This is a genomic window from Litorilituus lipolyticus (genome assembly GCF_006439335.1).
Classification (GTDB): Bacteria; Pseudomonadota; Gammaproteobacteria; order Enterobacterales; family Alteromonadaceae; genus Colwellia; species Colwellia lipolytica.
In genome coordinates, this window is record NZ_SAWY01000027.1 from 173,014 (window position 1) to 230,684 (window position 57,671).

48 protein-coding genes and 1 pseudogene (1 of these 49 running past the window's edge) are annotated in these 57,671 nt (G+C 37.4%); 29 read left to right on the forward strand and 20 right to left on the reverse strand.

Annotated elements, in window-relative coordinates; genetic code table 11:
• Nucleotides 1-33 precede the first annotated feature (33 nt).
• From EPA86_RS12795 to EPA86_RS12805, 3 genes and pseudogenes are all read right to left on the reverse strand, one after another.
• Nucleotides 34-282: pseudogene (locus EPA86_RS12795) on the reverse strand (endonuclease III); the annotation flags it as partial.
• A gap of 167 nt (nucleotides 283-449) precedes the next feature.
• Complete coding sequence (locus EPA86_RS12800; RefSeq protein ID WP_140604195.1) at nucleotides 450-965, reverse strand: methylated-DNA--[protein]-cysteine S-methyltransferase; 516 nt, start codon at nucleotides 963-965, stop codon at nucleotides 450-452.
• 24 nt (nucleotides 966-989) lie between these two features.
• The gene (locus EPA86_RS12805; protein WP_140604197.1) at nucleotides 990-1,766 is read right to left on the reverse strand and encodes an isocitrate lyase/PEP mutase family protein; all 777 of its coding nucleotides are present in this window, start codon (nucleotides 1,764-1,766) and stop codon (nucleotides 990-992) included.
• A gap of 184 nt (nucleotides 1,767-1,950) precedes the next feature.
• On the opposite strand from EPA86_RS12805, the gene EPA86_RS12810 reads away from it, so the two are divergent.
• Nucleotides 1,951-2,814 (forward strand): LysR substrate-binding domain-containing protein, encoded by an 864-nt coding sequence (locus EPA86_RS12810; RefSeq protein ID WP_246058394.1) that lies wholly within the window; start codon nucleotides 1,951-1,953, stop codon nucleotides 2,812-2,814.
• Between the two features lie 150 nt (nucleotides 2,815-2,964).
• Here the strand turns inward: EPA86_RS12810 and nth are convergent, their stop codons facing one another.
• The 8 genes from nth to EPA86_RS12850 form a co-directional block, all read right to left on the reverse strand.
• Nucleotides 2,965-3,597: an endonuclease III gene (gene nth, locus EPA86_RS12815; RefSeq protein ID WP_140604200.1), complete on the reverse strand. Its 633-nt coding sequence runs from the start codon at nucleotides 3,595-3,597 to the stop codon at nucleotides 2,965-2,967.
• A 17-nt stretch (nucleotides 3,598-3,614) separates the two neighbouring features.
• The gene (locus EPA86_RS12820) at nucleotides 3,615-4,382 is read right to left on the reverse strand and encodes an electron transport complex subunit E (protein WP_140604202.1); all 768 of its coding nucleotides are present in this window, start codon (nucleotides 4,380-4,382) and stop codon (nucleotides 3,615-3,617) included.
• The gene (gene rsxG / locus EPA86_RS12825) at nucleotides 4,375-5,118 is read right to left on the reverse strand and encodes an electron transport complex subunit RsxG (RefSeq protein WP_140604204.1); all 744 of its coding nucleotides are present in this window, start codon (nucleotides 5,116-5,118) and stop codon (nucleotides 4,375-4,377) included. Before rsxG ends, EPA86_RS12820 begins: the two co-directional genes overlap by 8 nt.
• A gap of 2 nt (nucleotides 5,119-5,120) precedes the next feature.
• Nucleotides 5,121-6,182 carry an electron transport complex subunit RsxD gene (gene rsxD, locus EPA86_RS12830; protein ID WP_140604206.1) on the reverse strand — a complete coding sequence of 354 codons (1,062 nt, stop codon included), beginning with the start codon at nucleotides 6,180-6,182 and terminating at the stop codon, nucleotides 5,121-5,123.
• Nucleotides 6,183-6,185: 3 nt separating this feature from the next.
• A complete protein-coding gene (gene rsxC, locus EPA86_RS12835) occupies nucleotides 6,186-8,462 on the reverse strand; it encodes an electron transport complex subunit RsxC (RefSeq protein WP_246058390.1) in 2,277 nt (758 codons plus the stop codon).
• A gap of 9 nt (nucleotides 8,463-8,471) precedes the next feature.
• Nucleotides 8,472-9,026 (reverse strand): electron transport complex subunit RsxB, encoded by a 555-nt coding sequence (gene rsxB, locus EPA86_RS12840; protein WP_140604210.1) that lies wholly within the window; start codon nucleotides 9,024-9,026, stop codon nucleotides 8,472-8,474.
• On the reverse strand, nucleotides 9,027-9,608 hold the full coding sequence (rsxA, locus tag EPA86_RS12845) for an electron transport complex subunit RsxA (protein WP_140604212.1): 582 nt from the start codon (nucleotides 9,606-9,608) through the stop codon (nucleotides 9,027-9,029).
• Nucleotides 9,609-9,792: 184 nt separating this feature from the next.
• The gene (locus EPA86_RS12850; RefSeq protein ID WP_140604214.1) at nucleotides 9,793-11,712 is read right to left on the reverse strand and encodes an EAL domain-containing protein; all 1,920 of its coding nucleotides are present in this window, start codon (nucleotides 11,710-11,712) and stop codon (nucleotides 9,793-9,795) included.
• A gap of 607 nt (nucleotides 11,713-12,319) precedes the next feature.
• On the opposite strand from EPA86_RS12850, the gene rimP reads away from it, so the two are divergent.
• From rimP to EPA86_RS12895, 9 genes are all read left to right on the forward strand, one after another.
• Complete coding sequence (gene rimP / locus EPA86_RS12855; RefSeq protein WP_140604216.1) at nucleotides 12,320-12,778, forward strand: ribosome maturation factor RimP; 459 nt, start codon at nucleotides 12,320-12,322, stop codon at nucleotides 12,776-12,778.
• Nucleotides 12,779-12,793: 15 nt separating this feature from the next.
• Nucleotides 12,794-14,290: a transcription termination factor NusA gene (gene nusA / locus EPA86_RS12860; protein WP_140604218.1), complete on the forward strand. Its 1,497-nt coding sequence runs from the start codon at nucleotides 12,794-12,796 to the stop codon at nucleotides 14,288-14,290.
• A 23-nt stretch (nucleotides 14,291-14,313) separates the two neighbouring features.
• Nucleotides 14,314-16,998 carry a translation initiation factor IF-2 gene (gene infB / locus EPA86_RS12865; RefSeq protein WP_140604220.1) on the forward strand — a complete coding sequence of 895 codons (2,685 nt, stop codon included), beginning with the start codon at nucleotides 14,314-14,316 and terminating at the stop codon, nucleotides 16,996-16,998.
• A 211-nt stretch (nucleotides 16,999-17,209) separates the two neighbouring features.
• Entirely contained in the window at nucleotides 17,210-17,617 is a 408-nt protein-coding gene (rbfA, locus tag EPA86_RS12870) for a 30S ribosome-binding factor RbfA (protein WP_140604222.1), read from the forward strand.
• A 3-nt stretch (nucleotides 17,618-17,620) separates the two neighbouring features.
• Nucleotides 17,621-18,568 (forward strand): tRNA pseudouridine(55) synthase TruB, encoded by a 948-nt coding sequence (truB, locus tag EPA86_RS12875; RefSeq protein WP_140604224.1) that lies wholly within the window; start codon nucleotides 17,621-17,623, stop codon nucleotides 18,566-18,568.
• Nucleotides 18,569-18,771: 203 nt separating this feature from the next.
• Nucleotides 18,772-19,041: a 30S ribosomal protein S15 gene (rpsO, locus tag EPA86_RS12880; protein ID WP_140604226.1), complete on the forward strand. Its 270-nt coding sequence runs from the start codon at nucleotides 18,772-18,774 to the stop codon at nucleotides 19,039-19,041.
• Between the two features lie 368 nt (nucleotides 19,042-19,409).
• On the forward strand, nucleotides 19,410-21,527 hold the full coding sequence (pnp, locus tag EPA86_RS12885) for a polyribonucleotide nucleotidyltransferase (RefSeq protein WP_140604228.1): 2,118 nt from the start codon (nucleotides 19,410-19,412) through the stop codon (nucleotides 21,525-21,527).
• Nucleotides 21,528-21,642: 115 nt separating this feature from the next.
• On the forward strand, nucleotides 21,643-22,548 hold the full coding sequence (nlpI, locus tag EPA86_RS12890; RefSeq protein ID WP_140604357.1) for a lipoprotein NlpI: 906 nt from the start codon (nucleotides 21,643-21,645) through the stop codon (nucleotides 22,546-22,548).
• 19 nt (nucleotides 22,549-22,567) lie between these two features.
• Nucleotides 22,568-24,088, forward strand: coding sequence for a hypothetical protein (locus EPA86_RS12895; RefSeq protein WP_140604230.1), 1,521 nt, complete (start codon nucleotides 22,568-22,570; stop codon nucleotides 24,086-24,088).
• Here the strand turns inward: EPA86_RS12895 and EPA86_RS12900 are convergent, their stop codons facing one another.
• Complete coding sequence (locus tag EPA86_RS12900; RefSeq protein WP_140604232.1) at nucleotides 24,089-24,418, reverse strand: hypothetical protein; 330 nt, start codon at nucleotides 24,416-24,418, stop codon at nucleotides 24,089-24,091.
• A gap of 205 nt (nucleotides 24,419-24,623) precedes the next feature.
• On the opposite strand from EPA86_RS12900, the gene EPA86_RS12905 reads away from it, so the two are divergent.
• On the forward strand, nucleotides 24,624-26,303 hold the full coding sequence (locus EPA86_RS12905; protein ID WP_140604234.1) for a SufS family cysteine desulfurase: 1,680 nt from the start codon (nucleotides 24,624-24,626) through the stop codon (nucleotides 26,301-26,303).
• A gap of 40 nt (nucleotides 26,304-26,343) precedes the next feature.
• Here EPA86_RS12905 and tcdA read toward each other — a convergent pair whose 3' ends face one another.
• Both tcdA and EPA86_RS12915 read right to left on the reverse strand, forming a co-directional pair.
• Nucleotides 26,344-27,153, reverse strand: a complete 810-nt coding sequence (tcdA, locus tag EPA86_RS12910) for a tRNA cyclic N6-threonylcarbamoyladenosine(37) synthase TcdA (protein WP_140604236.1) — start codon at nucleotides 27,151-27,153, stop codon at nucleotides 26,344-26,346.
• 236 nt (nucleotides 27,154-27,389) lie between these two features.
• Nucleotides 27,390-28,679: a citrate synthase gene (locus EPA86_RS12915; RefSeq protein WP_140604238.1), complete on the reverse strand. Its 1,290-nt coding sequence runs from the start codon at nucleotides 28,677-28,679 to the stop codon at nucleotides 27,390-27,392.
• Nucleotides 28,680-29,243: 564 nt separating this feature from the next.
• Between EPA86_RS12915 and sdhC the strand changes: the two genes are divergently transcribed.
• The 8 genes from sdhC to sucD all read left to right on the forward strand — a co-directional run bounded on the left by sdhC (nucleotide 29,244) and on the right by sucD (nucleotide 39,247).
• Nucleotides 29,244-29,618, forward strand: coding sequence for a succinate dehydrogenase, cytochrome b556 subunit (gene sdhC / locus EPA86_RS12920; protein WP_140604240.1), 375 nt, complete (start codon nucleotides 29,244-29,246; stop codon nucleotides 29,616-29,618).
• Nucleotides 29,612-29,959 (forward strand): succinate dehydrogenase, hydrophobic membrane anchor protein, encoded by a 348-nt coding sequence (sdhD, locus tag EPA86_RS12925; RefSeq protein ID WP_140604242.1) that lies wholly within the window; start codon nucleotides 29,612-29,614, stop codon nucleotides 29,957-29,959. The genes sdhC and sdhD overlap by 7 nt, the downstream gene beginning before the upstream one ends.
• Entirely contained in the window at nucleotides 29,960-31,726 is a 1,767-nt protein-coding gene (gene sdhA, locus EPA86_RS12930; RefSeq protein WP_140604244.1) for a succinate dehydrogenase flavoprotein subunit, read from the forward strand.
• Nucleotides 31,727-31,749: 23 nt separating this feature from the next.
• Complete coding sequence (locus EPA86_RS12935; RefSeq protein WP_140604359.1) at nucleotides 31,750-32,460, forward strand: succinate dehydrogenase iron-sulfur subunit; 711 nt, start codon at nucleotides 31,750-31,752, stop codon at nucleotides 32,458-32,460.
• A 188-nt stretch (nucleotides 32,461-32,648) separates the two neighbouring features.
• Nucleotides 32,649-35,453, forward strand: a complete 2,805-nt coding sequence (gene sucA, locus EPA86_RS12940; protein ID WP_140604246.1) for a 2-oxoglutarate dehydrogenase E1 component — start codon at nucleotides 32,649-32,651, stop codon at nucleotides 35,451-35,453.
• Between the two features lie 119 nt (nucleotides 35,454-35,572).
• Nucleotides 35,573-37,042 carry a 2-oxoglutarate dehydrogenase complex dihydrolipoyllysine-residue succinyltransferase gene (odhB, locus tag EPA86_RS12945; protein WP_140604248.1) on the forward strand — a complete coding sequence of 490 codons (1,470 nt, stop codon included), beginning with the start codon at nucleotides 35,573-35,575 and terminating at the stop codon, nucleotides 37,040-37,042.
• A 166-nt stretch (nucleotides 37,043-37,208) separates the two neighbouring features.
• Entirely contained in the window at nucleotides 37,209-38,375 is a 1,167-nt protein-coding gene (sucC, locus tag EPA86_RS12950) for an ADP-forming succinate--CoA ligase subunit beta (protein WP_140604250.1), read from the forward strand.
• Nucleotides 38,375-39,247, forward strand: coding sequence for a succinate--CoA ligase subunit alpha (sucD, locus tag EPA86_RS12955; RefSeq protein WP_140604252.1), 873 nt, complete (start codon nucleotides 38,375-38,377; stop codon nucleotides 39,245-39,247). The genes sucC and sucD overlap by 1 nt, the downstream gene beginning before the upstream one ends.
• A 356-nt stretch (nucleotides 39,248-39,603) precedes the next feature.
• Here the strand turns inward: sucD and EPA86_RS12960 are convergent, their stop codons facing one another.
• Complete coding sequence (locus tag EPA86_RS12960) at nucleotides 39,604-39,795, reverse strand: DUF4250 domain-containing protein (RefSeq protein ID WP_211664936.1); 192 nt, start codon at nucleotides 39,793-39,795, stop codon at nucleotides 39,604-39,606.
• A 330-nt stretch (nucleotides 39,796-40,125) separates the two neighbouring features.
• Here EPA86_RS12960 and EPA86_RS12965 point away from each other — a divergent pair, with 330 nt between their 5' ends.
• From EPA86_RS12965 to EPA86_RS12985, 5 genes are all read left to right on the forward strand, one after another.
• A complete protein-coding gene (locus EPA86_RS12965; RefSeq protein WP_140604256.1) occupies nucleotides 40,126-40,893 on the forward strand; it encodes a substrate-binding periplasmic protein in 768 nt (255 codons plus the stop codon).
• A gap of 348 nt (nucleotides 40,894-41,241) precedes the next feature.
• Nucleotides 41,242-42,117 carry a CPBP family intramembrane glutamic endopeptidase gene (locus EPA86_RS12970; RefSeq protein WP_170309655.1) on the forward strand — a complete coding sequence of 292 codons (876 nt, stop codon included), beginning with the start codon at nucleotides 41,242-41,244 and terminating at the stop codon, nucleotides 42,115-42,117.
• A 208-nt stretch (nucleotides 42,118-42,325) separates the two neighbouring features.
• The gene (locus tag EPA86_RS12975) at nucleotides 42,326-42,520 is read left to right on the forward strand and encodes a hypothetical protein (protein WP_140604260.1); all 195 of its coding nucleotides are present in this window, start codon (nucleotides 42,326-42,328) and stop codon (nucleotides 42,518-42,520) included.
• Between the two features lie 267 nt (nucleotides 42,521-42,787).
• On the forward strand, nucleotides 42,788-43,741 hold the full coding sequence (locus tag EPA86_RS12980) for a DUF2785 domain-containing protein (protein WP_170309656.1): 954 nt from the start codon (nucleotides 42,788-42,790) through the stop codon (nucleotides 43,739-43,741).
• 235 nt (nucleotides 43,742-43,976) lie between these two features.
• On the forward strand, nucleotides 43,977-44,405 hold the full coding sequence (locus EPA86_RS12985; protein ID WP_140604264.1) for a hypothetical protein: 429 nt from the start codon (nucleotides 43,977-43,979) through the stop codon (nucleotides 44,403-44,405).
• A 93-nt stretch (nucleotides 44,406-44,498) separates the two neighbouring features.
• On the opposite strand, the gene EPA86_RS12990 is transcribed toward EPA86_RS12985, so the two are convergent.
• Complete coding sequence (locus EPA86_RS12990) at nucleotides 44,499-45,425, reverse strand: cache domain-containing protein (RefSeq protein ID WP_211664937.1); 927 nt, start codon at nucleotides 45,423-45,425, stop codon at nucleotides 44,499-44,501.
• A 105-nt stretch (nucleotides 45,426-45,530) separates the two neighbouring features.
• On the reverse strand, nucleotides 45,531-46,586 hold the full coding sequence (locus tag EPA86_RS12995) for a patatin-like phospholipase family protein (RefSeq protein WP_140604266.1): 1,056 nt from the start codon (nucleotides 46,584-46,586) through the stop codon (nucleotides 45,531-45,533).
• Between the two features lie 305 nt (nucleotides 46,587-46,891).
• Between EPA86_RS12995 and EPA86_RS13000 the strand changes: the two genes are divergently transcribed.
• Nucleotides 46,892-47,710, forward strand: a complete 819-nt coding sequence (locus EPA86_RS13000) for a substrate-binding periplasmic protein (RefSeq protein ID WP_140604268.1) — start codon at nucleotides 46,892-46,894, stop codon at nucleotides 47,708-47,710.
• Between the two features lie 46 nt (nucleotides 47,711-47,756).
• Here the strand turns inward: EPA86_RS13000 and EPA86_RS13005 are convergent, their stop codons facing one another.
• The 3 genes from EPA86_RS13005 to cmoA all read right to left on the reverse strand — a co-directional run bounded on the left by EPA86_RS13005 (nucleotide 47,757) and on the right by cmoA (nucleotide 50,938).
• Nucleotides 47,757-49,103: an anti-phage deoxyguanosine triphosphatase gene (locus EPA86_RS13005; RefSeq protein ID WP_140604270.1), complete on the reverse strand. Its 1,347-nt coding sequence runs from the start codon at nucleotides 49,101-49,103 to the stop codon at nucleotides 47,757-47,759.
• A gap of 89 nt (nucleotides 49,104-49,192) precedes the next feature.
• Complete coding sequence (gene cmoB / locus EPA86_RS13010) at nucleotides 49,193-50,170, reverse strand: tRNA 5-methoxyuridine(34)/uridine 5-oxyacetic acid(34) synthase CmoB (protein ID WP_140604272.1); 978 nt, start codon at nucleotides 50,168-50,170, stop codon at nucleotides 49,193-49,195.
• 33 nt (nucleotides 50,171-50,203) lie between these two features.
• The gene (cmoA, locus tag EPA86_RS13015) at nucleotides 50,204-50,938 is read right to left on the reverse strand and encodes a carboxy-S-adenosyl-L-methionine synthase CmoA (RefSeq protein ID WP_140604274.1); all 735 of its coding nucleotides are present in this window, start codon (nucleotides 50,936-50,938) and stop codon (nucleotides 50,204-50,206) included.
• Between the two features lie 90 nt (nucleotides 50,939-51,028).
• Between cmoA and EPA86_RS13020 the strand changes: the two genes are divergently transcribed.
• From EPA86_RS13020 to EPA86_RS13035, 4 genes are all read left to right on the forward strand, one after another.
• Entirely contained in the window at nucleotides 51,029-53,920 is a 2,892-nt protein-coding gene (locus tag EPA86_RS13020; protein WP_246058392.1) for a transporter substrate-binding domain-containing protein, read from the forward strand.
• Nucleotides 53,921-54,055: 135 nt separating this feature from the next.
• Nucleotides 54,056-55,843, forward strand: coding sequence for an aspartate--tRNA ligase (aspS, locus tag EPA86_RS13025; protein WP_140604276.1), 1,788 nt, complete (start codon nucleotides 54,056-54,058; stop codon nucleotides 55,841-55,843).
• Between the two features lie 106 nt (nucleotides 55,844-55,949).
• On the forward strand, nucleotides 55,950-56,489 hold the full coding sequence (ruvC, locus tag EPA86_RS13030; protein WP_140604278.1) for a crossover junction endodeoxyribonuclease RuvC: 540 nt from the start codon (nucleotides 55,950-55,952) through the stop codon (nucleotides 56,487-56,489).
• Between the two features lie 136 nt (nucleotides 56,490-56,625).
• Nucleotides 56,626-57,671 carry the 5' portion of a DUF418 domain-containing protein gene (locus EPA86_RS13035; protein WP_140604280.1) on the forward strand. 115 nt of this gene lie beyond the right edge of the window, so the window shows 1,046 of its 1,161 coding nt (coding positions 1-1,046); it begins with the start codon at nucleotides 56,626-56,628; its stop codon lies off the right edge, out of view.

Below are 57,671 nucleotides of genomic sequence, written 5' to 3' on the forward strand. Positions count from 1 at the left end.
AATACGCTTCGATGAACTTACGCCGTTAAACGACTATTCAATTTTATCTTTAAACTCACACAAATCCTCAATAATACACGCGCCGCATTTTGGCTTACGAGCGGTGCAAACATATCGACCATGTAAAATTAACCAGTGGTGTACATCAACCTTAAATTCTTTTGGTACAACCTTTAAAAGCTTGTTCTCAACTTCAACCACATTTTTACCCATAGCAAACTTGGTGCGGTTTGATACGCGGTCTATGCGAGTGTCTACTGCTATGGTCGGCCAGCTGAAGTTATAAGGAAGGTAGATATAAGTTAACTTCTGATAAGTGCCATTCACGGCCACTCAATTTAGATTAATCACCTTGATTTTAAAAATAAGAGCAAACATTCAATTTAGCTGACTTTGGAGCATTAAGGAGTTTGACTTGATCTAATGTTCAATTTACGAGCATCAACAAACTAAAATTTAAAATCCTGCTCGAACTCAAGAAGCTTTCTTTTTAATGGTAACCCTCCACCATAGCCAACTAATTCATGATTTGAGCCTATAACTCGGTGACAAGGAACAATAATAGCAAATGCATTCGCACCATTTGCAGAGGCAACGGCTCGAATAGCACTTTTATTACCAGTTTCAATCGCAAGATCCCGATAGGTTGTAGTATCACCATAATCAACTGCCATCAAAGAGTGCCATACAAATTTCTGAAATTCTGTTCCAACATGTAACAAACTCATATTGAAAGATATTCTCTGCCCCAAAAAGAACTCTTCAAGTTGATTGTTAGCTTGTTCTAGAACTTCGTCATTCTGCTCAATGAAACTAGCTTTTAGCCCATGCTGAATCCTTTTATCAATATTGGCTCTCATTTTTCTATAACGAAAATCACACAAACATAAGCAATCCTCATACGAGCCTAAAATAAACTCGGCATAAGGATGTTTATAGTATTGAATGTTAATTCGGCTTTTCATGACACTCAATACAAGAGGGAATGATTACTCACGAAGAGGTTTAGTAAACAGTGGCTGACAAGATTCTTTAGCTTTAATATCAACTAAAAGATTTGTCAGTTGTCCGTAAATACTGTCATGAGAAAGATTCCCTGTACTGACACGTTTAACACCTAAATCTGCTAATACAGTTGTATCAGGTAAGTCAGGCATAGCCATGACGTTCACGGGTAGCGATGTTGCTTCAACTATTGCACGAATGTCTTCTTCACAGGTAACACATGGGAAAAACACCCCGTTTGCACCAACATTTTGATAACTTTTAGCCCTCAAAACCGCTTCATCACGCGCACCTTTTATACCTAATAAGAAAACATCACTGCGTACATTGATGAATACATCAACACTAAGCTCCGCAAGATATGTTTTCAACTTACGTATTACTTCAGAAAAGCTTTCACGTCCTACTAACGTTCTTGTTTCGTCTACTATGCTATCTTCGATATTTACGCCAACAACTCCAAGCTTGCTTAATTGCTTTATGTTTTCTGCGATAACCTGAGGATCTCGGCTATACCCTGCTTCAATATCAACAGTTAAAGGCAGTGAAATTGCAGCAGCAATGCGCCCAACCATAAAAGCCAATTCATTAAATGGCATCTGTTCACCATCTTCATAACCAAGTAGGCTAGCTATAGCTGCACTAGAAGTACCTAATGCTTGATACCCTGCTTGCTCTGCGCATCTAGCACTAGATACACCCCAGACATTAGCTAGTAGCAGCGGCTTATCTTGTTGGTGTAGTTTTTTAAACTCTTGCATTAATTTTCCCCTAGTTATTTAGAGCGACTTGTTACAATACACTCTTTATCAAATAAAGGTCATTCTCGTTATTCTTCATGCTAAACACCAACGATAAAAATCGACTTGTTATATAAGAATTACTTATAATACCCTCAAGGTATCAAACGGAGCACAAACAGTGTTTAAAAATATAAACTTACTTGTGACATTTGAATGTGCAGCAAGACATCAAAGCTACAGCACAGCAGCACAGGAGCTGTGTATGTCTCAAGCTGCGGTTAGTCAGCAGATGCGACAATTAGAACAAGCACTTAATACAAAGCTTTTCATCCGTAAAGCCAAACAAATGCTTCTTAGTCAACAAGGAGAAATCTTGTTTGATTCCTCCAAAAAAGCGCTAGGCATTATTAACCAAGGAATATGCCAAATTTATCAAGAAGATATAGCAGGAGAGCTTACGGTTACTTCGACGCAAGCGTTTACTTCTTTGTGGCTAATGCCGAGGCTACAAAGCTTTGCTAAATTGCACCCTAATATCCAGATTAGATTCCTTCCTTCTGCTGGCTTTGAAGACTTTAAGCAATCTCAAATAGATTTAGCTATAAGGTTTGGCACTCAGATAAAAGAGAACACACCAAAAAATTTAATTTGTGAATACTTTGGCGAAGCCTTTGTTTACCCTATTTGCTCTGCTGAGTTAGCCAAGGGGCAAAATCTAGCTTTGCCTAACGATCTTCTTTCTACATGGTTAGTAACTTTAGAAAAACCCGGAGCATATGACTGGGGGACTTGGTTTAAAAGTGTCAATGTCACTGGTTATGACCAGCATAAACAATGGACAAAAGTAAATAGCACAGATACGGCTCTAACAGCGGTATTAAATGGTCACGGAGTTACTTTGGCAGCGCCTTATTTATGCAAGCCTCAACTTGACTCTGGTGAGCTAGTCATTCCTTTTAACTTCCCTCATCCAGCAACTGTTAAGCGTTATATGGTTTACGACCAGAACTCAACCAGACTAACAAGGTTAAAAGTATTTATGGAATGGTTAAAAGAAGAAATGTAAGGGACTTAACTCTCTCTTTAAAACCAAAAGTGACTGACACCACTTAATTTACTAGAGACTCATTCAGTTGTTGAACGTCCGTTTCGTAGAAATTGGCCTACAACTTCAATCTCAAGCAGGCGTCTCAAGTTCGCTCATAGCGCTCTGTGACTAATCAGTTTTATCTTTAAACTCACATAAATCTTCGATAATACATGAACCACATTTTGGTTTTCTTGCCACACAGGTATAACGACCATGAAGAATCAACCAGTGATGTACATCAACCTTAAATTCTTTTGGTACAACCTTTAAAAGCTTGTTTTCAACTTCTACCACATTTTTACCCATAGCAAATTTAGTGCGATTAGATACGCGGTCTATGTGAGTGTCTACTGCTATGGTCGGCCAGCCAAAAGCCGTGTTTAAAACAACATTGGCTGTTTTCCTTCCTACACCAGGTAAAGCTTCGAGCGCTTCACGGCTTTCAGGTACTTCTCCGTTGTGTAAGTCGACCAGCATTTGGCAGGTTTTCATGGTGTTAACGGCTTTGGTGTTAAATAAACCGATGGTTTTTATATAATTTTTTAAACCCTCTAAGCCTAAATCTAAAATAGCTTGTGGTGTATTAGCCACAGGGTAAAGCTTTGCCGTTGCTTTATTTACGCCAACATCAGTTGCTTGTGCTGACAACAGTACTGCAATGAGTAGCTCAAAAGGAGAGTTGAAGTTTAATTCTGTTGTTGGGTGAGGGTTGTCATCTCTTAGTCGAGTTAATATCTCTAAACGCTTTTCTTTATTCATAAGTATTGTTGTTTTTATTAAGAATCAAAATTAACGCGAACACGTTCAATAACTTTATCTTCAACGATAGCGCTTTTCTCTTTCATTTTGTTATCTATGGCATTCTTAATTGCAATTAGGAATCCCATTACAATAAAAGCACCTGGCGGTAAAATGGCTAATAAGAAGTCACTATTTAGTTGAAGGATTTCAATGCGTAATACACTTGCCCATTCGCCAAGTAATAAATTTGCGCCGTCGAATAAGGTACCTTGTCCAAGGATTTCTCTTATGGCGCCTAATGCGAATAACACTAAGGCAAAACCTAACCCCATCATTAAGCCATCAAAAGCGGCTTGTTTAACTGGGTTTTTTGAGGCGTAAGCTTCTGCTCTGCCAATAATGGCACAGTTCGTCACAATTAAAGGCAGGAAAATACCCAAAGATTGGTACAAACCAAAAGTGTAGGCGTTCATTAATAACTGAACACAGGTAACAAAGGCTGCAATAATTAAGACAAATATAGGGATTCGAATTTCTTTTGGTACCCATTGTCTGATAGCCGAAACGGTTACATTAGAGCAGAGTAAAACTAACAACGTTGCTAACCCTAAGCCAATGGCGTTTGTGACGGTTGCTGTTACAGCCAGTAATGGACATAAACCAAGTAACTGTACTAAACCAGGGTTGTTTTTCCATAACCCTTGTACAGCCAATTCTTTATATTCATCAAAGTTTGCTGTGTTTTTGATTTGTTCATCGTTGGTAACATCATTGTTATCAACTGCCGGGCTTTGGCTAGTCATTGTTTGTCTCCTGTTGAGGAGTTGATTTTTCGTCGCTTATTTTTTCGCTTAGAATTTCTTCAGTGCCATTACATGCATTTGGGCGAGTTAATAAACTTTCTTTATTGGTATTAAAGTAATGCACCGTGTTTTTTACCGCTTTAACGACTGCTCGAGGAGTAATGGTAGCGCCAGTAAATTGGTCAAACATACCGTTATCTTTAGCTACAGCCCATCTGCTATCACTTTCAGAAAGTAGAGATTTACCAGAAAAAGAAGTGATCCAATCACTCTTTCTTAGTTCAATTTTATCACCAAGGCCAGGAGTCTCTTGATGAGACAGTACTCGAACTCCGCTAACGCTCGCGTCCATATTCACTGCAACAATTAAATTAATATTTCCATTATATCCATCTGGAGCTATTGTTGTTATGGCAACGGCTTGTACTTTGCCGTCGAATCTTGCTACATAACCTCGCTGAATATCTGTGCTGCCAAGTTGAGCCGAGCTCATTTCAATACAATCATAGGTAATGTTGTTGTTATATCGCTCAGGCGAAATAATGCTATGTAATGTGTTTTGTAATTGTAATTGCTCTTGCGCTTTTATTTTGTCTTTTGTAAGTTCATTAACTAAGCCGACTATTAATGTACACGCTATGGCAAAAGCCGCTAGTATTTTACTATTTTGTGTTATGGCGATTGAACCCGCGCCTTTGCTGGTATTTTCGTCTTCTGTTTTTATATGGTCATTCATCGTTAACTTGACTCCTTACTATGGCCATATGTACGAGGACGAGTATATTGATCGATTAATGGCGCAGACATATTGCAAAGTAGAACGGCAAATGCTACTCCATCAGGATAACCACCAAACGCACGGATTAAATAGACAAGTAAGCCTGCTAATAAGCCGATAACAACTCTTCCTTTAACGCTTGTTGCACCAGTTACAGGATCAGTAAGAATAAAAAATGCACCAAGCATAGTTGCACCAGAAAACCAGTGAAACATAGTAGATGCACTACTGTCAGGGTTAATACTGTAGGCTATAAATGAACACAAAAAGAGACTAAATAGAAAGCTGACAGGTGTTTGCCACGCTATAGCTTTTTGACTGATTAGGTAAAGTCCACCGAGTAAAAATGCTAAGTTTATCCATTCCCAACCTAAAGCAAAGTGCTCGCCAAAGACAGCACTTTGCGTCGCTTCTGTAATGGTTAATCCCATGGTGATGCTTGTTTTGAGAGTATCGAGAGGCGTAGCCATAGTTACACCATCAATAGTGGTCCTTAATTGCTCAACGGAATAACCATCTAGCGTAAAACCGGTAAAAATGGTGGTGAGTGTATTACTAAAGTTTAACTCCATTTCCATCAAGCTCAATGGCGGTTGCCATGTCGTCATTTGAAGAGGAAAGGAAATAAGTAACATAACATAACCCGCCATAGCTGGGTTAAAAGGGTTATGGCCTAATCCACCATATAAGTGTTTAGCAATAGCGATAGCAAAGATTGTTCCAATGACCGAAATCCACCATGGAGCTAGTGCAGGAAGACAAACCCCAATTAAAAGAGCAGTTAATAATGCGCTGCCATCAAACAATTGCTCTGATATTTTTTTATCACGTAGTGAAAGTATAATGAATTCGCATAAGATTGCGGTAATCATTGCTATACAGATATGAATTAGATTGCCCCATCCAAAGAAATACCATTGAGCTAGAACACCAGGAAATGCAGCCAGTATAACCAAGCGCATAAGTGATGATGTTGATTTTTGAATATGGTTATGTGGTGAGCTTGCTATCCAAAATGCCATTGGTTATTTAGCTCCTTTTTGTTGTTCTATCATTTGACTTTCTTCACTGGCAGACTCGCTTGCTAGTTGCTTCTTGGCGAGAGCTTTAGCTTTAGCTTTTGCTTTAGCGATTATGGCTGCTTTTTTGGTGTCTTTATCGCTAGAGTCTTTAACTTTATCCGGAGTCCCAGTTTGGCTGATATCTTGATTATCGTTATCATTGCTTATTTGAGAATCATCTTGACTGTTATTCTTTACGTCTGAAGCTTTATCTTTTTTGGCAAGCGCCTTTGCTTTTGCCTTTGCTTTTGCCTTGGCAATTGCAGCGGCTTTTTTAGCCTCTTTATCAAGAGGGGCTTTTTGCTCTTTGCTCGAATCGTCGCTGTTATTGCTTGCAGTCTTTTTCGCTAAGGCCTTAGCTTTAGCTTTTGCTATTGCATTAGCTTTTTTGTCAGCTGATGTTGACGCTTTGGCTTGCTCAGGTTCGCTCTCTGCTGCTTTATTTTGCTCTTTTTTGGCTTTAGCTTTTGCTACAGCAGCGGCTATTTTAGCTTTCTTATCATCTTTAACTGATTCATTTTCTGCAGATGAACTACTTTCTTGCGGAGCTATTTTTTCCTGCTTTTTGGCTTTAGCTCTTGCTATTGCAGCAGCCACTTGAGCTTTTTTATTATCTTGAATAGTGGTTTCTTCGCTTGCCTGTGTACTGGCTGTATTTTCAGATGACTTTTGGCTGGCTGCTTTTTTGGCTTTTACACGTGCTAACGCTGCGGCCACTGCCGATTTAGCTTCAGCTGCCTCAGGTGTCGACTTATTCATTGCTGCTTTGCGCGCTTCAGCGGCTTTCTTATGCTTAAGTTCTCGAGCAATTTTCTCTTTTTCTAGCCTTTGTTTTCTTGCCTCAAAGCGTGCCTTGGCTTTTTCTGCCTTTATTTCTTGCTGTTGTTGCTGTCGTATTTCAGCTTTAGCAACTCGGTAATATTGCACTAAAGGAATATGACTAGGGCAAACGTAGGCACAAGCACCACAATCAATACAGTCGGATAAGTTGAGTTTTTTTAGCTGTGGATAATCTTTAGCTTTGGCACTCCATTGTAACTCTTGTGGCAATAAGTTGGTTGGGCAAACATCTGCACATTGCCCACAACGAATACATTCAACTTCTGCACTACTGCCTTCAAATGCGCTGGGCATTTCTTTGTAGGAAGGCGCTAAAATACAGTTGGTTGTTTTAACTACTGGTACAGTGTCTGTGGGTAAGCTAAAGCCCATCATGGGGCCACCCATAATGACAGGTGTTTTTTCCATCCCCTTATTGTCAAAACCACACTGATTTAGCAGGTAATGAATGGGGGTTCCAAGTAATGCCCAGACATTTTGTGGCTTTTCTAATGCTTGTCCAGTTACTGTTACCACGCGCTGTAACAATGGCGTGTCATGAATAACCGCTTCACTAATGGCAAAACAGGTAGCAACATTTTGCATTATAATGCCTTCTTTAATAGGAAGGTTACCTGACTTTATTTCTTTGCCAGTAAGCAATTGGATTAACTGTTTTTCACCACCTGTAGGGTATTTAGTTGGTAACACACAGACATGAATTTTTTCGATTTCTGCTGTGGCCTTTTTTAAAGCATCAATAGCTTTAGGCTTGTTGTCTTCAATACCAATTAAAATAAAAGCAGGACTTAGCAGTTGATCGAGTATTTTAATACCGTCAACAATTGACTCACTATGTTCACACATAAGTAAATCATCTGCAGTTATATAAGGTTCACACTCGGCAGCGTTTATGATTAAAAAATTAATATCTGGCTTAGTGTTAACTTTTATGTGTGTGGGAAAACCTGCACCACCCATTCCAGCAATGCCTGCATCGGCAATTTTCTGGATTATTTCTTGATTGCTTAAACGGGTAATATCGTTACAAGGGGTTCGCTTAACCCATGTATCTTGATGATCAACTTCCAAAAAGATACATAATTCAGTAAAGCCTGAAGGGTGTGCGATAACAGAGTGCTTTATATCCGCAACTTTACCACTGGTGGGAGCATGAATAGGCACAGCCATAGGATTGGCACTTTGGGTTAAAGGCTGCCCCTTTAATACATGATCACCAACTTTTACAAGTAAATCGCCTTGTCGTCCAATATGTTGTTGTAGAGGAATGATAAGCTGATCAGGTAATGACAGTGTTTTTATTGGCTTTTGATTGGTAATTGCTTTTTGTTCAGGCGGATGAACCCCGCCATGAAAGCTCCAAAACTTTTGTTGATTGATACGATTAATAATCGATTCCATCAAATGCTCCTAATCTATCTGCTGAACAGGGATGCTATTTAAATCCCACAACCAGTTTTGAGTTGTTTCAGGTACTACACGCATTTCTATACAATCAACAGGGCAGGGAGCAACACATAAGTCACAGCCTGTACACTCATCAGCAATAATAGTATGCATTTGCTTGGCGGCACCTAAAATTGCATCAACAGGGCAAGCTTGTATGCATTTAGTGCAACCTATACAGTCTTCTTCAATGATAAAAGCAACCTTTGGGCGATTATCTTGTTCATGACTTTCATCAAGAGGCTCTGCTTCAACCCCCATTAAATCAGCAATTTTTTTAATGGTATCTTCGCCACCAGGTGCGCATTTATTTATGGCTTCACCGTCTGCAACAGCTTGCGCATAAGGTTTACATCCAGGATAGCCACATTGGCCACATTGAGTTTGAGGCAAGATGGCATCAATTTGCTCTACAATGGGATCTGCATCGACTTTAAAACGAACCGAAGCATAACCAAGTAAAGCACCAAAAAGTGCAGAAATCAGTCCGAAAACAAGGATGGCAATTAATATAGTCATTTATAGTTTTACCAAACCAGTAAAGCCCATAAAGGCAAGTGACATAAGGCCCGCAGTAATCATAGCTATAGCAGCACCCTTAAAAGGTGTAGGTACGTCAGCATTAGCTAACTTTTCACGCATTGCAGAGAACATCACAAGAACTAAAGAAAAACCTACTGATGCCCCAAAACCGTAAATAATTGATTCAAAAAAGTTATGGTGTGAGCGTAAATTCAATAAAGCGACACCTAATACAGCACAGTTAGTGGTGATTAAAGGTAAAAAAATACCCAATAATCGATATAAGCTTGCGCTGGTTTTGTGTACCACCATTTCAGTGAATTGAACCACAACAGCAATAACTAGGATAAAGCTCATCGTTGTTAAGTATTCAATATTTAATGGTACTAATAGATAGGTGGTAACTAAATAACTTAATAGAGAAGCTATTGTCATTACGAAAATAGTGGCAAACGACATGCCTATGGCGGTTTCTGTACGAGAAGAAACTCCCATAAAAGGGCATAAACCTAAAAATTGCACAAGTACAAAATTATTAACTAGCACTGTAGCAACAAGTAGCAGAAGGTAATCAGTCATTTGCTTAAAGGTTATGAAAGTAAAAGTAAATTGGCTGTATTATCCGATGTTATTGCACAATTAACAACAGTTTCAGTTGATGCTCAAGATGATTTTTTTGATTAAAATTGAATATTTGTATGAGAAAGGTTTACGACTGAACTTGTTTGCTGATAAAACAAACAAGTTCAGGAAAGAGAGAATGTTAAAAAGGAGCAGGCTTTCCTACATAGAATCCTTGGCAACCATCTATAAATAGTTTTTCAAGGGTATGTTTTTCTTCTTGAGTTTCAACACTTTCAGCTAAAACATTGATACCCAAACGATGCGCTAAATCGACCATTAAGCGTAAAAAGTATTGATTGTTTTTGTCATCATCAATATCGCGAGTGTATGAACTATCCATTTTGATATAATCAGGTGTTAGATCACGGAAGAATTTAAATGAGGTTAACCCTACACCGAAACGTTCAACGGTAACCCTTGCACCAACACGATGTAGCATTTCAATTAATCGCTTACCCGTTTTGATATTTTGTTGTAAACCAAATTCAGTAATTTCAAAAACTAATCGTGGCGCTACAGAAGGTTCACGTAAAAGCTTTCTTTCAAGCCAAATCATGAAATGTTCATCACTAATACTTCTAGCACTAATATTGATACCAAAGCTTTGGTCTACGATATTCTTGCTGGTGATTTCACTAATAGCGGTCTCAATTATCAACCTATCTACTTCAACAATCTTATCTAACTTCTCAGCCATAGCGATAAAGCTAGCTGTTGGCAGCATGTCTTCACTAGAGTTTAAAAATCTAGCTAATACTTCTCCATAAACTTTACTATTACGTCCACTCGGTTGTATAGGTTGTAGCAATAATGAAATACGTTTTCCTTCAAGGACACTATCAATTTCTTGGCGCCAATTTTGATTCCCCGTATTGGCTGTAGACGTATGTAAAATATCAACATCTTTTACCGTATACCATGAGTTGGTACTCTTTGTTTGAGCAACACTTACGCCTGTATCGGCTAGCGCTAGAAGTTCACCAAGAGGTTTGGTTTTATCGAAAAATACCAAGCCTGAAAAAGCAACCGAGTCAAGATCTGCAAGTTGTTGATACTCATTAAAACTCATGGTTAATTCATCAGCAAATTCTTCTGCTTGTTTTATTTTCTCATTCGGTAAAATAATAGCAAAATCAGAGCTGTTTAATCTAAATAGCTTTCCACGTGGCCTTTTGATTAGTGATTTTTTAAGGCGCTCAGATACTTGAATAATATAATCATCACCTTCTTTATAACCATGAACTTGGTTTATAGTTTGTAATTCTGAACAACGAATTATAATTAATACACCGAAAGTTACAGCGCTATCTTCTTCTAAGTATTTTTCATAAACTTGAACGAATCGGTTTCTATTCTCAAGTTCAGTTAAGCTATCAACATATGCTTCAATTTCAAGATGTGTAGAGCTTCGTAACTGCTCCGACATTATTTCTTTAATCTCTGCAATACCTTCTTTTAATGCTGGAATATCTATATAGCTATTGGCATCATTATCTTCAGCATTAGGATGATTTATTGCATCTAAGTCGTGTTTTATTTGTGAGCTGATCATATTAAATACAACAGCTTGAAGTCGGTAATTAAACCATGTTGCTAGAAAAATAAATATAACAGAAAGTAGAGCTAAAACGGTGAGTACTCGCTCTATTAAAATGGTTTCACTGGTAAAATCGAGTGTATATTCAATGGTATAGGGAAGCTTTCCTGTAGATATATTATTATTTTCAGGGTAAGTAAATGATAATAGCGCATTATTATTACTCTTATATACCTGTAAATTGCTTGCTTTGTTCTTAATGGCAATGTACTGATACTTACTCGCTTTTTTTAGCGTGTTTAATAACTGCTTTGCAATTGCTTTTTCATCTTCAAGCGTTTCTTTTTGAGAAGCGATATTAAATGAAGCTTGATCTACTAGTGTACCAATAGTAGATGCATGATTATTATTTTGTTCAGCTAAAGTACTTTTTAAAAGTAATAGAGAAATGCTGCTAATTACTCCATAAAAAACAAGCGCAATAAGAGTGTTTTTGAGTAACAATTTTGAAAATTTAAACATAGTAAAGTTATGGGCTCCGTAACTTTTAAGTAAATTCCCACAGAACTACTAAATTAGGGGAGTTAATAGTATGATTATTAAAAATTTAAGTAATTATATCGCTAGTACAAGTATATATATAGCACTAATGTAGCGATTATACTAAAGTCTTGTTAAATATAAATTATTCTTAAGTAAGTTTTTTGCATGTTTTGTAAGCAGACATGTAAAAAGTTACTTAAGTTTTTATCAGTTATTCTGCAATCTAGCTTGCGCTTGTTTTGTGCAACCTATATAATTGCGCCAACTTATTTATAGCAAGATGTCACTGGAAGAATTGATACTTATCACAAGTAGAAATTTTTATTCATGCTATGATTTTTAGTAAGTTTCTGTTTTAGAAAAACTGAACAGAGCTCTCTAAAACCATATATAGGTTATCTATATATAGGGGGAACAGTGAAATAGGCCCCTGATATGGGGTTTTTTCGTTTTTTAAGGTAAGAAAACTTTTAAAATCGAAAATTACAGCAAAATATCGCTGGGCTATAAGCCCTTTTTTTGTACCTAAATTTTATATCGTCATGTTGATATTGGAAAATTTATCTAGCGTGACAGGAGAAAAAGATTGGCTAAATTTGAACAAAAACTAACTGAAATGTTACGTCCTGCAGTAGAAGAAACAGGTAAAGCTTTACTTGGTGTTGAATTCATCAGTGCAGGTAATAATTCAGTTTTACGTTTGTTTATTGACCATGAGAATGGCATTAATGTTGATGATTGTGCTGAAGTAAGTCGTCAAGTTGGTGCTATTTTGGATGTAGAAGATCCTATTAGTAGTGAGTATAACCTTGAAGTTTCTTCACCTGGCCTAGATAGACCTCTATTTGACTTAGAGCACTTTCAGGCTGTTATTGGTGAAACGGTAAACGTTAAATTATCAATTCCATTGAATGGACGCCGTAAATTTAAGGGTGAGTTAGTTGCGATTGAAAACGATACATTAATTGTTGCAGTCGATGGCATCGATTATGAGTTGGTTTTCAACAATGTTGACAAAGCAAATCTTGTCGCAAATTTTGAATAATAAGGGCTAAGAAGCATGAGTAAGGAAGTTTTACTGGTTGTAGATGCAGTTTCTAACGAAAAAGCATTACCCCGAGAAAGTATTTTTGAAGCAATGGAAACCGCTTTAGAAACCGCAACAAAAAAGAAATATGAAGGCGATATCGTTGTTCGTGTTTCTATTGACCGTATTTCTGGTGAATTTGATACATTCCGCCGTTGGTTGGTGATTGATGAAAGTGAAACACCAATGGAAAACCCGTATGCTGAAATAAGCGTAGAAGCCGCACAATATGATAATGCTGAACTTAATGTTGGTGATTATGTTGAAGAACAAATTGAGTCAGTAAAATTTGATCGTGTAACTACACAAACAGCTAAACAAGTTATTGTTCAAAAAATTCGCGAAGCAGAGCGCGCTTTAGTTGTTGATGCTTACCAAGAACAATTAGGTGAACTTGTAACCGGCGTAGTAAAAAAATCTAGCCGTGATAGTGTTATTTTAGACTTAGGTAATAATGCTGAAGCGGTTATTTACCGTGATGACATGTTACCACGTGAGTCTTTCCGTCCTGGAGATCGCGTTAGAGGTTTATTATATGAAATTAAACCTGAAGCACGTGGCGCACAATTATTTGTAAGCCGAACCAAACCTGAGATGTTAATTGAACTATTTCGAGTTGAAGTGCCAGAAATTGGTGAGGAGATGCTTGAAATCAAAGGTGCAGCTCGTGATCCAGGTTCTCGTGCTAAAATCGCTGTTAAAAGTAACGATAAACGTATTGACCCTGTTGGTGCGTGTGTTGGTATGCGTGGCTCACGAGTTCAAGCAGTTTCAGGCGAACTTGGCGGTGAACGCGTAGATATTGTTTTACATGATGATAATGTTGCTCAGTTTGTGATAAATGCCATGGCACCAGCTGAAGTTGCATCAATTATTGTTGATGAAGACAAAGGCACAATGGATATCGCGGTTGAAGAAGGTAACTTAGCGATGGCTATCGGCCGAAGTGGTCAAAATATTCGATTAGCGAGCCAGTTAACTGGTTGGGAATTGAATGTTATGACCGTAGAAGATATGAAAGAGAAGCATCAAGCAGAAAATGACAAAGTACTTACGTTGTTTACTGATAAATTAGATTTAGATGAAGATTTCGCAACACTTCTAGCAGAGGAAGGTTTTACTTCTTTAGAAGAAATTGCTTATGTCCCAGTGGCTGAAATGCTTGAAATTGATGGTTTAAATGAAGAAATCATTGAAGAGTTACGTGATAGAGCAAAAGAAGCTCTAACAACTCAAGCATTAGCAAGTGAAGAAACACTTGAAGGTGCCGAGCCAGCAGAAGATTTATTAGGCCTTGAAGGTTTAGATCGTCATTTAGCATATGTTCTAGCAAGTAGAGGTGTTTGCACACTTGAAGACTTAGCAGAACAAGGTATTGATGAAATTAGTGATATTGAAGAATTAGATGAAACCAAAGCGGGTGAGCTGATTATGGCTGCACGTAATATTTGTTGGTTTAACGAAGAATAATTAACACCGGGAGAACATTATAGATGGCAGATATAACGGTAGAAGAACTTGCCAAAGAAATCGGTACACCGGTGGAACGCTTAGTGAGTCAGTTATCTGATACAGGCGTGAATAAATCGGCAACTGATAAAGTTTCGCAAGAAGAAAAAGAAGCCTTACTAGAGCACCTTAAAAAGCAACATGGAGATGATTCATCTTCAAAGCCTAGTAAATTAACATTAAGCCGTAAAACTAAGTCAACATTGACATTAGGGCATGGTAGCAAAGCAAAGTCAGTTAATGTTGAGGTACGTAAAAAGCGTACTTATGTGAAGCGTAGTGACCTTGAAGAGCAAAAAATGGCTGAAGAGGCTGCTAAGGCTGAAGCAGAGGCACAAGCAAAAGCAGAAGCTGAAGCAAAAGCCAAAGCAGAAGCTGCAGCTAAAGAAGCTGAGAATGCTCGTGCAGTAGCCGCTGCTAAAGCTGAAGCTGAAGCTGAACGAAAAGCCGCTGCTAAAGCAGAAGCTGAAGCTAAAGCAAAACAAGCAGCAGTTGAAAAAGCTAAGAACATTGAAAAATCAGCAGCAGAGCCAGAAAAAGTAGTTGAAAGTGAAGAAGCGAAGAAACTAAGGTTGCAACAAGAAAAAGAAGCTGCAGCTAAAGTAGAAGCGGAAGCAAAAGAAGCTGCAGCCGCTGCTAAAAAGCTTGCTGAAGAAAATGAAGCACGCTGGAAAGAGCAAGAAGCTGAGCGTAAAGCTAAAGAGAAAGAAGTTGTTCATTTAACTTCTTCGAAATACGCTCAAGAAGCTGAAGATAAAATTGATGCAGCTGACGAAGGCGCAGGACGTCGTCGTAAGAAGAAAAAAGGTGGCGCAGATAAGAAAGGTCGCGATGCTCGCCCAGCTAAGGGACGTAAGCAAACGTTATCAGCTCCGCAAAGTTTAAAACATGGTTTTACAAAACCTGTTGAGACTAAAGTACAAGATATTCGTATTGGTGAAACTATCTCTGTTGCTGAATTAGCTAATAAAATGGCTAAGAAAGGTGCTGAAGTAGTTAAAGCAATGTTTAAAATGGGCGCTATGGCAACCATTAACCAAGTTATAGACCAAGAAACTGCAGCGTTAGTTGCTGAAGAAATGGGCTTTAACGTTGTATTGGTCAAAGAGAATGCATTAGAAGAAGCTGTACTTGCTGATCGCGGTCATACTGGTGATGCAATTACTCGTGCTCCTGTTGTTACCATTATGGGTCACGTTGACCACGGTAAAACATCATTACTAGATCACATTCGTGAGGCAAAAGTAGCTGATGGTGAAGCAGGTGGTATTACACAGCATATTGGTGCTTATCATGTAGAAACAGGTCATGGCATGATCACGTTCCTAGATACCCCAGGTCATGCTGCGTTTACAGCAATGCGTTCACGTGGTGCTAAAGCAACAGATATTGTTATCATTGTTGTTGCTGCCGATGATGGTGTAATGCCGCAAACAATTGAAGCAATCCAACATGCGAAGGCATCTGAGGTGCCAATTATTATCGCTGTAAACAAAATGGATAAAGAAACAGCAGATCCAGATCGTGTTAAAAATGAATTATCACAACACGATGTTATCCCAGAAGATTGGGGCGGTGATGTACAGTTTGTTCATGTATCAGCTAAAACAGGCTTAGGCATTGATGAATTATTAGATTCAGTGTTACTACAATCTGAAGTTTTAGAATTAACAGCAGTTGTTGACAAAATGGCTAACGGTGTTGTTGTAGAGTCAAAACTAGATAAAGGTCGTGGCCCTGTAGCAACAGTACTTGTACAAGAAGGTACCTTGAACCAAGGCGATATTGTCTTATGTGGTCTTGAGTATGGTCGTGTACGTGCTATGCGTGATGAGAATGGTAAAACTATTCAATCTGCCGGCCCATCTATACCAGTAGAAATACTTGGTTTAAGTGGTGTTCCACAATCAGGTGATGAAGCAACGGTTGTTAAAGATGAGAAGAAAGCCCGTGAAGTTGCTTTATATCGTCAAGGCAAGTTCCGTGATGTTAAATTAGCTCGTCAGCAGAAATCTAAACTTGAAAATATGTTTGCTAACATGTCAGAAGGTGAGATTTCAGAAGTTAATGTTGTATTGAAGTCTGATGTACAAGGTTCATTAGAAGCTATCTCTGATTCATTGCAAAAACTTTCAACTGAAGAAGTTAAAGTTCGCATTATTGGCTCAGGTGTTGGTGGTATTACTGAAACAGATGCAACACTTGCAGCAGCGTCTAATGCCATTGTTGTTGGTTTTAACGTACGTGCTGATGCCGCAGCGAGAAAGGTCATTGAATCTGAAGGCGTTGACTTACGTTATTATAGTGTAATTTACGCACTAATTGATGAAGTTAAACAAGCAATGAGCGGTATGCTTGCACCTGAATTCAAGCAAGAAATCATTGGTCTTGCTGAAGTTCGTGACGTATTTAAGTCACCGAAAATTGGTGCAATTGCTGGTTGTATGGTTACAGAAGGTACTATTAAGCGTAGTGCGCCGATTCGTGTTTTACGTGAAAATGTGGTTATTTACGAAGGTGAACTTGAATCATTACGCCGCTTTAAAGATGATGTTCAAGAAGTACGTAATGGTACTGAGTGTGGTATCGGTGTTAAAAACTACAACGATGTACGTGTAGGTGACCAAATCGAAGTATTCGAAACAGTTGAAGTTAAACGCTCGCTGTAACTTAAATTATTGCTAATTGATTCAACTACTGCTTTGGATGTACTCATTGACATGCGTCAACTCCGTGCATCCGCCTTGTATTTAAAACAATTAGCTTCAATTTAATGTCACTGTAGGTGATATATATTTAAAAAGGGGCTTTAGCCCCTTTTGTGTTGTTAATTGATAATTGAAATCTGACAATGTCTTGTTAGTTTCAAAGGAGTTTACGATGGCTAGAGAATATGCCCGTACTGATCGAGTAGGTCAGCAAATCCAAAAAGAAATCGCCGTTATTTTAATGCGCGAAATTAAAGATCCACGTTTAAGCATGACCACTGTTTCTGCTGTTGAAGTAACACGTGATTTAGCTTATGCAAAGGTATTTGTTACTTTTTTTAATGACAATGATGATGAGATTAAAGCATCACTTGAAGTGTTGTCTGAAGCAGAAGGTTATATCCGTTCATTGCTTGGTAAACGTTTACGTGCGCGTATTATGCCTCACTTAAGATTTGTTTATGACAAATCAATGGTTGAAGGGGTGAGAATGGGGAATTTAGTTGATCAAGCGATTGCCAGCGATAAGAGTAATCAAAATGAAGACCCTAATGACGAGCAAAGTGAGCAGGGTGAATAAACCATGGCAAAACGAAGAAAAGGTCGTGCAATTAATGGCGTTTTATTACTAGATAAACCTTATGAAATGTCTTCGAATCATGCATTGCAAGCGGTAAAAAGAATTTATTTTGCTCAAAAAGCAGGCCATACAGGTGCACTTGACCCTCTTGCGACAGGTATGCTGCCTATATGTTTAGGAGAAGGTACTAAGTTTTCTCAATTTTTATTAGATACAGATAAAACATATCAAGTGACTGCTAAACTTGGTATTCGTACTACAACAAGTGACGCTGACGGTGAAGTGGTTAGTGAAAAACCTGTAGCTGTTTCTGATGAACAACTGCTTGTAGCCTTGGATAGTTTTCGTGGAACCACCAAGCAAGTTCCCTCCATGTACTCAGCGTTAAAGTATCAAGGACAGCCTTTATATAAGTATGCACGTGAAGGTATAGAAGTGCCAAGGGAGGCACGTGATATCACAGTATTTTCTCTTGAGTTACTACGTTTTGAAAACGATGAAGTTGAATTGAAAATACATGTATCTAAAGGGACATACATAAGGACTATCGTTGATGATTTGGGTGAATTATTAGGTTGTGGTGCTCATGTTGCTGATTTAAGGCGCTTAGCAGTAGGTAGTTATCCTATTGAGCGTATGGTAACACTCGATCATGTTGAAGCATTGTTAGCCGAAGCTAAAGAAAAGGACATTTCACCTTCAACTTTACTCGATCCTTTGTTACTGCCAATGGAAAGTGCGGTAGATGGTATGCCAGCAGTGTATGTAGATGACATGTCAGCAAGCTTTTTAAGGCACGGTAACCCTGTACAGGCTTATAACGCACCTGCTGAGGGAAGTGTTCAGGTCTATATTGGTGAAGATAATAATGATGATAATGCTGAATTCATTGGTGTTGGTCAAATCAATGATGATGGTCTAGTAGCACCTAAGCGTATTGTTGTTATCTAAAAATAGTTAAGCGTATTCTTTGTGTAATCATTAGCAAGATAAAGTGGCTGATGACTAAGGTTTATCTTGCAATTTACTTCCTTACTGCTAGAATACGCGCTCTTTCGTCATCAATGCTGAATTAGTGTTTGGCTTGATGGTTATTTAATACTTTGTTTTTACAATTAATTTGTACGAATAAAGTTCACACTAAGGATAAAATTATGTCTTTAAATGCTGCTGAAAAAGCTGCTATCGTTGCAGAATACGCACAAAAAGAAGGTGACACTGGTTCTCCAGAAGTACAAGTTGCTTTGTTAACTACACAAATCAACCACTTACAAGGTCACTTCAAAGAGCACATCCATGATCACCACTCACGTCGTGGTTTATTACGTATGGTTGCTCAACGTCGTAAGCTTCTTGATTACTTAAAAGGCAAGAACGTTGAACGTTACTCTGCTTTAATTGAAAAGTTAGGTTTACGTCGCTAAGACTAATTTTCAATAGAAAATTTACTCAAAGGAGCCGAACGGCTCCTTTTTTTATACTTATTTTTCGTGATTTGATAACAAATAAATTAAATCTTTGATCTTTTTTGTAGTTTCTATGCCTCTCATTGTTTTTCACACTAGTAAATCACGAATAGGGCAGTATAATGTGCGTGCAAATTATTAAGTTGCACCGTGTTATTGTTAGGAAGTTTACTTTTGCTTCACTATCACTGACATATAAAAGTTATAATCAATCAAACTGTATAATTTTTTGTTCTACTCTTCTGTGCTTTTGCTGTGAGTGAATAAATAATTGTACAGATTGATTAACGTTTATAAATAATTAAATATATTAAGGACATTAATAGATGTTAAATCCGATTACTAAAAAATTTCAGTTTGGTCAACATACTGTCACATTAGAAACTGGCGCAATCGCGCGTCAAGCCAGCGCTGCTGTTATGGCAAGCATGGACGATACTAGCGTATTAGTCTCTGTAGTTGCTAAAAAAGAAGCTGTTGAAGGTCAAGATTTCTTCCCATTAACAGTTAACTATCAAGAAAGAAGTTATGCCGCGGGTAAAATCCCTGGTAGCTTCTTCAAACGTGAAGGTCGCCCTTCTGAAGAAGAGACATTAATTGCACGTCTAATTGACCGTCCAATTCGTCCATTATTTCCAGAAGGTTTTACTAATGAAGTACAAGTGATTATCACTGTTGTTTCAGTAAACCCTGAAATTTCTCCAGATATCATTTCATTAATAGGTACTTCAGCAGCGTTAGCTATTTCAGGTGCTCCGTTTAACGGTCCTGTAGGTGCTGCACGTGTTGGTTACACAGACGGTAAATATTTACTTAACCCATTACAATCTGAGTTACCAGAGAGTCAACTTGACTTAGTTGTTTCAGGTACTGATTCTGCGGTATTAATGGTTGAATCAGAAGCAGATGTGCTTTCTGAAGAAGTTATGTTAGGCGCTGTTGTTTATGGTCATGAGCAAATGCAAGCGGCTATTACAGCAATTAACGAATTTAAAGCAGAAGTTAACAACCCTACTTGGGACTGGACTGCGCCAGAGAAAAACACTGAATTAGCAGCAAAAATTGCTGAGTTATCAGAAGCACAAGTTAATGAAGCTTACCAAATCACTGAAAAAGCAGTACGTTATGAACGTGTTGCAGAAATTAGAAACTCAGTTGTTGAGCAGTTACTTGCTGAAAATGAAGAGCTTAATGTTCAAGAAGCTAAAGACTTATTCCATGACTTAGAGAAAACGGTTGTTCGTGGTCGTATTACTCAAGGTAACCCGCGTATTGATGGTCGTGATCCTGAGTCAGTTCGTGCATTAGATGTAATGACCGGTGTATTACCACGTACTCACGGTAGCTCAGTATTTACGCGTGGTGAGACACAAGCTCTAGTGACTGCTACTTTAGGTACTCAGCGTGATGCACAACGTTTAGATACAATCATGGGTGAGAAAACAGATGCATTCATGCTTCACTACAACTTCCCTCCATACTGTGTTGGTGAAACTGGTTTTGTAGGTTCTCCTAAGCGTCGTGAAATTGGTCATGGTCGTTTAGCTAAGCGTGGTATGTTAGCTGTTATGCCTACCGTTGAAGAATTCCCATATGCTGTGCGTGTAGTATCAGAAATTACTGAATCAAATGGTTCATCATCAATGGCATCTGTTTGTGGTACCTCGTTAGCACTTATGGACGCAGGTGTTCCAATTAAAGCGTCTGTAGCGGGTATCGCTATGGGTCTTGTTAAAGAAGGTGAAAACTTCGTTGTACTTTCAGACATTTTAGGTGATGAAGATCACTTAGGTGATATGGACTTTAAAGTAGCGGGTACAACAGAAGGTATCACTGCTTTACAAATGGACATCAAAATTGAAGGTATTACGCAAGAAATCATGCAAATTGCTTTAAATCAAGCAAAAGCGGCGCGTACTCACATTTTATCTGTTATGGACGAAGCTATTGCAGGTCATAGAGAAGAAATTTCAGAGTTTGCTCCTCGTATTCATACAATGAAAGTAAGCCAAGATAAAATTCGTGACATCATCGGTAAAGGTGGCGCAACTATTCGTCAGCTTACTGAAGAAACGGGTACAACTATTGAAATTGATGATGACGGGACTGTTAAAATTGCTGCTACCGATGGTGAGCAAGCGAAAGATGCTATCGCTAGAATTACTGCATTAACAGCAGAAATTGAAGTAGGTACTATTTACACAGGTAAAGTTGTTCGTATCGTTGATTTTGGTGCTTTTGTTAACGTATTACCTGGTAAAGATGGTTTAGTTCATATTTCTCAAATTTCAGAAGAGCGTGTTAACAATGTTAGTGACGTGCTTTCTGAAGGACAAGAAGTTACTGTTAAAGTACTTGAAGTTGACCGCCAAGGCCGTGTTCGCTTAAGTATCAAAGAAGCTATTGAAAAGCCAGCTGAAGAAGCTGCACCTAGTGAAGAATAAGTAAATTTTTACAAATTCTTTGTTAAAAGGGAGCCTTACGGCTCCTTTTTTGTATATAATGCTCAATACTTATTCGGTATAGCTTTTTAATTTTAAGGCATTTTTTGTGCATTCAATGATAAATAAAGTCGTATTTCCTCTCGTGATCAGCTTGGCAGTGCTTACTCAAGGCTGTGTTTCTACGACGCCATTAACCAACCCTGAAGATCCTGCAAAAATGGGGCAATTAGTTATTGCCGAGCCTTTGCCTGTGAACTATAAAAGTGAAATTGCTATTGCACGTTTGTCTGAGGTTATTAATCGAGTAAAAATATCAGAAGAGCAAAGAGCACAATTATTTTATGATCGCGGTGTTTTATTTGATAGTGTGGGTTTACGTTCTTTAGCTCGATTAGATTTTAGCCGCGCATTGCAATTAAAACCTAATTTAGTGGATGCATATAATTTTTTAGGTATTCATTACACACAGATGCAAGAATTTTCTCAAGCCTATGAGCAATTTGATTCAGCTTTAGAATTAGCGCCTTTACATGAATATGCTTATTTGAATCGTGGAATAGCATTATATTATGGGGCAAGGCCTGAGCTTGCTGTTCAAGACTTTGAAGCATTTCATCATCAGCAAAGTGATGATCCGTATCGAATCCTTTGGCTTTACCTTACAGAGCATGAAGTAGATGCAAAATCTGCAATGGAACAATTAACAAAGCGAGTAAAAAAAGTTGATGATAGAACTTGGGCAAAACAAGTCATCAAAATGTATCTTGGTGATATCAGCCAAAGAGAATTCATAGATAATTTAACTCAAGGTGTAGAGACTAATAAGCATTTGACCGACAGACTATGTGAGGCATATTTCTATTTAGGCAAATATAACCAAATTTTAGGTGATGAGCTTGCAGCTGCTAATTTCTTTAAGCTATCTCTGAGCACGAATGTTTATGAATTTGTCGAACATCGCTATGCTAAGTTAGAGTTAGACTTGATGGCCAGTACTAAAGCGTTGAGTATCGTTCCTTAGTCATAAAATAACTGCAGTTATGAATTTTCGTTTGATCGTTATAATGAGCTTGATGGCATTGCCATCAAGCTCGTTTTTTTTGTCTGGTTATTTAACGCGTTTAATAGAACGCGATGAGCAAACTGTAAAGCAATTAGATTATGCTTTAACTTTGCATAATAGTGCCGCATATCGTTATTTAGTGTTAAATCATCGTGAAGGGAGTGAGTCATGGCTATTTGCTCAAAAAGAGCTAGCGAAAGTAGATGCTAAGGCTGCATTATCATTAGCTAATTGGTACAACAAACAAAGTCAATTACTCGAAAGCTTAGCTCCAGAAAAGCACAGTAAAAATCTACAAAAGATGGTGTTTTGGCTTCAACAAGCGGTACGATTGAATGATGATGAAGCGAAAATTAGTTTAGTTGAACATTACCTTAAAAGTGAGTCTTTCGATAAGGCAAAAGTTGTTCTATCACAAATGCCACAAGAAACGCTTTTTACTGTGTTATTAAAGATTAGACTATCTGTCGCTTTAGGTGAGCAAGAAAATACCCTGGCACTTATTAAAAAAAATGTTCGTTTACTTGAGCAACATATTCAAGGACAGACGCTTCTAAATAAGTTGAAAAAATTTCAAGTAATAACACATTCAGCTGAAATACCTGAACAATTGATAGCGCAAAATTGCACTATTAGTTTGCAGTTATTTGCGACTCAGTTAACCCATTTAGATTTATTAGAACAACTAGTCAGTGATTTTATGGCAAAAAAAATAAGTCAGTCTGTTTGTTTTACGCAGATTCGCTACCTGAGCAAACAGGCATTGGAGTGTGAAAGCAAAAAGAACAGTGCGATAAGCTGTAATGAAAAATTATTTAATCAAATAGCAGCAACAGTAAATACTCGTTATATAGGTGTAATGCTGCCAGAGGGAGGAGCAAACGTTCATTTTGGCATTTTGTATTTTGATAAATTTGATACACCTGATGTACTTAGTCATGAAATAAGTCATTTTTTTGGGTTTATAGATGAGTACCCCTTAAAAGAAAATCATGAAGCTTGCCTCAATATCCAACAAAAACCTTTTGCACGCAATGTTGCAGTGCTGTCTCCGACATATCAGGGTGAAAGGGAAAGGGTGAGAGCTGAAGTGCTCAAACAGCTAGTTTGGGCAAAACACATTGATCCTAAAACCCCTATATTGCAAGCAATGCCAGGAGCGAAAAAACATTGGCGTTTGGGTACACCCAAGAAATATATTAATAAAGTAGGCCTCTTTCCTGCACGAAGTTGTGAGCAAAGTAAGGGGCAAGCAACGGGAGCATTACAAGCATATAAACCTTTAGCACAACGAACACATTTAGAATACTATGAGCATAGCTTACCACCTTTATATTTAAGCTTATTATTTCAAAAGCCTAAACATTATCTTATGCCTAGCTTTCATTGGAATATTGCATTAGCGGAGTATTTATCAGGGAATGAAGAGCAGGCAAATTACTGGTTGTCGCAATCTTTAAAATGGCAACATAAAAGTGATTCAAAGCAAGTTCATTAATTAATGACTCACTTTTCGCTCTTGAGAAGCGTGTACGTCTTTGTTTTCTGAACTAACACCGTTGGAGTTGACAACTTGTTCAGTTACAGAGTTTGAATTTAATTGAATAACAGATCTCATCGGCAGATCTAATTCTTGCTTAGCCTGTGCAATTGGCCAATGAGTAAATTTACTTAAATACTCAATTTCTTTAGCAGATTTTTGCTGAATACCTTTTATGCGTTCATTCTCTTCCTTGAGTTGTTGAGCTAAAAAGTTTTTTCTTGTGCGAAAACTAATTTTGCTTGTCAACTGAACGGCGATATAAACAAACCAAGAATGGACGTTCATAGGATGCTACCATTTAAAATTCACCTACTATTTATAGTTGATCTTTAGCAAAAGTTCCTCTTTTACTAACCCTTTATTGCTTATAACTAGCGCTAAAATTGCGATGTAACAGCAACAGACTTATTTAAGACATTAAAATAAATATAAAAATTCAGGTATAATTGATTTGAAATTTTTTTTATGATTTTTTTGATTATTTACCATTATGACACAATTTAACGTTGCTCAATTTAAACAACAGTTTCCACTACTTGGTTTAAACGTTGAAAATAAATCGCTGATCTACTTTGATAATGCCGCGACCTCTCAAAAACCTCACTGTGTTATAGAAGCAATTAAGCAATTTTATGAAACAAGCAATGCTAATGTTCATCGGGCATCGCACTACTTAAGTAGTAAAGCGACTACGGCTTTTGAACAATCTCGTGAAAGTGTAAAAACTTTTATTAATGCTAAAAGCACAAAAGAAATCATTTGGACAAAGGGCACAACAGAAAGTGTTAACTTGGTTAGTCATAGTTTAGGGCTAGATCGCCTTTGCGCAGATGATGAAATTGTGCTGTCAGCATCGGAACATCACGCAAATATAGTCCCTTGGCAATTAGTTGCTCAGAAAACAGGAGCAAAAATTAGAGTTCTACCGGTAACAGCTTCAGGGATTATTGATGTAACAGACGTCGATACCATAATTAATATTAAGACAAAAATAGTGGCCGTTGCACATATTTCAAATGTGATTGGTAAAGTGAATCCGATAGAAAAAATTATAGCAAGAGCCAAATCAGTAAGCGCCTTTACCTTTATAGACGGTGCTCAAGCAGTTGCGCATATTACAGTTGATGTACAAAAACTAGGCTGTGATTTTTATGCCTTTTCAGCACATAAAATGTATGGCCCAACAGGGGTTGGCGTGTTGTTTGGTAAACAAAGCATTTTAGAGTCAATGCCACCATATCAATCTGGAGGTGAAATGATCAAAACGGTGAGCTTTAATCGTCCAACAACCTTCAATACGTTACCTTTTAAACTTGAATCAGGTACAGCAAACATATCAGGTGTGGTCGCTTTGGCTGAGGCTATTTCATTTATCAAGCCATATATCCAAGATTCAATTGACTATAGCGACTATGAAAAGCAGATGACACATCATTGTTATCAGCAACTATCTCAATTGAAAGGTGTTAAATTTATTGTTGAAGGCGAGCCTGACATACCAGTATTGTCATTTTTACTTGAAGGTCATCATAATCATGATATTGCAACTTTACTAGATAGCTATGGTATTGCTGTTAGAGCAGGGCATCATTGTGCTATGCCGCTGATGGAGTCATTAGCAATTAATGGTTGCATTAGAGTATCTTTGGCTCCATACAATACGATTGCAGAAATAGATGTATTAATTGACACATTAAAACGAATTTTACAAAAAGCAGATAGTTTTGTTGAAACCAACTTATCCCCTGAACGGGTAAAGTCTATAGATAGTGCTTCAAGGCTGGACGTAATTATTAATACATTTAGTCAAGTTAAAGGCTGGGATAATCGTCATCGAGAGATTATGTTACTAGGGAAAACGTTAGAACGATTAGATAAATCAGAACGTCATAATGAATATTTAATCAATGGCTGTGAATCACTTGCTTGGCTTAAAATTGAACAACATGAAAATAATACTTTTTCTTTTACCGCAGATAGTGATGCCAAGATAATACGAGGTTTGTTAGTCATTGTGTTGGCTGCTTACAATGGAAAAACAGCACAAGAAATTGCCGAGTTTGATGTTAATGAATACTTCAGTAAACTTGGTATATTGCAGCACCTTAGTCCATCAAGAGGTAATGGACTACGTGCAATTGTTGAAAGTATTAAACATAACGCACAGTAACTTTTGAGTTATCAGTGCGGGTATTTTACTCTTATGTGTACTAACTTTGTTTGCGTTTTAAGTATTTATCTATCGAGCGGCCCACGGCGAAAAAAGCGAAACTTGCTGTGACGTGGGTAGTGGCACCAAAACCACCGCTGCAATCTAAACGCATAGATCGTTCTTCTTGCACATTTTGTTGTTTCGTGAAACAAACATCACCTTCAGCGTCAGGGTAACGCAGTTGTTCATTGGAGAATACTGCATCAATAGCAAACTTTCTCTTACTCGCTTTTGCTAAATCAGCACGGGGAAAATTAAATTCTCGCCTTAACTGATTTTTAACCTTAGCTAGAAGTGGATCTTGGTAAGTTTGGCTTAAATCGCATATGGAAATTTTACTTGGATCAACCTGACCGCCAGCACCGCCGATGGTAATAATAGGAGTTTTATTACGTTTACAAAAAGCGATTATTTGGGTTTTGATATTAACAGAGTCAATGGCATCAATAACATAATCGTAATTTATAGACATAAGCTCTTTTAGATTATCTGAGGTAACAAAGTCTTCAACAGCATTAACTTGGCATCCGGGATTAATCTGCATTATTCGCTCTTTCATCACTTCAACTTTACTTAAGCCTATATTATCGGTTAAAGCGTGAATCTGTCTGTTTGTATTGGTAATACAAATATCATCTAAATCAATTAGCGTAATGTTACCAACGCCATTACGTGCTAAGGCTTCAGCAACCCATGAACCAACGCCGCCAATACCAATAACACAAAAATGAGCATTACGAAGAAAGTCAGCACCTTGTTGACCGTAGAGTCGAGCAATACCACCAAAGCGTAAAGAATAATCAGACATAAATTAGAACGAAAAAAGAATAGTGAAAATAAGGGGCGATATTATAACGCTCGACAGTTATCAGTAAAGTAAAGAATATTTTGTTAAGAGGGAATACTAATGATATTTACGTATACTGTCGACAATGTGCAATTTTACGTGATTAAAAACTTTTGTTGATTATCGATTTTAAAGATTAAAGGCAATAAAAAAGGCAGTAAAAACTGCCTTTTAAAATACTCATTATATGACCAGAATTATTTTCTAGCGTTTAATGGTACGAATTCACGGTTAATTTCGCCAGTATATTTTTGACGTGGACGACCAATTTTTTGACCTGGCTGAGATAGCATCTCATCCCAGTGAGCAATCCAGCCTACAGTTCTAGACATAGCGAAAATAACTGTAAACATACTTGTTGGTATACCAATCGCTTTTAAGATAATACCTGAGTAAAAATCTACGTTAGGGTAGAGTTTTTTCTCAATAAAGTATGGGTCTTCTAAGGCAACTTTCTCAAGCGCCATTGCAACATCTAGAAGTGGATCTTTAATACCAAGCTCTTTTAGTACTTCATGACACGTTTCACGCATTACAGTTGCGCGAGGGTCGAAGTTTTTATATACACGATGACCAAAGCCCATTAAGCGGAAAGAGTCATTTTTGTCTTTTGCTTTAGCAACATATTCATCAACACGATCAAGACTACCAATTTCTTCAAGCATCGTTAAACAAGCTTCGTTAGCACCACCGTGCGCTGGTCCCCATAAAGATGCAACACCCGCAGCAATACAAGCATATGGATTAGCGCCAGAAGAGCCTGCTAAACGTACCGTAGAAGTTGAAGCGTTCTGCTCATGATCTGCATGTAAAGTGAAAATTCTATCCATAGCTTGCGCTAAGATTGGACTTACTTTGTATTCTTCAGCAGGTACTGAAAACATCATGTGCAAGAAGTTTTCTGCGTATGATAAATCATTACGTGGATAAACAAATGGTTGACCCATGCTGTATTTATAAGCCATAGCAGCAATTGTAGGCATCTTCGCGATCAAACGGTGTGCACTACGTTTACGTTGAGCAGGATCATCAATATCTAGATCACTGTGATAGAAAGATGACATTGCACCAACAACACCACATAGCATAGCCATTGGGTGAGCATCTGGTAAGAAACCATGGAAGAAATGAGCAAGTTTTTCGTGAACAAGAGTGTGTGTTGTGATTATTGAGGTGAAATCGTCGTACTCAGCCTGTGTTGGAGCACTGCCATTCAATAAAATATAACAAACTTCTAGGTAATCTGCTTCTTTTGCAAGGCTATCAATTGGGTAGCCGCGGTGTTGAAGAATACCATTACTACCATCAATATAAGTGATTGAAGATTCACACGATGCAGTGGCTAAAAAGCCAGGGTCGTAGGTGAAGTAGCCGTGACCACCTAATGTTCTAATATCAATTACATCTGTGCCTGCCGTACCCTTTAAAATTGGCAGTTCGGTTATTTCTTTGCCATCAATACTTAGAGAGGCTTTTGAATCAGCCATATGTTTTATCCCCTATCAATTATAATTTTGTAATTTAATCCTGACTAAATTTGCAGCAAAAATTGCTATGGTGAAAAATTAGTCACTTTTTCTGAATATAAAACTGTCGACATTCTACCCTGAAAACGATTTAAATTGTAAGAGTAATTATACTAAAGTTTAACATGAATCATGAAATTGATTAAAAAAAAAGCACATGTTATTAGCTAACAAGGATAATTGTAATTATTGTATTTCAGCTATATAATCTCTGCGTTCAGTAGCTGTTTTACTTGTTGTTCATAGATTTAAATTGAAATTATTCAATTTAAATCTTATTCCAAAGTCTAACTAGTAAGGTTTGATGAAGTTAGTTAAACTTGTGTGCGATTTGGTAAACTTTACTTAAATAACGAGACATGTGTATTTATGAATTGTATACATGATGCGTTAATTAAGCATGTCATATAGTTACCGTTCACTTCGGGAATTACTTTTTTATTTTAGCCTCAGGTTATATTCAAAGGTAGTTCATGAGTAACAATAATAAAAGTTGAAGGCTTTCGAGCTCTTTAGGCAACAATTGTGAAAAAACAACGTCCTGTAAACCTAGATCTAACTACAATAAAGATGCATCCAGCAGCAAATGCTTCTATCTTACATCGTATCTCTGGTGTAATTATGGTATTTGCAATAGGTATCTTATTGTGGACACTCTCAACCTCTCTTTCTTCTGCTGAAGGATTTGCGCAAATTCAAGGTTACCTTGATGGCATTTTCTTTAAATTTATTGTCTTAGGCTGTTTATCTGCTTTGACCTACCATATTTTAGCGGGTGTTCGTCACTTGTTTATGGATTTAGGGCATTTTGAAGAACTAGCTTCAGGTAATATGTCAGCCAAATTAGTTATCGTACTTTGGTTGGTAATCACCGTTATAGTAGGAGTTTGGTTATGGTAAATATTGTCGCATCCGCAGGCCGTAATGGCGTGCATGATTTTATTCTTTTAAGAGCTAGTGCAATAATTCTTGTACTATATACCTTACTTCTTGCAGGTTTCTTCGTAGTAACACCAACTGTTACTTTTGATATCTGGCAAGATTTTTTTGCTTGTACAGGGGTGAAAATTGCAACCTTGTTAGCATTAGCTGCATTACTTGCACATGCTAAAATTGGTATTTGGCAAGTTTTGTCAGATTACATAAAACCACCATTTTTACGTGGTGCTTTGCAATTCTTCTTTTCAGTTCTTTTATTAGTCTACGTTGCTGCAGGCTTCTTAATAGTGTGGGGTGTGTAAGTGAGCGTTCCTATTCGTGAATTTGACGCCATAGTAATTGGCGCAGGCGGCGCAGGTATGCGCGCTGCATTAGCTATTTCTGAATCAGGCCAATCTTGTGCCTTGATTTCAAAAGTATTTCCAACTCGTTCTCATACAGTATCTGCTCAAGGTGGTATTACCGTTGCTTTAGGTAATGCCCATGAAGATCACTGGGAACAGCATATGTACGATACGGTTAAAGGTTCTGATTATATCGGTGACCAAGACGCTATCGAGTACATGTGTAAAACTGGTCCTGAATCAGTAATTGAATTAGAAAAAATGGGTTTACCATTTTCTCGCTTTGAAGATGGTCGTGTATATCAACGTCCATTTGGTGGTCAATCTAAAAACTTCGGTGGTGAGCAAGCTGCTCGTACTGCGGCTGCTGCTGACCGTACAGGTCACGCACTTTTACATTGTCTATACCAGCAAAATGTAAAAAACAAAACCAATGTATACTCTGAGTGGTATGCATTAGATCTTGTTAAAAATTCAGATGGTGCTGTTGTTGGTACAACGGCTATTTGTATTGAAACAGGTGAAATCGTTTACTTTAAAGCCCGAGCAACTGTTCTAGCAACAGGTGGTGCTGGCCGTATCTTTGCCTCAACAACTAATGCCCATATTAATACGGGTGATGGTGTTGGTATGTCTCTTCGTGCAGGCATTCAAATGCAAGACATGGAAATGTGGCAATTCCATCCAACGGGTATTGCAGGTGCAGGTGTACTTGTAACTGAAGGTTGTCGTGGTGAGGGTGGTTACCTTCTTAATAAAGATGGCGAACGCTTTATGGAACGTTACGCACCAAATGCTAAAGATTTAGCTGGTCGTGATGTTGTTGCTCGTTCAATGATGACTGAAATTCGTGAAGGTCGTGGTTGTGACGGTCCTTGGGGTCCACACATCAAGCTTAAACTTGATCATTTAGGTAAAGAAACATTAGAGAAACGTTTACCTGGTGTTTGTGATTTATCACGTACCTTTGCTCATGTTGATCCAGTTGAAGAGCCAATTCCAGTTATACCTACATGTCACTACCAAATGGGTGGTGTACCTTGTAACGTAAATGGTCAAGCGATTAATATTGCCGCTGATGGCACAGAAACTATTGTTGAAGGTTTATTCGCTGTAGGTGAGATTGCATGTGTATCTGTACACGGTGCCAACCGCTTAGGTGGTAACTCATTACTTGATTTAGTGGTGTTTGGTCGCGCAGCAGGTAACTTCTTAGGTAAGTACTTAAATGATACTGAGTTTGGTAAAGAAGCAACTGAATCTGATTTAGATGCTGCATTAGCTCGTACTAACCGTTGGGAATCTTCAACTAAAGGTGAAGATCCAGTACAAATCCGTAAAGACTTACAACAATGTATGCAACTTAACTTCTCGGTATTCCGTGAAGGTGAAGCAATGGCTCAAGGCATGAAAGAGTTAACTGAAATTCGTGAACGCCTTAAAGAAGCACGTTTGGACGATAAGTCATCTGAATTTAACACGCAACGTATCGAGTGTTTAGAATTAGATAACTTAATGGAAACTGCTTTCTGTTCTGCAAAAGCGGCTAACTTCCGTACAGAGTCACGTGGTGCTCATGCACGTCAAGATTTCACAGAACGTGATGATGAAAACTGGTTATGTCACTCAATTTATACGCCTGAAACGGAAGATATGACAAAGCGTGACGTAAACATGAAGCCAATTCACCGCGAAGCTTTCCCACCGAAAGCTCGTGTATACTAAGGAGCATTACAATGTCGCAAAAAATGACTAAACAAGTTTTTTCGATTTATCGTTATAACCCTGATGTTGATAACGCTCCTTACATGAAGGACTATGAATTAGAACTAGCAGAAGGTTCTGATTTAATGGTACTTGATGCATTAATGTTATTAAAAGAGCAAGATTCAACATTATCTTTTAGACGTTCATGTCGTGAAGGTGTATGTGGTTCTGATGGCTTAAATATGAATGGTAAAAATGGTTTAGCGTGTATTACACCTTTATCTGAATTAAAAGCAGATAAAATTGTATTACGCCCGTTACCTGGTTTACCGGTTGTACGTGATTTAATTATTGATATGACTCAGTTCTATAATCAATATGAAAAAATCAAACCGTATTTAATTAATGATGCACAAGAACCAGCACGTGAGAATTTACAATCAATAGAAGACCGTGAGAAATTAGACGGTCTTTACGAATGTATTTTATGTGCATGTTGTTCTACATCATGTCCATCGTTCTGGTGGAATCCTGACAAGTTTATCGGCCCTGCTGGTTTGCTTCACGCTTATCGTTTCTTAATTGATAGTCGTGATACTGCAACTGAAGAGCGTTTAGACGGCCTTCAAGATGCATACAGCGTTTTCCGTTGTCACGGCATCATGAACTGTGTAGATGTTTGTCCGAAAGGATTAAACCCAACAAAAGCAATTGGTCATATTAAATCAATGTTGTTAAAACGTGCGGTTTAATAAGATATAGCTTTAATAATTTCAGGGCATTAGTTAGTAAAAGAAATTTTATGCAAATGCCCTGAATTTTTAAGCACTTTGAGTGCTTTTAGTATATATTTATTTAGAATTTAAGCGTAACTGTTTAATTGGTTCTAGTTAAGTGGTTACTTATTTTTTTTGCTTTACCTCAGCAAAGGAACAAGGCAATGCCAGAAGGTGTAATGAAGGCTTGGCTAGAGTCTTCCCATTTAAACGGTGGCAACATTGTTTATATTGAAGAATTGTACGAATCATACCTAGATAACTCAGCATCTGTATCTGCAGAATGGCAAGAAATCTTTGGTCAACTCCCAAAAGTCGAAGGTAGTGAAGTTGAATACCGTCACTCTGCTATCCGTGATGAATTTAAAGCATTAGCTAAACAAGCCAATAAACAAATTGTTGTTTCAAGTGGTGGTGATGCTAAGCAAGTCAAAGTTTTACAATTGATTAATGCTTTTAGATTTCGCGGACATCAAAACGCTAATTTAGATCCATTAGGTCTATGGCAACGTGATAAAGTGCGTGATCTTCAACTCTCTCATCATGATTTATCTGAAAACGATTTTGATAAAGAATTTAACATAGGGTCTTTTGCTTACGGGCAAGACACTTTGAAATTAGGTGAGCTATATAAAGCATTAAAAACTACATATTGTGGTTCAATTGGTGCTGAATATATGCATATTACCTCAACTGATGAAAAGCGTTGGTTACAAAATCGCTTAGAGTCAGTGCAGTCAAAAGCCAAACTTTCAGTTGATGAAAAAACCGAACTATTAAAAGGTTTAATTGCAGCCGATGGGTTGGAGAAATACCTTGGTGCAAAATTCCCAGGTGCTAAACGCTTCTCATTAGAGGGCGGTGATTCGCTTGTTCCCATGTTAAAAGAACTTATAACGCGCGCTGGTGCTGCAGGTACCAAAGAAGTTGTTATGGGTATGGCTCATCGTGGTCGTTTAAACGTACTTGTTAACGTTATGGGTAAAAACCCATCTAAGTTATTTGATGAGTTCGGTGGCAAACATGATGAAGCTTTAGGCTCAGGTGATGTTAAATATCACCAAGGTTACTCTTCTGATTTTGTTACTCCAGGTGGTAATGTACATTTAGCCCTTGCTTTTAACCCGTCGCATCTTGAAATCGTTAACCCAGTAGTTATCGGTAGTGTAAGAGCACGTTTAGATAGACGTGATTGTAATCAAGGTGATTTAGTATTACCTATTACTATTCACGGTGACTCAGCGATTGCTGGTCAGGGTGTAGTGCAAGAAACTTTCAATATGTCACAAGCTCGCGCTTTTAAAGTGGGCGGCACAGTACGTATTGTTGTTAATAACCAAGTTGGTTTTACAACATCAAGGTCAGACGATACCCGTTCAGGCGAATACTGTACTGAAATTGCTAAAATGGTTCAGGCACCAATCATTCATGTTAATGGTGATGATCCTGAAGCTGTAATTTTGGCGGCACAAATTGCACTTGATTATAGAAATGAATTTAAACGCGATGTTGTGATTGATCTTGTTTGTTATCGTCGTCATGGTCATAACGAAGCCGATGAGCCAAGTGCTACACAGCCATTGATGTACAAGATAGTTAAAAAGCATCCTACACCGCGTCAACTTTATGCAGATAAACTCGCTAATGAAGGCAGCTTAAACAAAGCAAAAATTGACGAACTAACTGCTTACTATCGTAAGCTTTTAGATGAAGGTCAATGTACTGTTGAGCAATGGCGTCCAATGACACAGCACTCTGTTGACTGGACTCCTTATCTAGGTCATGACTGGGATGATGCATACGATGCAAGTATGCCGATGGATAAACTAAAAGAATTAGCTAATTCGATCGCAAGTTATCCAGAAAGTCACCCTGTACATTCTCGTGTAAAGAAAATATACGATGATCGTAAGAAAATGGCATCAGGTGAAAAACTACTTGATTGGGGCTTTGCTGAAAACTTGGCTTATGCTGCTGTTGTTGATGATGGTAAGCGTGTTCGTATTACGGGACAAGATGCTGGACGAGGCACCTTTTTCCATCGTCATGCTGTACTACATAATCAAGAAGATGCTAGCACATATTTGCCATTACAAAATGTTCGTGAAGGTCAAGGGCCATTTGATGTACATGATTCTGTGCTTTCAGAAGTATCCGTACTTGCCTTTGAATATGGTTATACCACGGCAGAGCCTGCAGGTTTAACTATTTGGGAAGCTCAATTTGGTGACTTTGCAAACTGTGCTCAAGTTGTATTTGACCAATTTATCAGTTCAGGTGAGCAGAAGTGGGGCCGTTTATGTGGCTTAACAATGTTGTTACCTCATGGCTACGAAGGTCAAGGTCCAGAACATTCATCAGCTAGGTTAGAGCGTTACTTACAGCTTTGCGCTGATCACAATATGCAAGTATGTGTGCCATCAACACCAGCACAAGTATTTAACATGTTGCGTCGTCAAGTTGTTCGTCCTATGCGTCGCCCATTAATTGTAATGTCACCTAAATCATTGTTAAGACACCCTCTAGCGATATCTTCGTTAGAAGAACTAGCGTCAGGTGTATTCCAAAACGTTATTGGTGAAACGGATGAGATCGATCCTAAAGCAGTAGAGCGAGTCGTGTTCTGTAGCGGTAAAGTTTATTACGAACTACTAGAACAGCGTCGCAAAAATGAATTGAACAACATTGCTATTATTCGTATTGAGCAGTTGTATCCGTTCCCAGAGCAAGAGCTTCAAAAAGCGTTGAAAGATTATCAACACGTGAAGCAATTTGTTTGGTGTCAGGAAGAGCCGCAAAACCAAGGTGCTTGGTATTGTTCTCAGCATCACTTTAGAGCAGCTATCCCTGAAGGTACTTATTTAACATACGCTGGCAGAAATGCATCAGCAGCTCCGGCTGTTGGTTATATGTCAGTTCATGTGAAAGAACAGCAAGCGCTTGTCACTCAAGCGTTAACTTTGGACTAACATGAAAAGCATAAAGTATTGCTTGGTCACTCAAGCGTTCATGTTAGTAAAATTAGATTAACTCTTAAGTGTGCATACTCAGTAAAGTAAGCGCAAAAAAGTTTGTAAGGAATTAAAAAATGACAACCGAAATCAAAGTTCCGGTATTACCAGAATCAGTCGCCGATGCAACAGTAGCTACATGGCATGTGCAAGTTGGCGATAAAGTATCTCAAGACCAAGTTTTAGTAGATATTGAAACAGATAAAGTGGTACTTGAAGTACCAGCACCAGCTGATGGTGTCGTAACCGCTATTTCAGAAGCAGAAGGTGCTACTGTTTTAGGCGAGCAAGTTATTGCTACATTAGGTGCAGCTGATGCATCTGCTGCCGCTCCAGCGACTGAAGCGCCAGCTGCTGCAGCACCTGCTGCTGCAAAAGTGATTGATATTTTAGTGCCAGTATTACCAGAGTCTGTAGCTGATGCAACTGTTGCAACATGGCATGTCGCTGAAGGTGACACGGTATCTGCAGATCAAAACTTAGTTGATATTGAAACAGATAAAGTAGTACTTGAAGTAGTAGCTCAAGATAACGGTGTAATTGGTAAAATTTTACATGCGGAAGGTGACACAGTATTAGGTCAGCAAAAAATTGGTGAATTAGCAGCAGGTGCTACAGCAGCAACAACTGCTACCGCGGCACCAATTGAAGAAGCAGTTAGCTCTGATGATTTAGCTAGCCCGTCAGTTCGTCGTTTAATGACAGAGAAAGGCTTAACAGCTGCTGATGTTGTTGGTACTGGTAAAGGTGGACGCATTTCTAAAGAAGACGTTGAAGCGGCAGCTAACAAACCAAAAGCAGCACCAGCTCCTGCTGCAGCACCTGTACCAAGTGCAGATTTAGGTGAACGTTCACAAAAACGTGTTCCTATGACACGTTTACGTAAAACTATTGCTAATCGTTTATTAGAAGCGAAGAACTCGACTGCAATGTTAACAACGTTTAACGAAGTTAACATGAAGCCAATTATGGATCTTCGTAAGCAATATAAAGATGTTTTCGAGAAAACCCATGATACGCGTTTAGGCTTTATGTCTTTTTACGTAAAAGCGGTAACTGAAGCACTTAAGCGCTTCCCAGCAGTGAATGCATCAATTGACGGTGATGATATTGTTTATCATAACTTCTTCGATATCTCTATTGCCGTATCAACGCCACGTGGTCTAGTTACACCAGTATTACGTGATGCTGATCAACTTAGCATGGCTGGTATCGAACAAGGCATTCGTGATTTAGCAATCAAAGGTCGCGATGGTAAATTATCTCTTGATGATATGACAGGTGGTAACTTCACTATCACTAATGGTGGTGTATTTGGTTCGTTATTATCAACGCCAATTATTAACTTACCGCAAACAGCTATTTTAGGTATGCACAAAATCCAAGATCGTCCAATGGCGGTTGATGGTAAAGTTGAAATATTACCTATGATGTATCTAGCACTTTCTTATGATCACCGTTTAATTGACGGAAAAGAGTCAGTTGGATTCTTAGTGACAATTAAAGAGCTATTAGAAGATCCTACACGTTTGTTACTTGACGTTTAACCTTCATTAACAACAAACGTAGTTTTATGCTCGTTTAGACTATAGTAGTAGCGCTTTTTACTATCGTAATGCGTGTTACTGTATTATAATCGGGCGACTTTTCACGAGTGGTCGGCTATTTTTCGTAGCTGACCATTTTTAATTACAGATAAATGGATAAAACACCATGAATTTGCATGAGTATCAAGCGAAACAATTATTCGCTGAATATGGTTTACCAGTTTCTGAAGGTTTCGCTTGCGATACACCTCAAGAAGCTGCTGAAGCTGCTGACAAAATCGGCGGCGATATGTGGGTTGTTAAAACTCAAGTTCACGCTGGTGGCCGTGGTAAGGCTGGCGGTGTTAAGCTAGTTAAAACAAAAGAAGAAATCAAAGAGTTTGCTCAAAACTGGTTAGGTAAGAACTTAGTTACTTACCAAACAGACGAAAATGGTCAGCCTGTTTCTAAGATTTTAGTTGAAAGCTGTACTGATATAGCTGAAGAGTTATACCTTGGTGCTGTTGTAGACCGTGCTTCACAAAAAGTTGTATTCATGGCTTCTACTGAAGGTGGTGTTGAGATTGAAACTGTTGCTGAAGAAACGCCAGAGTTAATTCACAAAGCTGAAATCGACCCATTAGTTGGCCCTCAAGCATATCAAGCTCGTGAATTAGGTTTTAAATTAGGTTTAAACCCTACGCAAATGAAACAGTTCGTTAAGATCTTCATGGGTCTTGCTAACATGTTCAACGATCATGATTTCGCTTTATTAGAAATCAACCCATTAGTAATCACTGATGCGGGTAATTTACACTGTTTAGACGGTAAAATTGGTGTTGATGGTAACGCTTTATACCGTCAACCTAAAATCCGTGAAATGCACGATCCATCTCAAGAAGATGAGCGTGAAGCACATGCAGCGCAGTGGGAATTAAACTACGTAGCATTAGACGGTAACGTTGGTTGTATGGTTAACGGTGCAGGCCTAGCAATGGGTACTATGGATATCGTTAACTTACACGGTGGTAAGCCAGCTAACTTCTTAGATGTTGGTGGTGGCGCTACTAAAGAACGTGTTGCTGAAGCATTCAAAATCATTTTATCTGATGACAATGTAAGCGCAGTACTTGTTAACATTTTCGGTGGTATCGTACGTTGTGACATGATCGCAGAAGGTATCATTGCTGCTGTTAAAGAAGTAGGTGTTAAAGTACCTGTTGTTGTACGTTTAGAAGGTACAAACGCTGAAGCAGGTCGTGAAGTATTAGCAAGCTCTGACGTTAACGTTATTGCCGCTGAATCATTAACTGATGCAGCACAAAAAGTTGTTGCAGCTGCGGAGGGCAAATAATGTCTGTATTAATTAACAAAGATACTAAAGTTATCTGTCAAGGTTTCACTGGTGGTCAAGGTACTTTCCACTCTGAGCAAGCGATTGAGTACGGTACGCAAATGGTTGGTGGTGTATCACCAGGCAAGGGTGGTCAAACTCACTTAGGTCTTCCAGTATTCAACACAGTACGTGAAGCAGTAGAAGCAACTGGCGCAACAGCTACAGTTATCTACGTTCCAGCTCCTTTCTGTAAAGATGCTATTTTAGAAGCTATCGATGCTGGTATCGAAATTATCGTTACTATTACTGAAGGTATTCCTACGCTAGACATGGTTGACGTAAAAGTTAAGCTTGAAGAAACTGGCGTTCGCATGATTGGTCCTAACTGTCCAGGTGTTATCACGCCAGGCGAAACTAAGATTGGTATCATGCCAGGTCACATCCACAAGCCAGGTAAAGTTGGTATTGTTTCTCGCTCTGGTACATTAACGTACGAAGCGGTTAAGCAAACTACTGATGCTGGTTTTGGTCAATCAACTTGTGTTGGTATTGGTGGTGACCCAATCCCAGGTACAAACTTCATTGACGTACTAGAAATGTTCCAAAATGATGACCAAACTGAAGCAATCGTAATGATTGGTGAAATTGGTGGTACTGCAGAAGAAGAAGCTGCTGAATACATCAAAGCGAACGTTACTAAGCCTGTAGTATCTTACATTGCTGGTGTTACTGCACCTGCTGGTAAGCGTATGGGTCACGCTGGTGCAATTATCGCTGGTGGTAAAGGTACAGCTGATGAGAAATTTGCTGCATTAGAAGCAGCTGGTGTTAAAACGGTTCGTTCTTTAGCGGATATCGGTGTAGCACTTAAAGAGAAAACTGGTTGGTAATCGACTAGGTTTCTTTTGAAACTCATTTAAAAACCCGCATTTTCGAATAGAGAATGCGGGTTTTTTGTGTTGGCGATAACTTTCAGTCGGTCTATAAGTTTCTTTTCTATAGATTTAGAATCTAATAACTAGTCATTAACAATAGTTGAGATTTCTCCCTCTACATTCTTCGGTATTGCACTCAAATCGATAATAGCTTTTTCTGAAGTAGCATTAATCTAGGCTGTAACAATAACTTTGGGTCCATTCCTATAAGGGCAGGGCTTCACTTTTACTTTGATTAAACTCCCATCTACCTTTAGAGAGTATCAGTTGTTATAGCCTTCACCTGTAATCCTATCAAAATTTGCTAAAAATTAGACATTTGGTCTAAATTGATTTAATTTTTCCTCATAATGAAAGCCGATTTCAGCCATTTTTTTTTCAAGCTGTTTATCCTTTACATCCATCAGAGCAGCTAGACTATGTAAATTATTACACTCATGACGTAGTCTATCATTGGCAATACCCAGTAAAATATTTGCATCCATATGAATGCATTTAGTCATGTCCATTACACACCTCATCAATTAATTTACTTATATAAATAAGTTTAGTCAGCAAATGTTTAAGGCGTCAAACAAGTGATGAACCTAATTTTAAAGAGGGATAACAATATGCAATGTTTGATGAATTAAGGTAAGTATAAAATATAGAATTACATTAAATATGGACATATGTACCAGTTTTGACTAATTTGAAGGTATGTTCTCCTTAGTTTTAATACCTTAACGAGTAATTATTAACTCAATTCAATATTTTCTGTTCAACAGTTATTATTGAGCGGCTTTAAAGGATAATGTAATTGTAGGTGGCTAAATTAATTAAGGTCCTTGTAAATGATCAAAATTATTCTGATGCTCTCATTGTTGATGACTTCTTTTCAACTGTTTAGTCAGGAGTTTACTATTGGGCTTAATGAACGAGATATTTATCGCTATAAAAATGAACATGGAGAATGGGCTGGCAAAGACATTGAGTTAATAAAGGCTGTATTTCGTCGTACACCGTTTAAATATCGCATCATTTCAATGCCATGGGCAAGAGTGATTAAAGCGCTTGAAAGCGGGGCTATTGATATGACTGTTGCGGCAACAGTTTTACCCGAAAGAAAGAAATTTGCACTGTTTACTAAAAATGACTTTCGCTACAGTCACCATATGCTTTTTGTGAATAAGAATAAATTAGCCCTGTTTGATTCTGTAAATACATTAGCTGATCTAGCTAATGTTGATGTCGTTATTGCTGCTTTGCGCGGTGCAATATTTTATGAGTCTTATCCCAAATTGTTGCAAAACGAGGAATTTGCTAGAAGAATCGTATATATAAGTGACGATCAAAATATGTCTAATTTTATTCTAAAAGGTAGGGCTGACGGCTATATTGAGTCGGAAACTGAAGGTATGCATTATTTATCATCTCAACCTGCGTATAAGCAAAATATTGTTCCTCTTTTTCGAATTACTAATGATGAACAAGCAGGAAGTAAAGTTATGTTCTCTAAAGCAAGAGTCTCACCTAAGCAGGTAGTGATTTTTGATAACGCGTTAAAAGAGCTTCATGAAAGCGGTGAGTATGAAAAAATATCAGCGCAATTTATCAATTGATCCTCATTTTTAGCTAAGAATCATTTCAGCCATCACATTTCTTTTCACTGCTTTTTGAACAATGTTTCTTAGTCACTAGCAGTTGAGTCAATTGTATTCATGTTGATAATATCGCTTTTAAAGGACCACATAATAAATACGTGTCTATGAGTACAGGTCAAACAACAATATTATAGTGGCAAATATACTAATAAACCCTTATCTAACCATATTTTAAAATAAACCAGTTATGTGACAGTGGATGTGAATACATGTAATGTTCTGTCGTTATTATTAACCATTGATAAGTATTCAATCACACATAACATTATGTTATTGTGCACAAAAATTATCATACTGATTCTAACGATGCCTGCTTTACCTGAATTAACTCCCCATATTTATCCATGGTTATTCTTAAGTATTACTATCATAGTGGCTTTTGTTAAGCCCGTATTATGGCCTATTAGCTTTATTGTTACAGTGTTCAGTGCTTTGGTTTTTAACGCAATTAATTTTATTGGTCTTGGTATTATAACCTTATTGTTTTTATTGACTTTTTATGCCCAGAAGCCATCGTTAAGTAAATGGCACTTAAGAGTTAAAAAATCCACAAGTATTATAGTGATTATCAGCTGTGTAGCCTTAGCAGCGCATGTTGTACCAGGTTTTAATAATTTACTGGTAATAGATGGGTTAGAAAAAAACATCAATAGTGTACCATTCAGCATGTACCTTAATTTTGATAAGCCAATGATACTGTTCACGCTTTTATTACTTTCACCGACAATACTTTTACATGAAAAGCCGGTTTATCTATTGAGGATAAACACCAGCTATCGACTGCTTGCTTTTATTATGCTGAGTTTTATTGTGATTTTTAGCTTAGGTATAGCCTTATCGTTAATTTCATTCACCCCTCAAATGCCAAATTGGTGGGCATGGTTTGCAATAAACAATTTACTGCTAACTTGTGTTGTGGAGGAGGTCTTTTTCAGAGGGTTTATTCAACGCAAGTTATCTCAGTTTTTTAAACCTATTATTTGTCTGATTATTGCCAGTTGTCTTTTTGGCATGGCGCATTTTTCTGGTGGATTCAGCTATGTAATCGTTGCGACTGTTGCAGGTTTTTTATATGGCTTTGTATACCTAAATACCGGTAAACTTTGGCATGTGATTTTGATACATTTCGGCTTGAATATGACACACCTCTATTTATTCACTTACCCTTTACTTAAATCCTAATATAGCCTGAATCTAGAAATATAAATTCACACATCTTAAGTGTTGCAATTTGCTAGTACATCATTGCAGATTGCAATAACAGGTTTGATTTTTGTCGTAGTAAAGCGAAGATATGTTACTAAATTCGTTATAAATCAACAGCATGTTTTTGTTGGTATTATATATGCACTTTGAAAAACAGTTCATTGTAGTAAATGAGGAGCTAAACATGATGACTTCTAAAGCGAGTAATACTAGACGATTAATTTTAAATTCAAAGCATCTATACTTATTTCAGCAACAAGCGTTTCAACTTAGAAATAGTTTTGTTGACTATACTAAGGTTGAAAGACAAATAGAAGATAAAACAGAAATAATTGATGACATGGATGACAATGAAAGGTTTGTTCTTGGCTATAATTAATCTGAGCAGTTTAACTAGCCACAAATAGTGTACGTATTATGATAAATCAGACGATATCATTTATTATAGTGCGTATCGCTTTTCAGGCCTTTATACACCATGCGCGTAAGCCATTGCACCTCCCATTTATTTACAAAATGTTAAGATTTAATGAGTGATTTGCCTAAAATATTATTTCTTTTATATGGTCATTCTTATAACGTTATTCTATTGGAAAGCATTTATGGTGTTTTTAAAATAAGAATTATGAATGTAAGGAATGAGAAGATGCAACTATTGTTTAACATTTTTGTGGTAAGTATTTGTACTTTATTGAGCGTTTCTTCTTATGCTTATAGTGCAGCAGAGCAAGAGCCGATAAATGCGCAGCAAACTAGTCAACAGTGTTTCAGTAAAACATGGGGACGAGCAGAGTTAAACGAACTTAAAGCTAAGCAATTTACGCTAACTGATACTGAAACTCGTCAAGAGTTGGCGATACAATTACTGCATTGTTTAGCTCATCCTGAACCTACTATACGTGATGGTATTGCTTTTGAAGCCTTAAGTCATTGGTTGCGTAGTAATGAATTATCTCCTGAGATACAGATAAAGATGTTTAATTCATTGATTAAAGTTTTAAGCACGCCGATTAACGATGCTAATGATGTATATCAGTCTTTTGCTATGCTAGTTGTGTCAGAGCTTGCCCGTTCAGATAGAAAAAAAACTTATTTAAGTGTGAATGAACGAAACGAATTGGTTAATGTAGGTACAAGCTATTTAAAAAGTGTACGAGACTATCGAGGTTTTTCTAATGATGTTGGTTGGCGACATGGGGTGGCCCATTCGGCAGACTTAATGCTTCAACTAGCGTTAAACCCTAATATATCAAGTGTGCAATTAGATTTAATGTTAGGGGCTTTGTCGAGTCAAATTCAAGCGAATAACCTCCACGCGTACATACATGGAGAGCCTAAGCGCCTTGCCGTGGCGGTTATATACATTTTTTTGAATTCAGACTATAAGGGGACAGATTGGTCTGTATGGCTAAATTCAATTGCTGAACCTAAGCCATTTAATGATTGGTCTGAAGTTTATCAAAGTGAGAAAGGTTTAATTAAATTACACAATACGCAAAATTTCTTAAATGCATTATATGCGCTAGTTAAACCGAGCAAACATGAAAAGTTAGTTACTATGGTCACGCCAATAGAAAAAGCACTTAAACAAGTCCAGTAAATCTATTTTACCGGTTAACTAATAGCAGAGAAGCATAACTGATGAAATATGGTGTGAACTAGCTCAGATTGTATTGGTAGTTAACTAAGTAATAGTCAGTTAATTATTAATATGTAGAAAATGAAGTTAATTGTATTAGTGTACACATCATACAAAAATATAAACGTATATTTTAATTTTAGTTAGTCTGCTCTATAAATATACTTATTGTCGAGGTAATAGTTTGGTTAAATTAATGAGCGCTATTATGTACTTTAATTTAATAGCGATAAGTAATATCACCAATGCAGCGCAAAGTGACGAACCTTGGCTGCGATATAAAACTTATTATAATGTTGAAGGGCTACGTGGTGATATACTGACTTATCAAGAAGAAAATTGTCGAGAAGGGGCATTATTAGCCGTAAATATCTCGCATAGGTTAAGTCAATATAGGTTGCTACAAAAGAAAGGAGAGGGAGTCACCGATGCAGAGATAAAAAGTTGGGCTCTCAAAGCGGCGAAATTAGAGCAGCAGGAAGATTTATCTCAAGAAACGTATGAGTACGTCATGAGTAAGAAAGTGTCTAAAAAAGCCTACGATTTTGCCTTTCAAAATGTACCAGAATATAGTGCTAATATGCACAAAAAAATGCGGGTCATCAGCTTTGGCAATGGTGTTTAGCTAGGTACAATGAACAGCATTTGATGAAGCTAGCAGCTGAAGATTAGGTTTGAACTACTACTATACTTTATCCGTTCAGTAATAATTTATAGATTAACCTATTAGGTAGGTTTCACCAGAGTCTCCTAAGCCAACTTTTGCCCATTGCTGATCATATGTCATCAGTTTGTTGATTTTAGAAATGGGCATTTGAAAAATTAACACACCAATTTTTTCACCCTCATCGGAATAAATAGCAGATGACATAAAGGCCGCTGAAGCATCATACGAAGGGAAGTAAGGTTTGAAATCAATTAAAAAGCTGCTGTGCTTTTCTGAGCTATTGTTGGCATCATGAAATGCTTCTGCTAAACCTGTATTTTTATATGGGCCGCTGATAAGCGATGTTGCAAAGTCGAGTTCTTTGAAAACAGAGTAAATAATATAGCCAGTTTCAGGTTCAACGAGAAAAATATCATAAAAGCCAAACGCATCTAGAAACTGATTAAGGTGAGGGTGGTATTTTTTATGTAATTGACTGTATTGGGTGTCATCATTGGCTGAAATAAGCTTATTTTTGTTGCCTAAAGAGTTTGGGTTAGCACTGATATACGCGTGTTGAATAAATTTCGAGTTTTCATTGAGTTGTTCAAGCTTAGCTATCGAACTAATAGAGCTGGCAGGGTTTTGTTTTTTGTATTCTTGGTCAAACTCTTTTACATAGTATTGTTGAAGCTTTTCAGTATCAGTAATTGTTGATTGCCCACTGTAGTTAAAAAAAGCTTGTTTAAAGTCAGTTGCCATATCAATAATCATGCGATTATTGGAATAGGTAGTTATCTCTTGTTTGATAGTATCAAAGTAGTTTTCTATTTGTGTTTTTTGAATTTCTCTAATGGCTACTAATTGACTAAAAGCTCTGTTTTCGATTGCTTTTGCTGCGATGGAGGATGCTTGCCATCCAACTAAAGAGCCTGCCGTAATGATACCAATCGCTGACAATAGAACAGACGCTAAGACTATTTTGCTGGATATTTTCATGATTAACTCAGTCAACACAAGCCATAGGTCAAAGTTTAGTACTAATTCTAAACTTTTGAATGATTTTTGAACAAACGACTTGTGTTATGAATTAATTTATTGAAGTTAAGGTAAAAACTTTTGAATGTTATCTAATTGCTGATTGGCTAAGAATTCGTTAAATGAGTCTGCTAACCTCTCTGTTTCCTGTAAAACAGTTAACCAGTATTTTAATCGAGTGTCTGCGTCAAGGGCATTGAAGTCTGTTCTATCTGGAATTTTTCCATAAGGTAATTTGTTGATAAACTCCTCTGAAGGAACAAGTAGGACAACATTGTCATAACTAGAGTTTAAAACCGTTCTATTTCCATTTTTATCAAACCAACCTGCTCTTGGTTTAGGGTTAAAGTGTGGGTATAAAGTTAGTTTTTGATTTTTTTGCGCAAAAGAAAAGTCGAAGTGATAATCAATAATCCCACCATCTCGGTACATGCCATTAGCTGCACCTTTAATATTTTTTACACCTGACATCACCATAGGAATTGAGCCAGATGCCATTAGAGCGTCATTAATATTTTTCTCTTGTAGATCAATGTAATGGCTAGGTATGTTATAGGGGTCATTAATAGCCAATTGACTCGTTGGGTGTTTAAAAATATATCGCTGATATTGATATGATAAGTTTTTCCGATAGAGTTTATTTAATAACATGCTGGCAAGCAGACCTGCGCCTTGCTTGTATTTAGATTCACTAGCAGTTAAACCTGAACACTTGGCAACGATAAAATGTGCTTTAAAGATGCTATTGTTAAGTATTTCTTGCTCACCCGTTGCACCAAAAACATAGTTGATAATCTCTTGTGCATTTTCAGAGATTTCTTGCGGTGTAGGTTTCGCTGAATAAACGACTCTCGCATATTTATGTGCTAATCGCTCGATGGCCTCAATAGGAGATTTTTGTGCAAAGCATGCGGCGCGAAAAGCACCAGCCGATGAACCGATGAGGTTTAATTCTTCAGTTCTTTCATTAAAGAAATCACTAAATAAGAATTTGTCTAAGCCAAAAAGCGTAAACCATTTTGGGCCCCCTGAAGCCCCTAAGAAATTAGTGAAAAGCTCTTGGTTAAAACCCTGTTCTTGAATGGTTTTTAAGGCGTTAGCACCTGCGTAAATCTCAAGCATGTAAAATTAAATAAAAATATAGTTAGTATGGAGATTTTACCTGCTTTCTGTATTTATTGCACATTAAGAATTCTTGCATGTTTATGAATACTTTAATATTTATACTTTATCATTCAGAGTTAGTACTCAATTCTTGATTAACATTAACAAATTTTAGTTATTGATAAATAGGTTTAACTAACTACTTACTTATAAAAACATTTTCTATGAAGAATATCGTCTACACTTAAATTAACCTATTTGAAATTGATTAAATTTAGCCATGTTAATACAGTGTTTAATTTTGAGTGTTTTATAAGATTATTATGGAAATTAACCAACAACAATTATGGCTCTGTTTTGTGTTCTTAATACAATCAGCTGTTTTGCAAGCTAAAAAAATCGAAGATGTAGTTATACTTGCTGATGATAGCTATCCTCCTTACTCCTATATAGAGAACGGCCAATTAAAAGGTATTTATGTTGATTTTATACATGAGGCGTCTAAGCTCATTGCTGATAAATATAAGGTTTCCATTATCGCTGTTCCATGGAAAAGAGCACTTCAAGAAATAAAAGAGGGGCAAGCCCTTGCAATAATTCCACCTTATCAACACCTAAAAGATAGAAGCTATATTTGGCCTTATTCAAAAGCATTAATGAAAGAGAGGGTTGTTGCTTTTTGCTATAGCGATATTAATTTAATGGAATATTTAAATATGAAGCACACCAATGAAGAAAGGCCTTTGATAATTGGAATTAATGCTGGTTATATGATTCTCTCTCAAGAATTGGTGAATGCGATTAATAAGGGGATAGTGGCTATTTCAGAAAATAAGAGTACATTATCAAATGTGTTAAAATTGCATTCTAGAAGAATAGATTGTTATATAAATGACAGAGTTTCGACGCTTTGGGAGTTTTCAAGGTTATCGTTAAAAAAACAAATAAGCTTTGATAATATTCGTGAATCTATGGTGGTTATGTCTCAAACAGCACATATTGGTTACACTAATAGTGAATTTCATAATTTTACTTACAAAGATGACTTTGTAGAGCGTATGGATAACGCGCTATCACAGCTATTCACATCAAATGAATTTCAATTGATTATAAATCGCTACCTTTTAGAAACTGATGAATAACTTTATTTTCATGAGAAGAGGAGCGATTAACATTCATGCTTCTTAGTTAAGATAATTGATAGTTATTGTCAGCATTTGCATTGAATAAAGACTGATATAACCGAGTTGCATAGTCATCTGTCATACCTGCGATATAATCAGCGATTATACGGTGGGCATTTTGTTTGTTATCAACGGCAGTTTGCCAGCGTTTAGCGCTATTTATCGGCAATAAGCGTATTGGATCTGAAGATAATGCTTCAAATAGTTCCATCACAATTTGTTGTCCGCAATATTCAGAACGCTGAATATTGGTTTGTTTAATGACGTAATGATAAACAAAATCTTTAAAGATCTTTAATACAACTGCCATTGGGTTAGGTAATGTTGCATTATACCTTAATAACGGCTCAGAAAAGCTGACATCATCTCGTTCGTTCAAATCTGAGATTCTAATTGCGGTAATTAAGTAGTTAACGAGACCACCTATAGCGTCTTTTTGTTTGTGGTGTTCATCACTAAATAATTTTTCAGTTAGTTCAAGTGAGAACTTATTAACCCATGGATCATCTATCGCTAATAAATGCTGTATGACCTGTTGTTCAAAATCACTTTGGTTAACGGTTCTAGTGACAATTGCATCTTCTAAATCGTGAATTCCATAAGCAATATCATCGGCAAGCTCCATAATAGAGCAATCGAGTGATTTAAAGCGTGTCTTATGATGTTGATTTGCTTTACCTGGTGGCTTTATTTGTTGAAACAGTGCTTTATCTTGCATATTAAGTGGCGCTAATACCCATTCGATGATATCGATATCATCTTTAAAAAGTCCTTTAGGTGGGTGCCAATCACTTGCTTTTAATTGCCTGAAATTTGCAACGCTTGGTAACGCTTGTTCGTGATGTAAATTGTCTATTAACTGTGGATATTTCATCAAACCTAGTAAGGTACGACGGCTTAAATTCATGCCAAAATGTTCACTAAAGGTTTCGAGCCTAGCAACGATCCGTAATGTTTGCCCATTACCTTCAAAACCTCCATGCTCACGCATCATATAGTTTAGAGCCACTTCACCACCATGACCGAAGGGAGGGTGGCCAATATCGTGAGCTAAACAAATGGTTTCAATTAGACTGTCACTTGCAGGAAAAAGTGCTTGGCATAACTCTGGATATTTGCAGCGAAGTTGCGCGGTAATACCTGAGCCTATTTGTGCTGCTTCTAGAGAATGAGTTAAGCGAGTACGAAAAAAGTCACCTTGGCGACTGCCCATAACTTGGGTTTTGGATTGTAATCGTCTGAATGAAGCTGAGTGTAATACGCGTGCTCTGTCGCGTTGGAAAGGGTCTCTATGATCTAATTGACGTTTAGAAACTTTCTTTAATCTTCTTTCAAGCCAAACATCACTCATAGTTACTCTCATTTAATAGGTTGTTAAGTTTATTTATAACCTAACAACCTATTGATTAAAAGCACATTCATAGCTATTTAAAACGAAAATTAAGCATTAGCAATAAAAATTGCTCGTTTAGGGGCAGGGTAACCTTCAATGGTTTTAGTTTGGTCATTAGGGTCGAGAAAATCTTGTAATGATTCGGTATCAATCCAAGGTGTTTTTCGTTGCTCATCGAGTGCGGTAACATCAGTGTTTACTACACGTACGTTGTTAAAGCCACAACGCTCTAACCATGCACACATAGCTTTTTCACTGGGTAAAAACCAGACGTTTCGCATTTTTGCGTAACGCTCGCCAGGAACGAGTACTGTATTTTCATCCCCATCAACAATGAGAGTTTCTAATACTAACTCACCACCTTTGACCAGTTGAGACTTTAGTTGGTATAAAAAGTCAATTGGTGAGCGTCTGTGATAGAGAACACCCATAGAGAAAACAGTATCAAAAGCTTTTAATTCTGGCAGCTGCTCTACACCTAATGGCAAGAGGTTGACGTGGTTGTCATTAATAAAATGCTGTACGGCATTAAATTGCATTAAGAATAACTGTGTTGGATCGACACCGACAACAAATTCAGCCCCTGCACCGCGCATACGCCACAAATGATAACCACTACCACAGCCTATATCTAAAACATAACGCCCCGATAAGTCACTAATATGCTCTGCTAATCTGTCCCACTTAAAGTCTGAGCGCCATTCAGTATCTATGTGCAAACCATGCAGGTGATAAGGCCCTTTTCGCCATGGTTTAAATTTCTTCATTAGATTTTCTAAGCGTTTAAATTCACCATGTGATAAGTCGCTTGATTGACCAACGATTACGCCATTTTGTAAATCAACATCAATGGCTTCTTTATTTGCAACACTAGGTAATGCATCAAGTGTTTTTTGCCAATGTTTGAATTCACCGTGTAATTCATTTTGTTGCCAATGGTGTAGTTGAGCAGGTAGGGTGTTTAGCCAAGGACTTAAGCGGTTGTCGGCTATTTGCTGATAGAATGAGTTAAAAAGACTAGACATATATGTATTTCAATAATTGGTGAAAAATGAACGTTATTTAATCGCGACAAATGAGATAAAGTTATAGCATTGAAACCAAGGAGATATATGGTTAAAGCCTGCATTTTTTAATCGGTTTATGTGTTGTTCGGTTGTATCTGTTAACATGACTTTTTCTAAAGCTGAGCGCTTTTGGGCAACTTCTAATTCGCTGTAACCATTATCTCGCTTGAACTTATGATGCAAGTCAATCAGTAATTCATCTGTTTTGCTGTCCCCGTGAGAGACTTTTTCAGATAGAACTAATAATCCACCAGGGTTGAGGCCATTAGCTATTTTAGTTAACAAAGCTTCTCGTTGAGATCTTTCGATAAATTGCAGGGTAAAGTTTAAAACGACCATGCTGGCATTAGTAATCTCGATATCTTGAATATTTCCTTCAATAATCTCAACAGGAGTGTTGCCTTTAAATGCTTCTATATGAAGTTTACATCGTTTAACCATGTCTGTTGAATTATCAACACCGATAATTTGGCAGTTATTTGCTGATATGCCTTTACGCATGGCAAGGGTTGCAGCCCCTAAAGAGCAACCTAAGTCATATATGTTACTATTTTCTTTAACAAACTGTTGGCTAAGTCGGCCTATTGTGTCGATAATAGTATTATATCCAGGAACGGAGCGACTGATCATATCAGGGAATACTTCGACCACCTGAGCATCAAAAGCAAAGTCTTTCACTTGCTTATGTGGGTTCGAATAAATGAGATCAGTTTCAGAGTTTTGCATTTATCAGTTTTCTTTACACAGTTATCAATTTTATAGCTGGCTATTTTAACTGATAGCAATATAAATAACACCGATGTTAAGGGTATTTTTTTGAACAATACACTAAAGGCTTTGTTAACCAAGCTTTGCTTTCATGCTAGTTGCCTGTTTTTGTTAAATGTATTGCTAAGTGCTAATTTATATGCAGCGGTACCTAATGAAAAACCTATAACTATTGCTATTAACGCAACTTCTTTTCCCTATCACTCAGTAAATTCTGAGAATGAACCTGTTGGCCTAATGATTGATTTATGGCGTTTATGGGCTAAGAAACAGCAAGTTGATATTGAGTTTGTTCCTTTATCATGGAATAACACATTAGCTAAAGTAGCCGATGGCACCATAGATATACATGCTGGATTATCAGTCATTGACGAAAGAAAAGTGTTTCTTAGTTATTCAAAACCTATATTCTCTTTATATACACATTTGTATATTCACCAAAACTTAAGCAAAGTCAGTGATTTGAATGACTTAAAACCATACACAATAGGTGTTGTTAAAGGCTCTGCTCACATTAGCTTTCTTTCAAATCATTACCCTGAGCTTGAGCATAAATTATTTCAAAGTCGTCCAGAACTATACAATGCTGCGTTAAAAGGAGAGATATTGGCCTTTACTGGCCTTGAAAAACTCGCTAAGGATTTTCAGCATTACAAGAAATTGAACCAGTTATTTCCTGCTTATAAACGGTTGAAGTATCAGCAAGGTGATTATGCTGTTGCCGTGGCTAAAGGTAATGAAGGCTTGCTAAATCTTATTGAGCAAGGTTTAGCTAATATATCTCAAGAAGAAAGAGAAGCTATTGAAAGAAAGTGGCTTGGTATAGAGAAACAAAAGGATGCTTTACAAATAGGTGTTGCTCCTAATTTCCCACCTTATATGGCTCTTACCCCGTCAGGAAAACCACAGGGGTTACTGATCGATATATGGCGATATTGGTCATCACAAACAGGTATTAATATTGAATTTATTATTCATGATCTAAAAGAAGACGTTAAGTATATGCGGCATCAAAATATCGATGTTTTAATGGCTTACCCACAAAGTGAGCATACAGACATTGATGGTGTTTTTGCAGAGCCTATTTATGAATCAACAGCTCAGATTTATATTAATACAGTACATAATAGGATTCAAAACTTAACCCAATTGAACCAGCTTACAAACAACAAGATAGGGTTGGTTGCAAAATCGACTTACAAACAACAAGTATTGAATGCTTACCCAAATTTAAACATCGTCTTATTTAAAAATACAGATGATATGCTTAGAGCCGCAGAGACCCATGAAATTAGTGCGATGATAAGCCTTGTTGATTTGATGAATGCAAAGTTAATTCAGGCCAACTTACAGTCAGAGTTTTATGTGTTAGAAGCGCCTGTTTTCTCAATAAAGTTAGCACCTATGTTACATGAGCAAAATGATAAATTGTTAAGCATGATTAACGATGGATTTGCAGAACTAGATATTAATCAATTGGTGAAAATTGAAAAACGCTGGCTACAAGATGGTGACCATTACTATAAAAAATTGGCACAAAAAATCCATTTAACCCCAGAAGAGAAAAACTTTATAAAAAATAATGAGTTCATAATGATGGGGATTGTCGATGATTTATCACCTATAGAGTTTATTGATGAACGAGGTGAAATAAAGGGGATTAATCGTGACATTGCAAAAAAAATTAGTGAAAGGACTGGGTTAAAATTCAATTACAAGACCTATTCGAGTTGGTATCTTTTATATCAAGCATTACTCAATAAGGAAGTTGATGCATTAGGCGGTATTACACAAACCGATGAACGAAAAAAACACGTTCTTTTTAGTGAAAATTATTGGCAAATGCCATGGGTTATTATACACCCTCAACATTTGGGTAAAAAGGCAACTCTAAATGATTTCTTTGGTAAACAATTAGCTATTATTAAGGGCTATTACTTAGTTGATGAGTTACGTGAAAAATACCCTTTAATTACTTTTGTCTTAGTGGACAACCGCAATGAAGGTTTATCGGCAATTCAACAAGATAAAGTGGATGGCTTTATCGCGACGTTAGCTTCCGCCACGGATTTACTTAAGCGAGAAAGTATAGTGTCTTTAATGATTTCTGTAATGGGAAGTGTGAGTGTTGATGAAAGTCGGTTTGGTATTAACCCTGATAAACCCATTTTAAAAGATATAATTGATAAAGGCATACTTAGTATTTCGGCAAAAGAGAAGCAGGAAATTTATGATAAATGGTTTAGCCTCGCTATCAACACTGGCTTAGATAAAAAAGTTGTCTTGCAAGTGGGTGCACAAATTGGCGTCTTAATACTTTTGGTGCTTATTGTTATTGTGATGTGGAATAGGCGTTTGCAAAGCGAGATAAAACACCGAGAGCAGCTTGAGCAAATCATGAAGCATATGGCGACTCATGATGAATTAACAGGGTTAGCAAATAGAGTTTTATTAAAAGATAGGTTGACTAAAGCCATTGAGTTTCATCAAAGGCAGTCACTAAAGGTTGCTGTGCTGTTTATTGATCTTGATGGGTTTAAAACTATTAATGATATTCACGGCCATGATGTGGGAGATGAGTTATTAAAAATCGTGGCTTACCGTTTACAGGGGTGTGTTAGAAAATCAGATACCGTAGTTCGCTTTGGCGGTGATGAGTTTATCCTTTTATTAACGGGACTACATGGCGCCAATGAAGCCGCTTATGTGGCGGAAAAAGTATTAGAGCTAATTCAAAAGCCTTTTGAGTTATCAAAAGAAGTAGCGAGTATTGGTTGTAGTATCGGCATCGCTTTGTACCCAGAAGATGGAGATAATGAGTCAGACCTGTTAAAAGTAGCTGATACGTTGATGTATAAGGTTAAAGCTTCAGGTAAAAATCATTATCTCTTTAATCGTAATATTCAAGAGTCTATTTCTGCACAGGGAAGCACTTCTTGAAAATAAACCACAGGGGGAAGATTGTCAGAGGGTGACAATAACTTTCTTTGCTTTATAATATGCGCAAAAATTGAATCCTTACGAATTTTAATGCTGTAAAAAGCAAATTCGTTACATTTATCAAGGCAAAAATTAATGCGTAGTATTTATTGTGGTGAGGTTAATGAATCTCATATTGGTCAAGAAGTTACTCTTTGTGGTTGGGTAAACCGTCGTCGCGATTTAGGTGCGGTAATATTTCTTGATTTACGAGATCGTGAAGGTCTTGTACAAGTTGTTTATGATCCTGATCTTCCAGAAGTACTAGCCGTTGCAAATACATTACGAAATGAGTTTTGTGTGCAATTAAAAGGTAAAGTACGCGCTCGCCCTGAAGGCCAAGTAAATAAAGACATGAAAACAGGTGCTATTGAAGTACTAGGTCTTGAATTAACTATTTTAAATAAATCTGCACCATTACCGCTTGATTCAAACCAAACTAACTCAGAAGAACAGCGCTTAAAATATCGTTACTTAGATTTACGCCGTCCTGAGATGACAGAGCGTATGCGCTTTAGAGCTAAAGTAACTTCAGCGGTTCGTACATCACTAGAATCGCAAGGCTTTTTAGATATTGAAACGCCGATTCTTACTGCGGCAACTCCAGAAGGTGCTCGTGATTATTTAGTCCCTAGCCGTACTCACAAAGGCAGTTTTTTTGCTTTACCTCAGTCACCACAGTTGTTTAAACAATTGCTGATGATGTCGGGTATGGAGCGTTATTATCAAATCGTAAAATGTTTCCGTGATGAAGACTTACGTGCTGATAGACAGCCAGAATTTACCCAAATTGATATTGAAACATCATTCATGACTAGTGAACAGGTGATGGAAGTTACCGAAACAATGATTCGTGACTTGTTTTTACAATTGTTAGATGTTGATTTAGGCGAATTCCCACGCATGCCATATAGCGAAGCTATGACACGTTTTGGTAGCGATAAGCCTGATTTACGTAACCCACTTGAAATTGTTGATGTTGCCGATATCTTAAAAGATGTTGAGTTCAAAGTTTTTTCAGGCCCTGCAAACGATGAAAAAGGTCGTGTATCTATTATTTGTGTACCAGGTGGTGCGGCTAAATTCTCTCGTAAAAATATCGATGACTTAACTAAGTTTGTTGGTATTTACGGTGCAAAGGGTATGCCTTGGTTAAAAGTTAATGACTTAGATAAAGGCATGGAAGGTTTACAATCACCTATTTTGAAATTCTTATCTGAAGACGCAGTAAACGCGTTATTAGCACGTGCTAATGCCAAAACAGGTGATATTATTTTCTTCGGTTCAGATAGCTACAATGTTGTTACTGAAGCATTAGGTGCGCTACGTCTTAAGTTAGGTGAAGACCTTGAACTACTTGAAGGTGAGTGGAAACCATTATGGGTTGTAGATTTCCCAATGTTTGAAGAAGTTGATGGTCATATGCATGCATTGCATCATCCATTTACTGCGCCAACAAATTTAACACCAGAAGAGCTTGAAGCGAATCCTGTAGGCGCATTATCAGATGCTTATGATATGGTGTTAAATGGTTGTGAGTTAGGTGGTGGTTCAGTTCGTATATTCGACCAAGCAATGCAAGCAACAGTATTTAGAATTTTAGGCATTAGTGATGAAGAAGCACAAGAGAAGTTTGGTTTCTTACTTGAAGCCTTACAGTACGGTGCTCCACCACATGCTGGTTTAGCTTTTGGTTTAGATAGGTTAGTTATGTTAATGACTGGCGCAACGTCAATTCGTGATGTGATGGCATTCCCGAAAACAACAACAGCGGCATGTCCATTAACCAATGCCCCAGGTCAAGCTAACCCAGCACAACTTGCAGAGTTGGGCGTACAAACTATTGTTGAAGATAAAGAAGAGAACGCTGCTGATAGCGAATAATACTCAGTAACTCAGCTCTTTACTCGCAAATCATAAAAAGCGTATTGTATGCTATGCATCAATACGCTTTTTTATTATCAACTTTTTAACTTTATTAAAAGAACATATGAGTATTATATTAGGTATCGATCCAGGCTCGCGCATAACTGGTTATGGTGTTATTCAAAAAGAGGGGCGCAAAGTCTCTTATCTAGGAAGTGGCTGCATTAAAGCGATTTCAGGTGGTAAAGATTCTGATGAAGATTTTAGTCAACGCTTACAGATAATTTTTGCAGGTGTATCAGAATTGATTATTCAATTTAAACCTGAACTCTTTGCCATTGAACAAGTCTTTATGGGAGTTAACCCAGGTGGAGCTCTGAAACTTGGTCAAGCCCGTGGTGCCGCTATAGTCGCAGCAACCAATAATGGTTTAGCTGTAGCCGAGTACTCTGCCAGACAAATAAAGCAAGCCGTGGTAGGCACAGGTGGTGCGGATAAAGCTCAAGTACAGCATATGGTGAAAAACATTTTGAAATTACCAGGGACACCACAAGCTGATGCTGCGGATGCCTTGGCGGTCGCACTTTGTCATGCTAATAGTCATGATAGTTTAAGCAAGTTAGCAGGGCAGGCAAGTAAGACTGTACGTGGTCGTTTACGTTAAAGCATACCAAAGAAACTAGTACTGTGTATTACTTTAAAGCTGCATTAATAATACGATGTTAGTGTTATTTAAAGAATAAATGCCCGTTGTAAATGTTTGATATGTGTATTTTTATTGAAGTGAAGAGCTGGGTGAAATGACGAGATTAGTATCTATTGATATTCTAAGAGGAATTGCGATTCTGGGGATATTATTCATGAATATTACCTACCACGCTAATATTGAATTAGGCTATATCTCTTTAGATGTTGCTATTCTGTCTGATGAAATCATTTCAATATTTAATACTCTATTTGTTGATGGCCGATTTAGAAGTTTATTTTGTCTTTTATTTGGTGTTGGCTTAGCTATACAGTATGAATCTTGCCTTAAAAAAAATGGAGAACCTATACCTTTTTTAAAAACGCGGCTTAATTGGCTGTTTGTTTTTGGGTTTATTCATGGCGTCTTTATTTTTGGCGGAGATATTTTGATGCTTTATAGCTTGTCCGGCATGTTAGTTATTAAAAGTCTGGATTTATCGTTAGAACCGCTATTTCAAAAAGCCAAACAATATTTGGTTATAGGTAGTATTCTTAGTTTAATTATTTTCTTACTTGTTATAGGTACTTATGATTCATCTGAGAGCATTTCTCGAGGCTCTGAAACCTACCTAGAGCAGATTAATCGATGGTACGGTAATTATTTTTATCAAGTAAAAACACAAAGTGTATTTTCTCTTGGTTTATTACTACTATCGTTTTTTTTCATTTTTTGGGAAATCGCTGGCTTGATGTATTTGGGGATTTACTTATACCGTAGTGATTTCTTTCATAAAGGTTTTGAAAATAGCACTTTTATTAAGGTGTTAATTGCAGGCATTTTGTTGTCAATACTAAGTCTGTTACCTCAACTTATGGCTATTCCTGGTGAGAGAGATGTGAAAGAGGTCATTGCGAGTGTTCCCGCAATTTTTATTGCCCTGATATATGCACATATCATTGTTAAGATAGCTAACAATAAGTCTAAACTTCTGACGTTACTTGCTTCATCTGGAAAATTAGCATTTACCTTGTATATTATGCAATCTATTTGTATGGCAATACTTCTTCGTTGGATTATTCCAGAGTTCAACATACACGCAACACTTCTCGATTATTTTCTTATTGCGGTTATTTTTATTATTCTTCAACTTACATTAGC

What these genes read in the sequence shown, in the direction of transcription:
- EPA86_RS12915 (WP_140604238.1), bottom strand. Translation starts at nt 28,679, where the DNA reads ATGGCTGATTCAAAAGCCTCTCTAAGTATTGATGGCAAAGAAATAACC.
- aspS (WP_140604276.1), top strand. Translation starts at nt 54,056, where the DNA reads ATGCGTAGTATTTATTGTGGTGAGGTTAATGAATCTCATATTGGTCAA.
- EPA86_RS12895 (WP_140604230.1), top strand. Translation starts at nt 22,568, where the DNA reads ATGAATTTTCGTTTGATCGTTATAATGAGCTTGATGGCATTGCCATCA.
- sucA (WP_140604246.1), top strand. Translation starts at nt 32,649, where the DNA reads ATGCCAGAAGGTGTAATGAAGGCTTGGCTAGAGTCTTCCCATTTAAAC.
- cmoA (WP_140604274.1), bottom strand. Translation starts at nt 50,938, where the DNA reads ATGCAAAACTCTGAAACTGATCTCATTTATTCGAACCCACATAAGCAA.
- nlpI (WP_140604357.1), top strand. Translation starts at nt 21,643, where the DNA reads ATGATAAATAAAGTCGTATTTCCTCTCGTGATCAGCTTGGCAGTGCTT.
- EPA86_RS12995 (WP_140604266.1), bottom strand. Translation starts at nt 46,586, where the DNA reads ATGCTTGAGATTTACGCAGGTGCTAACGCCTTAAAAACCATTCAAGAA.
- rsxG (WP_140604204.1), bottom strand. Translation starts at nt 5,118, where the DNA reads ATGAATGACCATATAAAAACAGAAGACGAAAATACCAGCAAAGGCGCG.
- tcdA (WP_140604236.1), bottom strand. Translation starts at nt 27,153, where the DNA reads ATGTCTGATTATTCTTTACGCTTTGGTGGTATTGCTCGACTCTACGGT.
- EPA86_RS12900 (WP_140604232.1), bottom strand. Translation starts at nt 24,418, where the DNA reads ATGAACGTCCATTCTTGGTTTGTTTATATCGCCGTTCAGTTGACAAGC.
- rsxD (WP_140604206.1), bottom strand. Translation starts at nt 6,182, where the DNA reads ATGGCATTTTGGATAGCAAGCTCACCACATAACCATATTCAAAAATCA.
- EPA86_RS12980 (WP_170309656.1), top strand. Translation starts at nt 42,788, where the DNA reads ATGCAACTATTGTTTAACATTTTTGTGGTAAGTATTTGTACTTTATTG.
- EPA86_RS12805 (WP_140604197.1), bottom strand. Translation starts at nt 1,766, where the DNA reads ATGCAAGAGTTTAAAAAACTACACCAACAAGATAAGCCGCTGCTACTA.
- EPA86_RS12990 (WP_211664937.1), bottom strand. Translation starts at nt 45,425, where the DNA reads ATGAAAATATCCAGCAAAATAGTCTTAGCGTCTGTTCTATTGTCAGCG.
- pnp (WP_140604228.1), top strand. Translation starts at nt 19,410, where the DNA reads ATGTTAAATCCGATTACTAAAAAATTTCAGTTTGGTCAACATACTGTC.
- rsxB (WP_140604210.1), bottom strand. Translation starts at nt 9,026, where the DNA reads ATGACTATATTAATTGCCATCCTTGTTTTCGGACTGATTTCTGCACTT.
- infB (WP_140604220.1), top strand. Translation starts at nt 14,314, where the DNA reads ATGGCAGATATAACGGTAGAAGAACTTGCCAAAGAAATCGGTACACCG.
- cmoB (WP_140604272.1), bottom strand. Translation starts at nt 50,170, where the DNA reads ATGTCTAGTCTTTTTAACTCATTCTATCAGCAAATAGCCGACAACCGC.
- rpsO (WP_140604226.1), top strand. Translation starts at nt 18,772, where the DNA reads ATGTCTTTAAATGCTGCTGAAAAAGCTGCTATCGTTGCAGAATACGCA.
- EPA86_RS12985 (WP_140604264.1), top strand. Translation starts at nt 43,977, where the DNA reads ATGAGCGCTATTATGTACTTTAATTTAATAGCGATAAGTAATATCACC.
- odhB (WP_140604248.1), top strand. Translation starts at nt 35,573, where the DNA reads ATGACAACCGAAATCAAAGTTCCGGTATTACCAGAATCAGTCGCCGAT.
- nth (WP_140604200.1), bottom strand. Translation starts at nt 3,597, where the DNA reads ATGAATAAAGAAAAGCGTTTAGAGATATTAACTCGACTAAGAGATGAC.
- EPA86_RS13000 (WP_140604268.1), top strand. Translation starts at nt 46,892, where the DNA reads ATGGAAATTAACCAACAACAATTATGGCTCTGTTTTGTGTTCTTAATA.
- rsxA (WP_140604212.1), bottom strand. Translation starts at nt 9,608, where the DNA reads ATGACTGATTACCTTCTGCTACTTGTTGCTACAGTGCTAGTTAATAAT.
- EPA86_RS12970 (WP_170309655.1), top strand. Translation starts at nt 41,242, where the DNA reads ATGCCTGCTTTACCTGAATTAACTCCCCATATTTATCCATGGTTATTC.
- sucC (WP_140604250.1), top strand. Translation starts at nt 37,209, where the DNA reads ATGAATTTGCATGAGTATCAAGCGAAACAATTATTCGCTGAATATGGT.
- ruvC (WP_140604278.1), top strand. Translation starts at nt 55,950, where the DNA reads ATGAGTATTATATTAGGTATCGATCCAGGCTCGCGCATAACTGGTTAT.
- sucD (WP_140604252.1), top strand. Translation starts at nt 38,375, where the DNA reads ATGTCTGTATTAATTAACAAAGATACTAAAGTTATCTGTCAAGGTTTC.
- nusA (WP_140604218.1), top strand. Translation starts at nt 12,794, where the DNA reads ATGAGTAAGGAAGTTTTACTGGTTGTAGATGCAGTTTCTAACGAAAAA.
- sdhD (WP_140604242.1), top strand. Translation starts at nt 29,612, where the DNA reads ATGGTAAATATTGTCGCATCCGCAGGCCGTAATGGCGTGCATGATTTT.
- EPA86_RS12960 (WP_211664936.1), bottom strand. Translation starts at nt 39,795, where the DNA reads ATGACTAAATGCATTCATATGGATGCAAATATTTTACTGGGTATTGCC.
- EPA86_RS12800 (WP_140604195.1), bottom strand. Translation starts at nt 965, where the DNA reads ATGAAAAGCCGAATTAACATTCAATACTATAAACATCCTTATGCCGAG.
- truB (WP_140604224.1), top strand. Translation starts at nt 17,621, where the DNA reads ATGGCAAAACGAAGAAAAGGTCGTGCAATTAATGGCGTTTTATTACTA.
- EPA86_RS12850 (WP_140604214.1), bottom strand. Translation starts at nt 11,712, where the DNA reads ATGTTTAAATTTTCAAAATTGTTACTCAAAAACACTCTTATTGCGCTT.
- EPA86_RS12975 (WP_140604260.1), top strand. Translation starts at nt 42,326, where the DNA reads ATGATGACTTCTAAAGCGAGTAATACTAGACGATTAATTTTAAATTCA.
- EPA86_RS12965 (WP_140604256.1), top strand. Translation starts at nt 40,126, where the DNA reads ATGATCAAAATTATTCTGATGCTCTCATTGTTGATGACTTCTTTTCAA.
- EPA86_RS13005 (WP_140604270.1), bottom strand. Translation starts at nt 49,103, where the DNA reads ATGAGTGATGTTTGGCTTGAAAGAAGATTAAAGAAAGTTTCTAAACGT.
- rbfA (WP_140604222.1), top strand. Translation starts at nt 17,210, where the DNA reads ATGGCTAGAGAATATGCCCGTACTGATCGAGTAGGTCAGCAAATCCAA.
- EPA86_RS12935 (WP_140604359.1), top strand. Translation starts at nt 31,750, where the DNA reads ATGACTAAACAAGTTTTTTCGATTTATCGTTATAACCCTGATGTTGAT.
- EPA86_RS12905 (WP_140604234.1), top strand. Translation starts at nt 24,624, where the DNA reads ATGACACAATTTAACGTTGCTCAATTTAAACAACAGTTTCCACTACTT.
- EPA86_RS12820 (WP_140604202.1), bottom strand. Translation starts at nt 4,382, where the DNA reads ATGACTAGCCAAAGCCCGGCAGTTGATAACAATGATGTTACCAACGAT.
- rsxC (WP_246058390.1), bottom strand. Translation starts at nt 8,462, where the DNA reads ATGGAATCGATTATTAATCGTATCAATCAACAAAAGTTTTGGAGCTTT.